The organism is Anabaena sp. TISTR 8404, assembly GCF_056847745.1.
The window spans coordinates 7,000,559-7,058,229 of sequence record NZ_CP180578.1 but is presented as its reverse complement, the minus strand read 5'-3'; the positions used below and the strand labels follow the sequence as shown (position 1 = coordinate 7,058,229).

The window sequence follows — 57,671 nt, the reverse complement described above, 5'->3', positions numbered from 1 at the left end:
CATCTGCCTTATAAATACCTTAGTAATGCCATTGATTTACCTTATTTTTTCCTGATTAGTGAAAATTTTCCAAAATTTATATATTTTGCATGAATTCGATGAAACAATTCCTTGGATTTGCCATTGAAATGCCATTCATTTACCATTGATATTCCTTATATTTACCTTTTTGTAAAATTCCTTAATTTTGCCTTTTTTTTGGCAGTTTGTTGTTTAATAAATAAAGGATTTCAGCCAAGCAAATAGCGATGGCAGATTTAACAATTGCATTTGACCCAGGTTCATCCCTGAGCAAGATTTTCTACACTCTCAAATCTTTCCACCCGGAACTACTACTGATGGAACCAGAAGTTGCCCAAGTTCCTGTTGCTAGTCTTTTAGCTTATGAGTCAAGCTGTATTGGTAGTCCGGCTCCTGAAAATTCTGCTTGGGTTGAGTACAAAGGACAATATCGGGCTGTTGGGTTCCTCGCCCAAGACCGATTTTACGCAGATTTAAAACTTTCTGAACCGAAGTTTGAACTCGCCCTTTATAAGACTTTGGCTCTTGTGGGCGCTCTTGTACAAAAGAAATCTCTACCTAATGGTGCAGTCATCAATCTAGGTGTGCTGCTGCCTTATGGTGAGTACGAAGACCGCAAATTATTTGAACAATTAGTGACTGAAGCTCTGGCTGGTTTTCGTTTTCGCGGTGTGGAACATTCGTTTGAGTTAAAAAGTTTTCTTTGCCGTCCAGAAGGTTTTGGTTTAATTTCACGAGGTCGCGCTCCTGGTTCTAGCCTCAAGGAGTGCAAAATTGCGGTAGTAATGATTGGTTATCGCAATATTTCTGTACTGATTATGGACAGAGGTATGATTTCTCAAGGTATTACTGAAGATTTAGGATTTAACAAGTTAGTCGGCTGTGTGCAACGTTTAGTGTCTGGACAAAAGCCCCTGAAGTTGGCAGCAGCTATTTCTAAGGCTGGTTCTAAAATTAGCACTAAGGCTTTAGCTCACTTGGTGCGCGTTCAAGACCCTGGTTTACGAGATACAGAACTTTCTCAAATTAGGTCAGCAGTAGCGACTGCACGCGAGGAATATTGGATTAGTCTTGCCAGTTGGTTACGTAGTCGCATCCCTTCTGATGTGGACGAAATTATATTTGCAGGTGGTACTGCTCATTATTTATCTCGTGAGTTAAATAGTCTGTTTCCTCATGTCCAGAAAGTTTGGTGTAACGAGCTAGAAGCACAAATTAACCGTAACTTTGTAGCTGATGTTTCCCGTAATGGATTGGAATTTCGACTTACCGATAATTACGGACTCTTTTATTACCTGTGTGGAAGTGCTGAAAGGATGACGACTCATGCCTAAACAAGTCGATTTTCGCTTTCAAATTAGTGAGCATTCTCCCTATGCCACACTGATTAAATATCTCAGTCCTAAGAATAAGTTGCTTGAGTTTCCGCGCCACAATATGATTACCTGGGCGCTGGCTGCTTTTTGGCATCCTTTAGCTTGTAAGTGGTCTGGGGGATTCAGTGATGCTGACTTGAAGCTGAAAGCCAGAACTGCTATCTATCAACTGCAACAACAAATTATTTATTTAACCCATGTTTTTGGTTTGGAAAATGAGTTAGGAAATCAGGGGATACTGAATAATCCTTTCCATTATGATGCTGACCTTGATCCAAATTTCGATGCTTCTACACCAAAATCTCTACCTACTCACACTAAAAGTGATGGTGAGCAAGATTTGAGATCACTAATGAGCTTTGAAAATGACGAGCTACTAGAAGAAGCATTCAAGTAGGAGTTAACAATCATGCCATACACTAAAGAATCTCTGCAAAATCTTTATTCCCTGTCTGTAGAAGATGTGAATGCAACTCTCAGTGCCTGTGGGCTGTCTACAGATTTTGATGAGTATGCCGATGAAGATATCCAATCTGGTTTTGATACTGTCCGTCAATACTTTACTTCTGAGCGTGTCACAAACTATCAAGAAGCTACAAATCTATTTCAACAAGAATTAGAAGTTATGGAGCAATCAGAGACTAGCCCAAAACCTAAAGGAAAAAAATTTAAACTTGGGAAGAATGAAGTCACTGCTGAACCTTTAGATATCTCTGCATTGTTATCTACAGCTAAAGAGCGAGTTGGTATTAAAATAACGCTGGGTGAATCTCTCTCTATTTTGCAAGCTTGTGGACTTCAAGACCAAGATGAATATAACAAAGCCCAGTGCGATCGCTTCCTTGAAGCTTGTAATTTAATCAAAAATCAAGATAAATCTTTAGACGAAGTTGCACAACATTTTGGGATAAGTAACTCAGCATCAGATGTAGATACAGATAAACTTCTTGATGAACTTGGGGAAACTACGGCTTTACTCGGTGAGGAGGAACGGCAGTTAATTCAAGAAATGGTGCGACAGAAGGCCAAAGGTGATATGTCTGGCCTACCTAAACTGTATCTACAGGCTTTGTTAGACGAAATGCGATCGCCCCAATTTCAACAGGAATGGCAGGAGTTACGAAATGCGTTTAAGGCTAAGGTCATGGGAAAAAAGCCGACTTCCCCAATATTCCAGCCGCAGCCGCCTTTAATGAGCTTGCCGCCGACATCGGAGAATGGGTTAACATCCGAATAGATGAAGAAAAGCGCACTATTGAGGTCAAGGCACACAAAATTATTGAGGAAAAAGCCAAAATTCGCGCTACTCAAATAGCTTTAGATAAGCTCAATGAATCTAAGCAGTGGATTGAAATTGAACAGAAACAAGCACAACTTAGAAGCCAGCGATCACAACAATTCAAACTGGATTTGATTTACTTTGCACGCTGGATTGGCTCAGGGTGGAAAGGTTGGTTATTTTATTTGGGGTCGTTTGGAATTTACATATCTTTGGGTTTTGCTTTGGGTGTTAACTTTCCTTCTGTGATTGCCTGTCATAACACTAAAAGTTACTGCTATCTTTTGCGATTGGATAAAACAAAAGTGGTTATTCCTAGTGATTACATCCAACAGCCATCTCAAAATCACTTCAAGCGTAAACGCTAATTTGTTGAATAGTTTCCAGGTTAGCCAATTGATAAACATCAATTTGTTAAATGGTTAACTAAAGTACTATTGACAGCTTTTCTTCTTGAAAAAGAAGTTGGAAAATTATGGTTGAGCCATTAAATAAATATGTTCCTTTTCCTGAGAAAAGTTATTTGCATATATTGCAATCTCGTTATGGAAATAGCTTTCAATGGCTAAATGCTGAAGAAAAACTAGCTTTGCTAAAAGCAGTAGTTTTTCAAATAGAAGAAATGAGGATTCAATCTCAAGGAGAAGATGCTGTGATAGAAGGAGAGAAATTTTGTGAATCTATAGCCCATCAAATTCGCATCTCAGTTCCACAATCATCATTATTGGGATTAGCAGCAGCTTTAATTGCTCAATTGAAAGAAGAAATTCGCTAATTTATTCAATCAGGGGTAGTTAACTACTACCCCATCATTTTATTAGTGACGACTAAAAACGTAAACTTTGTGATAACTTTCCTCTACTGAATAGTAAGAATCGATAAACCAATCATGAGCTATTGCTTCTAAATTGAGGTAAAAGCTAGGAATACCCATGTCTTCTAAGCTTTTAATCAATCCTTGTTGTTCGAGTTGGTCATAAACAAAATCTTCTTCGCTTTTAAACTCACCCCAGTAATGTTCTTGAAAATTTTCTACAGTAGCGTCACTACTGTCATATTCATAATAAGCGGCATAGGCTTCACCATACTCTGATAATATTTGAGCAAGTTCTGCTAATTTTTCTATGTCTTCGTATTCGTCAATATGAATACCGTGCCAATTTTGAAAATCATGGATTGCCCATTCTTCACAGGCTTCATAGTGGCAACAGGGCGACCAAGATAGCATCCACTCAATATCATCTTGAATGTCTGAAGCATCTTGTGTACAGTCTATCCACATTCCGTGTAACTTGCCATTGTTATATGCAGATAAACAAGCTACATAAATTTGGGGTGCATCATCATCTTGACATTCACGCTCATGTTTGGGAAATGGAAGCAAGCAGTTAGCACCTTCTTCTATTGGTAAGTCAACGCCAGCTAGATTAATTGCTAACTCTACTGCTCTTTTTTCTTGATAAGGGAAGGTTAAAATATTACCTTCAAGATGATAGTTATAAATCTGTTCAGCAACTAATTGAGCATCTAGTTCTGAGTGAAATATTAGAGTGTTAGAAAACAAATTCATGTGTTAGAATCCTTCTAGTATTGAAACTCAGAAAAAGCACCTTTAGATTGGTAGTCGGGGGTGCTTTTTCTGTTGTTGATGTAAAAGGTTTGGACTTGGCGCTACATCTGAAATTTCACGCTTCGGTTCGGTTCCGTTACCGGGAGTTTTTGTGGCGCTCCGTTCCTATTCCTTACTCTTTTATTATCCCATATATATATGGGCTTTTTCATGATAAATGAGAATTTAACGATTAAAATAACTAATGTATTGCCATATATATACGGGATTTGCTAGGATTGGCTTATCTGAAGAGACTCATTCTTATGGAAAGAAATGATATTGCCACTCGCTTTCAATCAAAAGGAGTAGGAGTGAAATCCGGTGCAAAACCTATCTCTGTACTACTTCCAGAAGACTTAGATACTTATGTCCGAAATAAGCCAAATCGTTCTGAATGGCTGCGGCAGGTTATTGCTGAAGCAGTTGATAAAGAACGTTCTGCCCAATCTCAAGGCCAATAACTTGTTCTGATGGCAATAACCATACAGTACCGCTTTGATGCAGGCGATCGCTATTTGCAGAAGCTTGCAGAAATAAAAGTGGTAAACTTTGTCTATACCGAGGTATATACTGTGTGTAGAAATGCCAGGAACTGAACGCGAATCAATTAACTTCAAACTTCCCAAAAGATTAACTGAGGCACTTCGCAAAGCAGCAAGAGAACGGAAAACCACCGCCACAGATTTGGTTATCCAAGGGCTACACCATATTTTAGGAGACGTACCAGGTACAGAAGAAAGTGTAGAAATTCGCTTGTACAAACTTGAAGAAGAGTTTTTTAGTTTTCAAGAAAGTATCGAGGAAAGTACCAACAATCAGCAAGAAAAAAGATTAGCTAATCTCGAAGGTAAACTCGAAGAACTAGCTCACAAACTTTCACGATTTGAAGGGGCGTTAATACAGATGCAAAATAGTATCAATACATCAAGGTCACGTAACAAATCAAGTGGCTACTCTTATCAGCAAACGAGTGCGCCAGTCAAGCTTAAACCCCACAATGCAGAAGAATTAGCAAAGCGTTTTGGCACTACTGCATCTACCATCGAAGAAAAACGTGCAACATCAAGCCAGAAAGATTTTGAACAGTGGACACAAGACCGCGACTTTACCAAACGTTCTTGGCGGTTTAATGAAAAAGACGGGCTGTTTTACCCAGTTGATTGAGTATTAAATGAGTAAAACACAAGCATTTTCAGGTTTTAACCAGTTAAGTTTCAATTTGTAAAGTAAGTGATCGCTCTCCCTCAATTACTACTCAAATACTACGTTTGTAATGCAAAAAATTTTCCCACTTAGCCTATTTGCTGGTGAGGTTTGGTGTGGTGGTAGAGGGCGATCGCCTTCTCATCAATTAGCATCCATTGGATCTTCCCTGCCAATGCCAAGCGATCGCAGTTTATCTTGTACTGACTTCGCATCCACACCACAGTAATAAAACTGTTTTCGCTTTCTACACAACCGTATAGAATTAGTATAGAAACTATATTCTCTGGTAATTTCTGAGTATAGAAGAAAGTATAGAAGCAGTATAGAAAGTCAACAGTTCGCTCATCTGGAGTAGAAGTTAATGTTATACATTTAGAATAAAGTTCTAAAATTTAAAATAAAGCCCTAACCTGCTTCCCTGCGGACTAAATTGCAAATGAGGTGATTAGCAGCTTCACCACATCTACTTTTGGCCAAATAGACACCTGATTTATGTAACAAACTATCAGCTAGTGTGTGATGTCTGCGACAAGCCGCAAGCGTCTACGCTCTCGTTCCAGCAGCCAAAACTAAGAAATATTTCAAATACTGACACCAATGCCTGAAAAAGCGTTATGATAACGTGTTAGTTTCAAGAGCGGATTTTAGGGCTGTTATAGCAAAAACAGTTACCGCATCAATCTCTTTCCCAGCCAAGCCCATCAGCTACAACCTGTGTAAAAGCTTCAAACAACATCGATAAGTCTGCAATCGGCATCTCAAATGTCGAAAAATCAATGCTGTCAAAAAAATGAATCTTTATCGTAGGTTTTGTCGTATAAAAGATAATGGTTCCTTATTTTGTGTTCATATCAGAAATCTGCTAGAGCTTTTAAGGCAGACTGTTCCGGCCCACTATAAAAATCAATTTGCAACTTATCAATAATTTCTGCGGGAAGTTCGGCAAAGTCCCTCCGGTTTTCTGTGGGGAACATTACCCGTTTTGCGCCTGCATCCATAGCGATACGGAGTTTGTCTCCTAGTCCTTCGACGCGACTAAGGACACCATGAATACTCATTTGTCCTAAAATTACTAATCCCGCAGCTATGGGACGATTTAAAATAGCTGAAATTAAACCTATATAAAATGCTACACCTAAATCATTAGCATCTCTGCCTTGCATTAGGCTCATAACTTGAATGTTTAGTTCGTATGAGGTGATATCTCGGTCTATTCCAACTCGTTTGGCATTAGCTTTTAAATAATCATAAGCCATTCGCGCACTTTCTTTTATACCTTTGCCAGTTGTACCCACGAGGTTGAAGCGACTACCACCAGGGATAGCAGAAATTTGGATTCTATATAAAGAGTAACGGCTTTCATTAGGGTCAAAGCCAACGGTAAATAAATCACCGGGAGATAAGGGACTATCAGGAATGAGTTGTGAAGAACTTAGTTCTTTACAAGTAACAAAGGTTTCTTGTCCAGTTTTTTTGTCAATGTAGGATAAGTTGACTTTAGAGTATTCAATCCCACCCATACGCTTAAGTTGCTCTTTGACGCGACGGCGTAGTTCAATGGCAAAAGTGAGATATTCTTCCATCTCTGTGTAAGTACAATTGCCATCGGGATGAATCAACTTGATTAAACCGGAGGTAGTTCTGACAATCGCTCTGCGATCTCTTTCTTCTACATGGCTACCTAAACTGAAAAAGCGGTCATAGGTATCGGTATAATTACGTTTTCTCAGTTCACTGTGAAAGATTTCCGCGATGTAATCAGCGATAAATCCTAAATGGGCAGTGAAGTAATCTGGCTGCATTTTCGGCATTTCCCAACCAGGAAGATAGGCGTGCCAACGGTCATGGAAAGCCATATCATTACGGATGGATTCTGGTAAAGCATTAAACAGGTGAGAAATCCGGGCTGTGGTTTCTACATCACCATCTAAATTGCCATTGAAGACTATTCCTGCTTCTGCTGACAGAGTTCCTTTATCATCTCCCCGCGAAAATGAACCCTGTTCCATGTAGCCTTTATACATTTGTTTGTTGCTTTCTACTTTGAAGTTAGAACCTGCAACTTCATCAAAAGCTACCATATCAAATCTCAATACTAACCCCGGTTTATCACGGCGATTTTTCCAGCCAAATAAATCGGGTACGCTACCCTGTCCACCGGAAAGTAGGACAACGTAGGGGGAAATTTCTCGATAGACGTAAGATTTACCTGTACCCCTTGGCCCCAACTCAATTAAGTTATAGTTGGTTTCTACCATTGGCACAAGCCGCAGTAAAAATAGTAATTTACGGCGATGTGTCAAGTCCGGGTGGGTGGGTTCATAACCCATTGAACGCAATAGTACGTCTATCCATTGATCACGGGTGAAGTGAGATCGCCCTTCTACATATTCTTCAAAGTTCGCACTAGCAATTTGGATCGGGGCTAGGCGATGGATGACAAAGGGACGAATTAAACCTTCACTGAAGAGAGTATCATCATAAACTAATTCGATATTTGCCCAGACTCCCCCTGTTAAGAGTCTTTCATGTTTGTGAACAATATCTTCGTTGATATGAACTCTATCTAATCCACAGGCCGCTAGACGCGCCCAAAATTTACCGCCTTGGACTTTTTCATCAAAGGTGACGGTAACTAAATCAATTAATTTCAAGGAACCTAAACGCTGAAGACGAGCTTTGATTAATTCTGTTTCATCAGGGCGGACTATACGTTCTGTAATGGCAGTTTTTACCTGTTCTAGTCCGGCTTGGATTTCTGTGTCATTGGTAGTTGAGCAATATTTACCCAATAAATATTCCAGTACATATACGGGAATATTAAACCCAACTTTGAGTTTTTTAACTAAATCCTTACGCACGACACGCCCAGGAAAGGCGATCACTAATTTTCTATCGAGTTCGTCTAGGCTCGACTCCTCTATCATGTTGCTTTCTGTTAGAACCACTCGTCAAGTTCCACTTTCAAGGTTACTTTACTACTATCTAGGATGTCTTCATCATCAGCGTCAATCACCCTAATATCGAGTTTTTCATCAACCTGGGCGTTTGCTCCCTCTATTTTGTCTAATTCTAGCGTTTGGGAAGTTCCACCTGGTTCTAAACGGACTTGGGTTTTGGATCTAAATAGCAGTTTACCAGTGCTGGGATGAAAAACTTTCACTAAAACTTGGCGACTGGTTAAGGTTTCATCTAGGCTACCAGTTAGGGAAAGTTGGCCACCAGCAGGTTCGACTTCTATACGCTGATTTAAGGATGTAATATGAACAACTGGCTTGAGGACAACATCTATTTTCCGGGTTTTATTCGGCCAGTATGCTGTCAAAACGGGGATAATTAATTCTTGCAAAGTTGCGCCCCCGTGGAAAAATCCCAGTCTTCCGTAGGTTTTAAAAGCATTAACGCTTCTAGGAACGTAGCACTCTAAATTACTAGCGGTAACGGATAGTTTTAAAGCCGAGGGATGTTGTAAAGATTCTCCGGCGATCGCTCGGCGGGATTTCCATAATGTTGTACCGTCTGGTTTGGCTAGGTCTTTTTCATCAGGGTCAGGTTCCCAGTGGAAAAAGCCGTGATCTGTTACCATGCAGATGCTATTGTATCCCCCAGAACGCAGCCGTCGAATTAAGTTAGCGTACCTTTCTACAGTGGGGTTAAGTCCAAAAGGTTGGAGAACTTCATCATGATCATCAAAGTCATCGCCAAAGATAAAGACTAATTTGCCTAAGTTTTTACTATTGATACTCTCTGGAGTATCAGTATTTAACACCTCTTCAACTGTTAACAGGCTTTTATCCTTGAGTTTATAGGTTTTCTTCAGCCATTCCCGGCGTTGTTCAGATGTGGATAAGTCTCCTGTAAAATTTGTAGCAGTGACTTGCCAAGAACTACTAGATTTTTCTGATATCTCTACTTTGAGTTGTTCACTAATACCAGGGAGACAAAAGGGCATACCCAAGGCGGTAATTGAAGGGATGGGTGCTTGGGCTGGGGATATGTGGGCGCGGGTGGTCGGTTCACCTTGGTTAATGAGTTCTACTAGACGACATCCTAAGTCATAGCGACAAGCATCTAAGATGAGAACCGCTACAGGTTCTTTTGTACTGGCTTTATTCACAGTATCAGTGATCGCATCTCCAGCAAAAGGTAAGTTTAGGGATGCTAGGGATGAGTGAGATAATAATTCACAGAACGTAACATTAATGCGGTTGAGGTGTTCTTGGTAGGCTTTGCGGAGTTGATAGCGTACACCTGCTAATTCTTGGGGAAGTTTATGATCTTCTTGGAATAAAGCCTCACCTGCTTGGTCTACTAGCCAACCGGAAGTAGTAAACCAGTTCACCGCATCTGTAGGAGTTTGCCAAGTTCTTTCCGCCTGACGTTGTTGATATAACAAATTGGCAATATGACCGAGTTTAACTAATTGTTCCCAAGAAACAGATGATTTAGCCTGTTTTCCCCAAAAAGCCGCAGCATGGTTTTGATAAATATTTAAATTATTTTGTAAATGTTTGGCTAAAGGTTCAAAGCTATCAATAGCAGATAGTCTAGATACTTCTCCTTGAAATAGGGTTGTTTCTGCTGCGGGTGAAGCGAGGGGAAGGGGGATAGAGGTTAAATTTTGCGCCCAAGTTTGTAAATTGGTTTGTTTATCAGCTTTAATGGCTAATTCTTCAAAATAGTCGATGAGGTCTATTTGTTTTTGCCAACGGGATAGGAGATTAAGCGAGAGATTTCTAGCTACTTCATTGGTAATAATTCTTTCATCTACAGGTGGATGATTAGCACAATTAGCAGCAGCTTCGGTGAGAAGGAGGGAAGCCACTGCTTGTATCCGCCATTTTTCTGGGTAATCTGCTTCTGGGGTAGGTAAACCAAAATCTTCGATAATGCGGCGTTTAAATATCGGGAATCGGTTATCAGCTATGAGAGAATCAAAGCTTAAACCAGGGGTGGCTAAGAGTTCTAAAACCCGTTCATCATTAACAAGTGTACCTTTAGCGTTACCAGGGGTGAGTTCTTGCCAATGGCTTTTGGGATAGTCTAACCATTCTTTGGCATGGGCAGCAAGGATGGGTTTAAGTTCGGTTAGGGTTGCTGAGGGAATATCTAAGCCATATTGGGCTAAGGCTTCTGGTAAGGTGAGTTCTTTGACAGCTTCCGCTTGCAGGGCAAATACTTGGAAGTAAGAAATATCCTCACGGCTAACGGGTAGCCAAATGACACGAGGTTGGCGAGGTGTGTTGTAAAATTTGGTTCTTAAAATTAATTCGTGGGTATCATCTGCCCAAAGTTCAAAGGTATGTTCAGCCGCAGCTTGGAGTAATTCTTTCCAGACACGCTGAGGATCACACCACACTAAAAAAGGTGGTTGGCTACTTTTGTGGTTGAGGACTGGTACTATTTCCTGGCGTAACCAGTTACGGAGGCTGTCAGATTGATTCATGACGCTTTATTTTTTAGTTCTTCACCTATAACAACAATCTTTTCTTCTAGTTCTTCGTATGTTTTTACACCTATCACATAGAGAACTTTTGCTGCAAGAATTATATTCATTGGTGGAGTAATTCCAGCATCTAATAGAACAGCAATTGATTGTTGTGCCTGATTCGTTGGAGTAGACCACTCATTATAATGACGAAAATTATTAGCTGTTGCCCATATAAGTCTTGATAGTTTTGCTTCTCTAATATTTTCACCTACATTGAGGCGTTCTTCTTGTTTATTGATTTCTAGTTGAACTCCAAGAGATTGTATCCAGTTATTAAGTACAAGAAATAATGATGCGGCATAGATATCCCTTGAATAAATTTTTACTTGATTTAGTCGCGTCCATTTTTGCCAGTTGTACATAATTTTCATGTCATCCCAATCTGTATCCCATAATGGTGGGCCTGGATAGATATCATTAAAAGGGTCAGTTCCGCTTGCCATTTCTGAGAAAAAATCAGCCGAATTATCAGAAGCTATTGAATTAGTAAATAGTGTACCTAAAGCCTCTCTTTGAAGAAATAATTCGTCTAAAAAGCTTTTTAGTATGTTTTCTTTACTCATATATTTATCTCCACCAACCGAGTTGGGGTAATTTACCTTCACGACACCAACGGCGTTCATCTGCACGCCATTCGCATCTATCACTGATGGCTTTGTCTACGTCTTTCTTAGCTATTACCTCACTAGCTAAAAGTCCGGCTTTTTGTAATGGTGCAATGTTGACTCTAACCCCATCATTTAAGTCGGGTACATAAGCACTTTCTTGGGTGATAAATTCTGCGATGCTTTGGGGTGGCTGTCGTTTTCCGTCAACGCTAGAAATGGCATCATAAAGCCGTTGGGATGCTAACCAAGATTCCCATATAGAAACTTCTGAACATTCATAATCTTCGATTTGTTGGCGAATGTTCTTACCTGTTGTTGTGAATTGTTCTATCTCAGCTTTCAATCCTTTTATTTCTTTTTTCAAGGTTGCTTGTCTGAGTTTAATTTCATCTATGCGTTTATTTTGGGAATTTGTACCCAAGGTATCCCATTCTTGTTGAAGTTTTTTATTTTCTTCTTGGTATTCTTTGATTTTTTCTTTTCGGTGAACTAGCAAAGCTTGATTAAATTCTATCCACCATTTATCACAAGCACGAGATAATGTTTGTTTAAACATTAATTCTGGATTTTTGCAGATTTTTTGGGCTAAGTCTGCGGCGGTGGGATCTGTGGTAAATTCTTTTGTGTCGGGGATTTTTTCACCAACGGAGTTACAAAAATACTCAAGCTGGGTAAATGCTGTTTCTATCCAGTTGGGGAAGTTGGGATGAAGTTGGATTTCTGCTGCGGTTTGTTTCCAAATGGTTAATTTTGGTTTTAGAGTTTCCTCTAATTTTCGCAACCATTGGGCTTTTAAACAAAGGGTAGCGTCTACAATTGCTAATTGGCGAAGTCTGGTTTTTAATGTATGATTATCTTCTGCACAAAAGCCGTTTATAGCTACTTCCTTCAATTTTTGGTCAAAGGCTTTGAGTTCTTCTATGCTATTTTGTAGTTGTAATATTCGCGCTACTTGGTCTGAGGTGCGTTCTTCTGTGATGATTTTTTCTAAAGTATTTAATTCCACTTCATAGCGACTACGCAAGGGGCGAATATATTGAGTACGCAGTTTAGGTAATAAGTCGCCGTCAAGTTGATGATAATAAACTAAGCAAGAAAATGCAGGTAGTTGGGTTTGTTGGATTTTAGCACCTTTTCCTGTTCCACGCAGTGTAGGTATAGATTCTATTTGCCAAGCTATGGGACATTTTTTAAATTGGGATATATGGCGTTTGTAGAATGTACCTGTTAGCCATTTTTCTAAACTTATACCAACTATTTCTGCAAATTCTCTTTCAATACCTGTGACACTACCGCCTGCAAATTCGATGATTATTCTGTCGCGTATTCTCTCAATGAGGAGAGTTTCGTTTGTACCGATGGTTAGGGGAATAATACCATTTTTATCTGTCCATTCTGGAACATCTTCACCTGCTTCTATTTGTTTTGGCCAGCGATGTCCTAAAAGTCTTAAAATTATATAAGTGAATAAATCCTCATAAAAATTTATTTGTAAATGTTTCTTAACTTCATGGCTGTTTTCAATTAATATTTTTTCAAAATTAGTCTCATAAGGTAATTGGAAAGTAATACTTGTTTCTGAAATTTCAAATAAATTTAAAACAAGTTTATATATCTCGTTTCTTAAATTAATGAATTCTTGTTCTTTTTCAAGAACTGCCTGAAAATGCAAAACTTCTTGAAATGAATATTCTAGTAAATTTGAACTCGTTAGCTCTCTTTTGGTATTTAATAAAACTTCTGCTTTTTGAATAATTAATGATATTAAAGTTTTATTATTAACTGGAATTGGAACTGATAAAACATTAGATGATTGTAAATTAATGGAATCATTTAATGCTTTAATAATATAACTACCTATAGGAGAATTAAGAATTGCTATAACCAATAAAAGATTCTCATGCGTTCCTACTAATGCTGCACCTCCCACATCATAGGTACACAAAGATGGTGTAATTCTGCCACAAAACTGCCTTCCCATACTATTATATGTTAAAGCTTCTCTACAGGTAAAATCGGAATCAGTAACCCGGCAATCAGGGTTTGTTCTATAATAATTAATATAAAAATTGTTCCATTTTATAATATTAATATTATTGCCATAATATGTTGTGTAATCTCCTCCTTTTTGATAAATTAGCCAGTTATAATCATTCCCTATAGGGGATTGTGTTTCCCAGATGTAACGTACAAATCTTTCATTGTCACCTGTTTTTGTTCTGTTAGCAAGAGTACATAAATCAGCTACCCTTGTTCCTTCAAATAAATGAATAAATTCAGAAGGTATCCAATAAGCTATAACCGAATCTGGTAAATTAATAAATTCAGATTGTTGGTTAAAGTAAATTCCTATTTGTTGTGCGTTTTCAATATTAAATTGATCTGATTCGATAGAGTGATTATTATCTATACCATTATTAATGCTTTGAATAGTATTTAATAAAAGTCTAGCTTGTTCTTCTGCTAAACTAGGAAAAGGAATACGGATAGCACAATTAGTATTCTTAGGTTTATTAAGTTTAGAAAATATAAACATAATCGCGTTTCCTGGGGGATCTGCCTCTGAAAAAGCGTGTCTACCAAGTTGTATAATTAGAGAAAGATTGGTATTTTTAAGAATTAAGCAACGAAGTTCTAGAAAAGATGATAAGAATAGCCATGAATGTAATGTAATCATGGCAGCATAACCAGTATCACATAGAAAATCCTTGCAGCGCAAAATAAAAGCTGAATATAAATCTTCGTTTCCTGAAGGATATTGTTCTAAAAGATATTTCTTAATCATCTCCCCCATATTTTTAGAACCCATATAAGGGGGATTTGCTGCTACAATATCATAATGCTTTGCAAATAAATCAAATAAGGCTAAACCCTTCCCTGCTGACTGACTAAAAAAGGCTTGAGATGAATCCGCCGCTTCCGCTTCTGCGTTAAAATGATTTCTCAAGTTACTAATAACATTTTCTTGCCATATTTCATAATCTATTTGTGTAGAGGATGTTAGTTTTCCATTGGCTTCAATAAGAGGAGTCGAACTTAGTTTATATTTGAGTTCCTTTTCTACAGGTTCTTCAATTTGTAATAAAGAACCCAATTGATGTACATTCTCCAACCCTTCAAAGATTATTTCTAAAGCTGGTCTAAGTTCTTTATCTGTTGGGTAAAGTTCTAAGAAGTTTTCTAAATGCTTCTTCCCTTTTGGTAAACGAATATTAGTGGCAATTAAATGATCACGAAATTCATTTATATAACTCGGATCTAAATTTGGGGCTTTTTCCTTCGCTTTCATCCATAGCGCCGCCGTCGCAATTTGTACCGCCCGTTCATCAATATCAATTCCATATAAATTATGATTGAGAATAGCTGCACAAATATCTTCCGGTTCTGTTAATCTTCCCTCAGCTTCATACATGAGATAAAATAAATCAAAAGCCTCTAATAAAAAATGTCCAGAACCTACAGCTGGATCAAGAAATTTCACTTCTAAAATTGATTTATATTCAACTTCTCCCCTATCAGCATCCTTTACATAATATGGCCAATCATCACATAAATTTGACTGAGGATTCATCCCCATCCATAAAGCACCTAAAGAATTTTGCACCAAGAACTTCACCATGTAAGGCTCGGTGTACAATTGGGTAGCGGGAACAATATCAGCCCCTTCAATTTTCGCGCCTTTTTTAGTGCGGACTTTCTCAAAAACTCGGTCTTTTTCTTCCGTATTCCAATACTGATAAGCCCAGCCCAAAGCATCCGCAGCTTCAAAAACCTCATCTGTGGCTTGCTGGTTTCCCACATTTTCCCGTCCTGACAGCAAAGCAATACATCTTTTCAACGCAGATATAGAAGGTCTAAGGGCGACTGCTGGGGCTTTAGGATTAAATAATTGGGGTAACTCTTGGCTTCTTTCCGCAAATTCTGCACTCAAAACCGCAAACAGTCCATCATCTTCACCTGTACACAGTTCCGGTTGACGACGCGCTAAACGGCTATGTACCAGGGAACGGTCACCATAAGCTTCTTTTTGTAAGATAACTTCGTCAATAATTCCCCGTGCTTCCATACAACGCAGGCTAAAGAGACGGTTAGCCCAAGTATAAGCACTTTCCCGCACAAATTCCGCTACTGCTTCCTCACGGGTAATACCTGCTTCATCCCGAAAAGCAATATAAGCATCAATGACTTGACGGGCGATTTTATCCTCATCTGATAAATATGATAACTCTGCCAGGGGTTTGGGAGAGCGATCCCGCCAAATGCCAATTTCATTTAACCTGCGTTCTAAATCCCCTGGTTGAAATTTCCCCTGCGAATCATAAGTACCCTCTAGTATATGGCGGAGTTCTAATGAGAGCGATCGCAAAATTTTCTTTAAACTAGCTTCCATTAGCCTAACTCCACCTCATTACCGTTTTCTAGTGCCTGCTTAATTTCTCTATCCAACTGTTCCCGAATCTGATGCCATTGCTCTAGGTTTTGGATGCGAGTTTTTTGAGCGATCGCACTGACGCGAATGTGCTTCACTGATGAATTGACTTTATAACCATTATCATCTTGATTTTCTCCTACTACTGGAGGATGACGACGGCTTTCTTCTTGCTGAATGGCTGCGTCTAACTCTCGAATTAATTTTCGCGCTTGTTCTGGTAATCCTGCAATGTGGGAAGGTAATGTAATTCCATCCAAGGCAGCCACAAATTGATTTAAGTCTTTTACCAGCGACTCTTGTAGTTCCTCAGTAGGTAAACCATGTTCAGTTAATTTTTGTGGTAATTCCTCTATTGTGGTGACAGCTAAATTCCGCGCTTCCTCTCGCCAATCATTGATAATTTTCTGTAAATTCAAGTTAGCAGTTTGCTGAGAATTTTGTAAATCTTGCCAAACTTGTTTATCTGTAAATGCGGCTTGAGTTTTGGCTGTTTTCCAATCCTTTAAGAAAGTAGTACAATCACTATTTTGAGGCAGACGATATTCAATAACATCGACAGTAGAGGCGAAATCACGCATTTCTGTAAATGCTTTATCCCATTTTTGAACAAACTGACAAACACTACGAATCCCTTCTACATAACCTTGTAATTGTTGACTACAGCCATGAATTTTATTGACTCGGTGCATGGGATTAGTTAGGGAAACAATTTTATTAAATACCTCTTTACCTTCAATGAAAGTATTAGGTAAGGGTAAATTTGCAGGTGTCGCCCATAATTCTGCTTTTTCTGCTTTTTCTAATAGTTCATTCCCAAACTTCTCCATTGCCTCAGAAATAGCAGAGGGAGTTTCATCTATTTTACGATTTCCTGTTAATTTAATGAGAGTTTGGCGAACTTCACTTAAAACATCTAAATCAGGTTCAGTTTCTTCTAAAACTAATTCAACTTTATCAAATTCTCGACTTACCCTTAAAGCTGACTGTAATTCTGCATCAACTGGATTAGTATAAGGTTTTTTATTAATTAATACCTTTAACACAGATGCTCTCACCAAAGCAGCTACACCAACTCGAATTACGCCTGCATCCCAACCATAGGGAGGCTGAACAAATTCATTCAATAAATCTTTACCTAATGTCCGTTCGCGTCTACTTTGTCGAGTTGACAAAAATATCCGGATAGCATCTAGAAGAGGACATTGTAAATCCAATTGTCCAGATTTATCAAACAGCTTTAATTCTTGTACCTCGGTGGATAAAGTTTTTTCACCATTGAGAACGCTTAATATTGCTTTTTGTTCATTAGTAATTTTGACAGGTACTTTCTCATATTTGGGGTAAAGGGTGGGGAAGAAAGTCGCAATTTCTCCACGTACAGCCTCACCTGATGTTTGTCCTGCTTTGACCGTAATAGTACGTGCTGAACCTCGGAAGATGACAGCAGCTTGCTTGAGTCCTTTTTGAATTTCCGCTTTTAGACTGCGATGTAATTTATTTAAATCGTTTGATTCTCGTTCACTAGCCAGTTTCCGCGCTTCATCCGATTGATGAGGATCTCCTTTCCATCGGTCTATTACCCGTTGCATGGCAAGGTAATATTTTAATTGTTGATCAAATCCTGGGATGCGATCGCACAAAACAAAGATGGTCTTTTGTTCACTTTGGTCTAAACTGGTATTCTCTAACTCTGATAACTTATTGTTTATGGCTGCTAAAGGTGAAAACACCTTCACCTCAACAAATCCATCCTTAGTCACCAAGTTATCATCTAAGTAAATTTTAGTTTGAAACTCTACCCCCTTAAACGGAATATTGCTAAATCCCAAAACATCGGAACTAGCAAACTTAGTCATTCCTGCTTCTAAATCTTGCCATCTTAAAATTGCTACCTCTTCAGTAACTTCCTGTTCAAAGGTGCGCTTTTCACCCGTAAGAAATTCATAATTATCACCAATTTTTGCGACTATTGTCGCTTTAATTAATTTGTCTAACTCCGGTTTAATTTTGTTAATTATACTTGTCAAATCATCGGTAGTGTGTTCCACCAATAACCGCGCTAAATTATCTATTGTTTTGGGAATGTACTTAATTTGCCCAATCAAATACAAAACTTCAACAACGCGCTGAGTTAATAAAGTTGCACCAGGAACAACTTGCGTTATTGCCTTAATTTCGTCTCGGTGGTCTGGATTAACTTCGTTCTTAGCTAAATTATTGTAAACTTCGTCAAGGGAAACGATTTCACCAACATGACCATTAAGATAATCTCTTCTAGCGTTACCTGCTAAAATCTCTTGAACAATACCTAATAAAGTCCGAGTTGAACCAGATAACTGTTCTGCCCTACCCCCAGCACTTCGCAGGCTTTTCACTATTTCGGGAATTAAATGAATTTGATAAGGTAAGAACGGATAAAAGGTAGTAAATTTGTCTTCGCTACATTCTGGTAATCTTTGGTTCGTTTTTTGTAATTCCCCTAAATCCCGCAACACTCCAGAATTATCATTATAAGCAGATTTAACTTCCGTTGTTCCCGCTAATGTCTTCTTAAAAATTCGGTCTTCCAGTACCAACCCAATATTTTCTGTAGTTAAACTAAACTTAAAGCGAAATCGCCCTTCAACCCTTTTCATATCTGCTTTCAGGGCGCGAGCATTATCATATACTGCTCCCATATCTTCATGGGTAGTAACAATAGTCCAAATTTTTCCCTGTCCTTTAGAAGCAGCTTCTTCTACAAACGCTTGCAGCAGTGACAACCGCCCTGCATCATCTTCTATCCATTGTCCAGATTCATCTAATACTAATAAAAGACGGCAGGGTTTACCTAGAGATTTTTCTTGAGTTTCTAAATCATCCAATAAAATACGAACTAAAAACTGGGCATTATATAAATCACCCTGTTCAGAACTATTTAATGCTTGTTCTACTTCTTGTGGAGAGGAAAAAAATTCTGGTGCTACTTCACACGCTGCTTGATATAGATATCTAGAATAAAAACTAAGGTTTTTTTGTATGTCTCCCCAAGGCTTCTTTGCTAGTCGCTCAATCGTGTTATGTAGCTGGGCTAATTTACCCTGTTTATCTAGTTCAGCTTCAATTACACGAGCATAAACTAAATTATTGCTATAACCTTTACTTAGGTAATATTGAGATAAAAGTAATTTAACGAGTGGTGTGCTTTTATCATCAGCTAAACCATTAATATTAAATGCCAAAACTGATGTATGACAATTATTTAACCTACTCAAACTACGAATAATAGAATCACGATGTGTTGAGTCTATAGAAATACGATTTTCAAATCGTTTTGCCGCAGTAATACCGTCAAGTGTGCGATTTTCAATTAAAAGAGCAGCAATTTTTGCTAAATGTGACTTACCAGAACCAAAATACCCAGATATCCAAACTCCAATTTCTGTAGTGGACAAGCGAAGTGTATCAGTGTAATGTTCAAGCAAATCATCCAGATATTTTTCAATAGTCGGGGTAACAACGTAATTTTGAATCTCTGCCGCTAATTTTGTTTCGTCTTGTATTTCTCCAACCTTGATAACGGGTTCTATTCTTTCTTCTATTTTAGTTTTAAATATTTCTTTAATCTGCATACAATTACTGACCACCCTGGCTTATATAAAAACCCTAAATCATTTGTGATAAAATGTTTTACTTTTTGTCTCTTACGTGCCTCTACTAATCAGATCACAACTCAAAGAGGAACGCTAAAGTATGTCACCCCGATACATTAATTCTTCCCTTTTATTCACAAAAGAATATACACGCCGTTGTGTAAGTGTACCAGGAATAAAAAATATGACTGGGCAATTTACACTAAACTGTTGGTTTTCCCACATTTTTTGCATTAAAGCGCGAGGGCTAGTGACTGGGTAAAGGGCAGCGAGGTATTGCAAAACTATAACTGACTTACTATTTGTTGGTAAAGATTCAGCCGCTTTTACTTTTTCTCCAACAGATTGCAGCCACAATTGTCCTAATTCACTTTCTGGAGCTGAGCCAGGCATGGGCTGAGTAATAGTATCAATAATTGCTTGACAGCCGATGTCCTCGATTACCTCCATAGTCACCGCTAAGACATCGATTGTCCTAATTTCAAACTCAGCCCCCAGTCCAGCCGTTATACTCTGCCATTCTTTAAAAACTGCTGTTTCTATCTCTGGTGGATAGACAATAGCTAGATGTGCTGCACCTGTGTTACGTCCAATTTGCGCGTATCCTGTTTTTATTTGAGTAGATGCTTCCTCTAGTTTGCGTTTCCAGTCTCCCTGGTAATTCATAATAAAATTTTTGGTTTGCGAATCAATTCTAAAATTACGGTTGTACCCCCTTTTTCAAATCTAATCCATTCTTTTTCGGCAAGACTAGCTAGCGCATGAACTACTTGAGCTTCAGACCACAAAAATAACCGCCAGTCTCGTGCTTCTAGTAGTGCGCGTCCTTGTTTACCTTCGGACATGAGACAGCACAGTAGATGGTAAACGGTTTCTGGGTCTATCGTTACACCTTGAATATATTTTTTCTGGATTCCCCTTAATAAACCAAAGTCTCTCAGTGCTGCCAGAATAGTAGAGGCTAATCTAATACGTGTACTTTCACGCCATTTTTTAATCTGCGGATATTCCTCAGCTTTTTCTGCTAAGAAAGAAAGTAAGTCGCCCCGATTGATAACATTGGTTTGCTGTTGCCATTTATCCCAAACTGGCCCTGTCACGAAATCGAAAACCAAGCGATCGCGCAAACTAAAGTATAGATAAGCCAGAGATAGGTATTCTCTAGAATACATACCTTCTGTGGTAGCATTTGCTAGGCTATATCCTACCCAACTTGGGCAAATTGACAAATATCGATGAGAAATCGCATTCCAAATTCTTTCTCTAGTCGAGTAAGCAGTCTTAGGAACAATAGACCCTTGGATGATAATGCTGCGAATATTAGACAGTTCCAGTCCTTGATACACTGCACTGAACACAGCATAAGTCTCGTGAATTAAAGCACCCTTGGAACTATTGCGTGAGGAAATAGGAGAGGTATCTCGAATTTGAGCGAGTTTGTCCAGGGATACGTACTGGGGCATAACACATAAGTTTTCTTGCTGTCTTTCTTGTACATAAGTATTCATGGCTATCCCCACAGGCATGGTAAATACCAAAGCTTGTCTTCTTTTTAGCTATGAGACGAATTTTTGGTATTTTGTAACTTTCATGAGCAAAGTTTATTTATCTACAGAACCAGAATTATAAACCTTACCTCACGCTTTGGAAATTATGACAGCAAAAACGATTTATGGCGATTACACTTATTCATTTAAAATTAGATTCCTTTGCCGTTATAATTTGGTCTTGTCAGATGTTTGTTGAATTAATTCTCTAAACCCCTATTCTCAACAAATCCTGACTAGATCGGCATACACATTAGGCAGATAGATGAATAACCGACTCTGTAAGTTACAAACTTTGAAACTTATAGGTCTAATGAGCTTCGTAACTCATCCTCTGTAGTACCTTGAAGCTCAGAAGTTTTACTCAACAGTAAATCTATAGCAACACGGATTAAAGTATTGTCTGTCAGTCTCTCACCACCTTTAACCCGTCTGGTTCTGTTCAATTTCCGGGTGAGATCGGTAAGTGCGTCAATCTGATCCTGTCTCAATCGTGCTTCCTTACGCTCTAATCTTAAATACTTTGGAAGTTCGGTACTCTGTAAGTCTGTATCTTTCAAACTTTGTAACTCTGTAGTTTTGTTGACTTCTTCACTCTTCTGCTCAATAGCAATTTCCGTAGAAGAAACAGACTCTAAATCTTTATTAGTCTGTAAGTCTGTAAGTTTGGGAGTCTGTTGTTCTGTACCTCTTTTTTCTACTTTACTTGGAGCTTTCAGTAAACTTACAGACTTTGTTAGTTCCGAAGTTTGTAAGTCTGTAAGGTCGGAAGTCTGTTGTCCTGTAACTTCTTCTATTGTTGAGTCTGTTCTATTTGAAGATTCTGGTTGACTTTCAGGCTGTGTAATTACCGAAGTCTGTAAGTCTGTAAGATTGGGAGTCTGTTGTTCTGTACCTCTTTCTTCTGCTTCACTTGGAGTTTTCAATAAACTTACAGACTTTGTTAGTTCCGAAGTTTGTAAGTCTGTAAGGTCGGAAGTCTGTTGTCCTGTAGCTTCTTCTGTTGTTGAGTCTGTTCTATTTGAAGATTCCGGTTGACTTGTAGGCTTTGTAATTACTGAAGTCTGTAAGTCTGTAAGGTTGGAAGTCTGTTGTTCTGTACCTCTTTCTTCTGCTTCACTTAGATTTGCTGATAAACTTTCGGACTTTGTAACTTCCGAAGTCTGTAAGTTTGGTTCTCTGATTTTTTGCGTTTCTTCGTGAACAAGATCGGATAAACGACGACGTGCTTTAGCCATGAGTATTCACCTCTCTTAAAAGCTCATCAGCGATACGCCGATAATCACCTTCGGCTTCACGAGCCACTTTAGAGCGAACTTGAGTAATTGGTATGCCATCAAGAGCAGCTTGTTCATGAACAGCATAAGCCCTAACAAAACCGTTAAATGCAGGAATACCCCCTTGCATGAGTGCTTGTTGAGCATCAAGCGCCTTACCTAAACTACGAGGGTCAACACGGGTTAATAAAACTCGAAACTTAACTTTTGCTGGCATTATTGATGCTTGTACTGTTTCAATCAGTGCCTGAAGATCCATTGGAGCCGGGGGAGATGGCAGCACAATAAAATCAGCCGCATCGATAGTAATTTTCAGTGCATCAAAGTGAAGTGCTGGGGGAGTGTCCACAATAATAAAATCAAAGCCTTTTACCTTTTTAAGTTTTAATAACTCATTCGTATCTGTTTCTTTAGCTAATTCAAAATCTCGCTCATTGCGCTCTGCCCACCAGGTAGCAGAACCTTGAGGATCTGCATCTACCAACAATACTTTTGATTTCTCAGCAAGGATGGCGGCTAAATTGACGCTAGTTGTCGTCTTAGCTGACCCCCCCTTTCCGTTCACAATAGCAATAATACGCACATCCTGACTCCGTAACTTAGTTAGTCTGTAAGTTGGTAACTCTGTAAGTTTGTAAGTAACGAATATACTAACTTACAGAGTTCGTATGTCAATAGTACGCCATAGAGCGGACAAGACCAGCTTGGTTTTCATGATTGCTGTCCTCACCAACATAGGGTTATGATCAGCAATTCGGCATACGGGCTTGTCACGGCTATAGCAGAACGCAGAACGTCGTGTACGGAAAAAACTTGCAACCGTCAACGCTGACCCAGAAGTAGCCCAAGCTATGTTAAATCAATTTAATCAGGCTATGGCAGACCTGACGGCGGTAGTAGAGTATCTTGAGGAATAAAATTAATAGACTAGAAAATAAAGTAACCTGTAGACTTAGGTATTGCCGCTAGGGTTGCTACAGAGAGAGGGTATCTCAACTGCGGTTTTATCCCATGAATCTACCTCATAAAATGTGAATAAGCTCCGAGTAAACTGAACTTATTAGCAAATAAAAACAATGAATACTGAACAGACTGTTTTAGAAGTTTCAGGAGTAGAAATTACCAAAACTCTCTTAGTAGATTTACAAAAACTCTCCTCTTACTCTGGAGAACCAATAGCCGCAGTCTATGTAGACAATCTACTACGTACCATGCGGAAGTTGTGCGATAGATTACCTTTTGACCCCTATACAGAAGTGGTAATGGCACTGCATGATGCACTGGCATTTGAAAACAGATGGATTGACTACAATGCTAATCAGTACAAGGGAGTTTGTGAATTACTTACATCCTTGGTGAATCAAGAAAGAATCAACAATTCCTCAGTCGAGTCAGCAATTTTGACTTTAGAAAACTTAGGCTTTGATACCCTACCATTCGGTGTAAACTTTGACGATAACCTAGATACAGATGAAGATGAGGAATAACACTGGATGGATGAGAAATCTGTTACTCAACACTTTTTAGACACCTCAGTTCTACGTTCTCTGCTACTAGGTACACAAGTCTATAAGCAGTATTTTGAATCTCAATTTGCTGACCAACCGCTTTATATCTCTAACTATGTTCAAATGGAGATGAAGCGAAGTTATCTGATTAATCTTATTTCCTTCTACTTTGTTCTGCGCCTAGAAACTATCAATAATATTGGAGATGCTATTACTCTGTGGAGTAATAAATTTAAAACTAGCGAACTCAAAGCAATTTTACAACTTATACCCCAACTTTTTAGCACGCATCAACTTAACTTTAGCAGTCCCCAAGATAAAGAAAAAGCCCTAGCTATTTTAGGAATTTATATCAAACGTTTTGAACTTCTACTCAGAAAAAAGTTTAACAATACCAACAATGATGCTACCGCCTGCGCCCGCGCCATTGTACCCCTTGACCTTGATTTGCAAAATGCAGCAGCAGGATTAAAGCAGTTTGCTGATGAATTTGGAGATATAGATACTTGTCGAAGCAAATGTCAAATTGACCAATTTTTTTTAGTGCAACACCGTTCCGAAATTGAGCAATTAGTTCAAATTGCCGACCAACTACCCAAAAATGCAAATACTAGGGGATTTATCAAAATTGTTAATAATCTCAAAGAGATATTGGCTCAAGGTGCAGCAGCCTGTAACTGCAAGTGTTGTGCAAAGATAGGCGATGCAGTCATTGCTTTAAATGCACCTCGGAATATGCAATTGGAACATACTGATAATTCTTTTGATTATCTATGTCCCGCGATTAATCAACCTCATTACAAACATCCGTCAGAAAATCAGATAGTTACTAATATATAAAGTCATGACAAACAATAATTGTGACACCCAGAACTAATCAACGAGAGATCGCTTTGGCAACTAAACATCATCAAACTAAATCTGCCAGCACACTACTCACCTTCAACTGGTGCTGCTGTCGATTGTCATCATAAATCATCAACGTCTCCAACTTGATGTGCCGACTCAGCTTCTGCACCTCCCGTACACTCTGCCCTGCATCCAACGCCGCCGTAATCGAACTGTGCCGAATGCGGTGCGGTGATAACGGCTTAGTAATATTCGCCTGTTTGGCCCGTGTTCTTACCATCTTGGCCAGCCCCGTATCCGATAAAGGATGCCCCGGCGTATTTTTATCTAACGCCACAAACAACGCATCCTTAGTTGATGCCAACCCCCGAAACGCCAACCAATAACAAATCGCATCCCTAGTTTTGGGAGTTAAATCAATCGCCTCTCGCTGACTCCCCCTGCCCTTACCCAAAACCATGAGTTTGCTATTTTGACGGTCAAAATCCCCGATTTTTAACTTAGCAATCTCCCCCCGCCGCAGCGCATTATCCCAAAGCAAGCGCAGCAAAGCATAATCCCTGACCCCCTTCGCCGTCGTTGGATCGCAAGTTAAAAGAATCTGCTTAAATTCCTGGGGAGTAACACCACTAGTATCTCGGTATTTAATCACAGTCTCACCCTTAATATCCTCCAAGGTGTAACCACAAACCCCCAACACCCGACCTTGATGCACCAGCGCCCGTAAAGCTGCTAACCGCCGATTGAGCGTAGCCTCCGATAAACCCGAATCTATCAGCATAGCTTTGTACTTGACCACCCACCCCAAAGCTTGCGCCCCCGGCAGTGCCAAAAATCGTACCACCCATTCCGCCGTTGATTCTACCCCAAACATCTTGGCAAAAAAATCTTTAATGTCCCGGTCATAGGCCCTACGGGTGGACGGGCTGCGTTTTTGAGCCAACAACATCGCTAACACATCCGGTTGAGTCCACCAATCCATCACGGAAGGCAGCGTATCATTATTGACTTTAACGATGCGACCAGACATAAAAGCTAGGTAACGATAATGGTAATTTACGTAACCTTATACCTTAAATTATGATCCATCGCTTAACTTTTTATCCTCTTTGCCCCAAACTTGATCTAGTTGTCCCAAAAAAGTTATTCTGTTGGGATTATTTGACTATCTCTAAGCTCATCAATGCAAAGCAAGCCACACTTGAGCGATTGATGGAGTTTGGCCTTAACAGCTTCAACTGAATTCTTAATTCTTAATCCTTACTAGGCATTTCGGATATTTGTAAATACTTTAACTCCTATGTAAAAACTCATAATATTTAGTAAATTTTGTGTTCACTGGTAAGACGTGAGCTAGTAATGGTAAGACATCCATATCCTGTAGCTAGAACGACTGGTTTGGTCGTTTTTGAGACTTAGTTCACCATCCAAATCCGTTGCCACCAGCGTTAGCATACTCAATATGGCGACCGCGCTCACTCGCTATAGGCGATCACTCTTTGTTTAGCTGCATTTAATGCAGTAATCCAAGTTGAGTAAGCATGAAGGATAATCAAACCGATACAATAATAGAAAGCATGAAAGCAGATCGTGTGTTCAGGGATGCAATTTTCTTAGAGCTTGTCAAATAACAACATTCCTTCTTTTTAGTTAGAAATGCTTTTTTAGCAAGTGTTCTAGACAAAAAAATGTAAAAGTTATTTCTTTACAGGCTCTTAGTGATAAAAAACAGTAAATTTCAAGTTTTAATATATATCCGCAGATAGAGAATTAGATAAAGTAATTGCCAATAGCCTATAGATACAGTAATCAGATCATCCTGAAACCTAAGAGGGTGTTTGAAAAGTCGAGAAGTTTGTAAAAAAGCTCACTCAGTCAGTTACCTGTCAAAACTTTTCAAACACCCTCTAAAGATGAGCAACAATTAAAAAATACAATATCCTTTTTCTTATTTAACTTTACTTTATTCCAGAAGACGTAAAAACTAGGGTTTTGCTGGCTTTCTCTGGTTTTCAAGCTTTATATAATTAAAATTGTGAGGTAAGTATTATCATGTATAACCAAAAGAAAATAGATGCCTCCATATTCAAACTTTTTAAATTAGATAAAATTCTTCAAGAATCTTGTGATGAAATCAGGAAAAAATTAAATTTTGACTTTGCAACTATTCAATTAATCAAGCCTGAAGAACGCATTATAGAAGCAGTATGCGGATCTGGTGCCGCAAAAGAATGGGCTGGTAGAACAAGACACTACTTAGAACCAGAGCATAGCTTACGAGATATACAGGCAGATATTGCTCAAACTTGCCGTACAGAAATTATTATAGGCTGGGATAAAGAAGGTCGTTTTGATCAATGGGTTTATAAGACATTCAATCACGAAAATTTTGCTCGAATTTTTACACCTATTCTTTTGATTCAGAATGATCAGGGGACGAATAATAAGGATTGGTTTGAAGATTTTAAATGGAGATTTGCCAAAAACGAATTAGGCAAAGATATTAATGATATCAATGAAGAGTGGTTTACCAAACTAGGAGATCGCAAACCAGATATTAATGGGCAGTATGTCTCTCTTGAATTGCTTTTACCAAGATTTTATTCAAAAGACAGTTCGTTTACTATAAAAGTCATTGGAACAGTAGAGGTTGGCTACGAACAGGGTAATGAACACGAGCCAATCAGAATTGAACAGGCTCTTGAATTAATCAAATTAGTTGGGCAAAAGGCTCTAGCCATTCGTGAAGCACAGCTACCTTGTGTTTTGGAGACAATTGCCACAACTGCTATGAACATGGTGGATGCTGATGGAACTAGCCTACATTTTTTGAGATCTGAATGTGAAGATTGTTGTATTCACAGAATAGAGGCCGATGGCAGTATTAAACAAACTGAACCAGATGTAAATAAAGGTCGTATTCATTATATTTATGAAGTGTTTTCCGGCCTAATTGGGCGAAATTTTCTAAAACGATGTCCTCCTCAAGAAAACGGACTAGGTTTACAGGCAATTTTAGCAGAAAAGCCTCTGTTTATACCAGACTACTCCAAAGGACATAGTGATGACGAGTTAGCAACTATCAACCCAATAATCTACAAAGCAGGAATTAGAGCTATTGTAGCTTTCCCATTACTATTTAATGGAAACCAAGGAGTACTTTACATTCACTTCAGTCAGAGGCATAAGTTTGAAGAAACTGAAATTGAAAATTTACAACTATTTGCAAATCGAGCTGTAAATGCTATTCATTATGCTTTTACCTATGAACACCAACGAGATAGGACTAATCAGCTAATTACTCTTGAGACAGTTGTTCAATCTCTTGCTAAAATGCCAGATGAAGAGAATTTATTGAATGTAATTGCGTGGAACACGATTAATATACTAGCCGCAGATACTATCACTATTTATAGATATATCGAAGCCCAAAATTTATTTCCTAATCCACCTCCTACTCCAGCAATAGCAGGGAGATTTAAAAAGACTACAAAAGCTCAAGAAAATATTGAAGATAATGATGTCCCATCAAAATTGATAAAAAGTGGTAAGAATGTCTACTTTGGAGATAATTTTTATGAAAACATCTTTGGAGAATCATCATTTTCTGAAAGAGAAGGGATAAAATCTGCTGCTGGTATTTTACTTAAAGTAGCGGACGAGCAAATAGTTGGAACAATGTTGATTAGCTATCGGCACATCCATACTTTTTCTGATGAAGAAAGGCAAATGATTGAAACGCTTGCTTCATCAGCAGCGAGCGCTATTCAAAACCAAAGGTGGTTAGAGGCATTAAATGCAATTGACTGTGAGATCAAAACTAGTACAGATAAAAAAAAAGTATTAGATTTAATCATATCTAAAGCAGTCCAAATGACGAAAGCGGATTTAGCAGATATTCGTCTCTTAGATCCTATAAAAAAAGATCTAGTTATGGAGGCTTGGCACCCTAATAATTCACCAGATGCTTTTTCGATAAAGATTAAACTAGGAGAAGGCGTTACTGGGTGGGTAGCTGAACATCGCGAGTCAGCCTTGATATCTAATACTCAAAGTGACAGTCGTTACTTAAAATGTTATGAGCAATCCCTGTCAGAGTTATGTGTCCCCATTTTAAGTGAAAAACGTGTTCTTGGTGTAATTAATCTTAAGAGCAAGCGTACAAATGCGTTTATTGAAAAACATAAAAAAATGCTGGAAGCTTTAGCAGACCAAACTGTTATTGCTATCCAGAATATTGAGGAGAAAGAAAGGTTTGTCCAAACGCAGTCAATGCTTGTATTTGGTGGCTTGGCTGGGGAATTAGTACATCAAATGAACAATAGTGTTGGAGCAATCCGAGTATTGTTAAATGACCTTATTAAACAAGATTATCCGCCAGACAAAGAACAATTAGGAAAAATTTTATCAATTGCCCAAAATATCTTGGACAAGACAATGCGTATAGGAAATTGGGTTCGAGAGCCAGAGAACACACCTATTAATATTGTGGAAGTTGTACGTGAAGCAATTAAAGATGTAAATTTTCCTTCAGATATTACTCTAGATTTTCATGAATTACCAGAAAAAGCACCGCGTTTTTCTGCCGATTATCAACAACTATTTGATGTGTTTCGGAACCTTATAATAAATGCCATAACAGCCATGCCTAATGGGGGTATCTTATCCATTGGTGGGGAAGAAATCAAAGATGTTTCAGGTAATTGGTTTCAAGTTTGGGTTAATGATACTGGCATAGGTATTGAGGAAGAAAATCTAGAAAAAATCTTTCTTCCTGGGGTTCGTATACAACCGACTGGTCAAGGTTTAGGATTTGGATTGTGGTTGGCAAAAACCTACATTCAGGGATGCTTAAGAGGTAACTTAACTGTGGAAAGTCAGCTTCACAGAGGAACAAAGTTTACCCTATTTTTTCCATTCAAAGAATTACAAACTTAAGCTTAATCTGCATAATTGACTCATAGAAATGCTCACAAGTAGTAACCATACCCAAGCTTGTTAAAAGGAAATTAAAAAATGTCTTTCAATATTCTCTTGGCTGAATGGAGGGAAAACTGGCCGGAAATTCTCAGCAATAAACTCAGAGAAGCTTTAAAGGGGATTAACCAGTCTGAAGGCCATATTACATGTGTCTCAACATTTAAAGATGCCTTGAATCTACTTCAGCAACAAAGTTGGGATCTTCTGGTTACTGATGTCAGCATGAACCCAACAAACAAATCGAAAGAGCTTATGGGAATGCAGTTAATTGAAGATGCTTTTAACAAAGATATTCCAACTATTGCAATCACAGGAAGTGAAAGAGTAAACCCTTATTACTCTAATAAAATACTTGTTGACCTTAAAGCATCTTATTTATTTTATAAACCTACTTTTGAAGGAGAAGCTTTTATTAAAAAAGTGCAGGAACTTTTAAAGGAAGAGCCTCCTCCTATTTCTCCTTTATTAAATGATGACTCATCTTCATCATACTCAATTTATGGAATTCAGATTAATCATAAAAGATATATCATTAATAGATTAGCTGAACTTGCGACACATTGTGGCTTTGATGAGAGGCAATTTTTTAGCAATCTTGTAACTAAATTGGACTTGCCGGAAAGATGGGAACAGAGAATTATCAACATTTGGAATGGTAACGCACAGAATGATGCAAGCACGTTAATCAATTGGATTTTACAAAGAAAAGACTATCCCAAAGGAGCTAAAAAACCAGGTTATACTCCCCTTGGATCTTTGCTTGAACAGCTAATAGAAGAGTCAGCTGATGATTCTCTGCTGGAAATTATTATTCAATATAAACTAATTACTGATAACACAAAGATAGAAGAGTTGAGAAACCTATCTTCGTAATCAAGTTGACAATGTATTGGAAGGAGTGAATTAATTGTATGCCTGTTAGTATGCGACATGATGATGTTAATAAAATTGTTGAGATATTAGCAAATCTTGCAGCTAACGCAGGTATTGACCCAAGAGCCTTTCTCAATAATCTTCTTCAGAGCGCAAACTTACCGCAATACTGGATCCAGGAACTTGTTGGTATCTGGACAGGTAATACCAATATTGATGCGAGAAGACTTGTTAACTGGGCGACTTGTAGGGATATTAATCCAAACGATAAAAGATTTACAACATTAGGAAGTATATTAAAACCACTCCTTCAAAACGTTGGACTAGAAACAGCTCAGACTATTGTTGCTCTAATAATTGCCTATAAGCTTTATCAAGATCAAAACTTGCTTAAAAATTTGTTGATATCTTATCAAGCTCCTATACTGGCTAGCTCTATCACTCCGGTCATCACAAATTTCGGCCCCGATATAGATTGGAAAGGCCCAGAGGAATTAGAACTTCAAAACTGGCTTAAACCTGAACCGGATCTTCTAGATGTTGGTTTTTTGATGAAAGCGATTCAACGAGCTACATCAGTTTGTCGTATTGAAATTCCAATTGCACAATGGAACCAAAGAATATTACAAGGAACTGGAGTTCTTATTACACCATATCTACTACTGACCAATTATCATGTTCTCAAACCAACGGAATTAGATATTGATATCGAAGAAAATGCTCGAAATGCAGTTTTACATTTTGGTTGTTTCACATCTAGTAATGATCATGAGACTAAAGGACAAACATTTAAATTGAGTAGAGAGTTTCCTATTGTAGAGCAAAGTCCTTCTGACCAACTGGACTTTGTTGTTCTTAAGATAGAGGATAGAATTTCACAAGCTCAAAATATTCAGCCTACTCCCTATAATCTAAGTCGCTCTTTGCAAGAACATGAAAGTATACATATCTTACAACACCCTGAAGGGTCTGCAATGAAACTAGCAATTAGTAAGGATGGAATAACAGGTGTGTATCCAAATGAAGGTAAGGTGCAGTATGTATCTACAACCTCTGTAGGTTCAAGCGGTTCGCCCTGCTTCAATGAAAATTGGGAATTGGTAGCATTACATCATGCTCAGCGAAGACAGAATTTTGGTGCAATCAGAGAAGGAATTTTATTTAGTTCTATTTATGAAAATATTCGCTTGCAATAAATGAAAATTTAAGATTTTTATATTTCTAAAAGTCTTCTTTTTACATATTAAATGGGTTGGATTAAATGAGCCGACGTATCATTACCTCAAGCTTTGAATCTAATTTTCCTGGAACAAGAATTGATACATACTTTGATAAAATTATTAAATATATTCCATCGGATATTGTTGGTGCTTGGGTTACTATAACCGGATTGATAAACAGTGCTACCGATGTCCCTGTTAATGCTTTACTATGGCTTGCTTTTTTTATAGGTATCATTCTGACAGCTATCTGGACGTGGAAACAAACAAAAGTAGCAGGCCAACCCGTTGCTAAAACTCAAATTTTAGTCTCAATGGGAGCCTTCGTTGTTTGGGTTATTGCTCTAGGTAAACCGTTCTCTACTTTGAGTTTCTATCGGCCCTTATACGGTTCATTACTTTTAGTCTTGTACACTCTGCTTACAGCACTCATTGATCCTTCAGAATGATAAAAATTCGGCTTCGTTTTATACGTCTGTGGGTGTAATCACATATAAAAGATAAGGGTCTCGCTAATGGTGTATGACGATAATCTGCATCGTGATCAGAGGGAGATTCCGATTTACTGGATGGAATGCTTTAGCTTGCAAAAATTGGTGTTTGAGGGCATGAGAGTAGATTAAGCTACAGTATATTTTATTAATCAACTAACTGTGCTGTATGTTGAAAAGGTTTTTGACAACTCATAAACGTGACGGAAGTTTTGATTTCTGCTCCAATATTATTGAAATTGAACGGTATGAATCAAGACATAAAGACTTTTTAGAAGGTCTACTGAGAAGCAATCCAGAATCTTTGGCAGAACCTTCTGATGTAAAAGCTTTGTCTTTATATTTCCATGAGGTTACACATTTTCTTGATATGACAACTACAGCTTGGGGCTTGGAGTACATAATTAGAAAACATTTAGTTTCAAAAAAAATAGGCATGAATGAAGCAGTGGATGAATCACTGAAAGTGTTTATGCTAAATACCTCAGAAATTCAAATGCACTCTGACCTTATAAAATCTTATGAAGATAAAAATCTTCTGGATTGCTTACTAAAGCATGAGGTGAAATATAGCGAAAAATATGGTGCGCTAATTGAGGTTTATTTTTTTGATGGGCAATCTCTCGTTGCTACTGTTCCAGTAAGTATGTTATCTGTTCTTGAGGCGAATGCCTATGCAAGTGAAATATTGTGCAAAATTCGATCTATAGAAAGTCGTCTCAATGAGGATTTTGAGGTGTCATTAAAGCTTATTGAAAATGACTTCCATAAATACTTGAATAATAAAGATTTTTTGGAGTACACCTTACTATTAATATTGTGCAGAATTCATTTTGATTATCTCACACTTAAAGAAATGCTAATTTTCTTTCAAACGTTAGTGTTTCGTGTTTTAAATATGCAAGCAGTCAACCTATCAATTATATCTGATTTTCTTAAATTAACTTTCAAAAATATTCGTTATGGTCGAGCAATTTGCACAGATATGAGAAGAGGAATGTCAAGACAAGTTGTTGTTTTTAAGTTGATTCTTCTTATATATCAGTTTATTAATGAATCTTCAGATAAAATTGTTTTAATTAAATTAATGAAAGAAGCTCCAGACCAAGTTATTGACTTATTCTTTAAAAATCATGAACCAAGAATAAATCATAAATGGGATGTGGAAAATATTAGTAACTTCTATTTTAGTTTAGAGTATATTTCAAACGAAAATGATATGTTTGATCAAACTATCATTATTGAATCCTCCGAAATTAACCATAAAGTCCTGAAAGAAAAGGGTTGGAGTAAAGTAAATCTGTCCAACTTAAAACTGCTAGATAGCTTCTTGGGGGACGCAACTGTCATTAGATTTCCTAGTAGTATTCCATTGGATGTAATGGATTATTTTGACAGAAATTTAGAAAAATTTTCAAGTCTAGAAGATTTATTCAAGAAGACTGATATATCTAAATTTCATATACATCCAGATGATATAGTGTGGGAATGATTCATGCAAGCCACTGCACTAAGGCGTTGCAATTATAGTTAGTTGAATTGCAAAGTTATCTGGCTCCAGTGAACTTGTCCATTATACTGTGTTCCCTCTTTCTTTTATATCTCAATTCAATATGGGGTTGTGTAGAACGACGAATTATTTGACCGTAGCGACCAATTAAAAGTCAAGTTTTTCCTTCACACCTGTAAGCTTTACTGAAAGGGCTAATTTTTAGGGTTGCTGCCATGAAGTTGTATAAATTGTTTGAACAGACGATTCAGAAAGATTTGGATTGGTGACAAACAATCTTTCGAGCTGGTCAAATAATTCGTTCCTCTACATAATTAGTTAAATATGGTTTTAGCTAATAGTAATTCAAGCTGGATATCTGCCGTGAGTTTCTTGCCATCTGTAACTTGCCGTAAATATGCCGTAGGCTAAGATGCTTTGCTGATAGGCTATGCCGTGATTTGAGCCTGTGCCGTAAAAAGACAATCAACCACTTCAAGGTAGCCTCTAAAACTTACGGCACTACGGCAGATACTTTACCAATCAGGTAAAAAATAAGTACTATTTTCACCAGTGTTGAGTTTTTCGAGGTGAATTAATTCCTTTAAACCAGAAATTAATTCTTCTTCTGAGTAACTAGTGAGTCTGTCAGCTTTTTTTAAATCACGTAATGTCTTGGGTACTTTATTTTTCACATTTTGGAAGTATTCTAAAACTTTGTTAGCTACTTCACTTAATTTCTGTTGATGTTTTGATTCTGGGTTGCTCTCATCTAATTTTAATTCCAATTCAAAAACTCTATCTAAATAAGTCTTTTCATCAGCAATTGGATTAGATTGTTTTGATAATTTAGGCATCAATGCCACAACAAAACCACCTAAAGAAGCAATTAAAATAGGACGTAAATTCTTATAGGATATAGGTTTTATCTGAAGGTATCTAGATTTAATCTCTTCCCTTTCTTGCTTGCCAGGGATAATGTCACCCCTATTTAAAATCAACTCCAGCACCCCATAAGATTCCTGTTCTCTACCATTTTTGATGTACCTGTTACCTAACAACAGTAAATTGAGGCAGAGACGAGTTTGAGAATCCATCTTTTCAATACCCAATGCAGCCAAATTAAAAGACTGAAGGGAAGCAAAAAACTTGGTGTTAAACTCTCTGCCAATCAGTAAAACATCTAGTAATTTACCTCCATAATTGTAGCGAACTGCAAACATCCGAGGCTAAAACTGCAAACAAGGCGATTTTGAAACCACATTAATTTGCAAATAAAGACGCTTCAAAACGACATTATTTGCAAATGAAACTGCAAACATAATTTTCAAACTGCAAACAAGCGGTTTGAAACCACATTCTCTGCAAATAAGCTGGAATGCTTACTGGGATTGGGATACAGCTATTTTAGCTTTGAGGGCTGTCCAAAAAATAAGAACTTTTACACTGAACATATATGTTCATTTATTTAGATATAAACTGAACACCAATAAAACAAAAAAATTCTATATAGGGTATTTCTCGTCTTGATTTAATTTCCCTCTGACGCAAACAAAGGAATTCCCATTTTTAACATCTGGTCTCTCAAATCTTGGGAACGACTAGGAGGTAACTGAGCATGAAAAAAAGATTTTACTTCACTTACACGTATATTTAATAACTCAGCCAGCACTTTAGCATTGTAACCATGCCGTACTAGGCGAGGTTCTAAATCGTTCAGCCCAACAGCCAAGACAGCTTCAGCTATTTCAACTGTGACAGGTTTAGTCGCGGCTTTATAAGCGTCTTCAAAAGCTCTGTGCAAATAATGTTCGATTTGTAATGGAGTTGTTAATCGTTGAGCCAAAAATGCAATTGCCTCATCCGTAATCAAATCTTCAGGCAAGTAATCATCGTGAATACACTCACCCAAAAGCCATTTTATATACTCAGCTTGATATCCTCGGATACCTTCTAAACTAAACGCATTGGTTCTAGCACCAATTTCTTCCAAGCGGGGATGGCGCAAATCGTTTTTCAATTTGGGATGTCCCACTAGTACAACAGATAAAATGCAACCGCTCTGACGTACTAATTCGATTAAACGCTTAATTTTGACTAACGTACTGTGATGAATGTCATGAGCTTCATCAACAAACAGCACTACAGACTTACGGCATTTTTGAATCAAGGCTAGTAATTTTCGTTCTCTGAGTTCTGGTTGGGTTGGTGGTTTAGCATCCTTTTCTGTACTTAAATCGCAGAACAAAGCACTCATCAACACACCTAAATTGACCTTATCTTTGTCAACTGCCAGACTACGAGAAGTAATGATGTCTTTTTCGGAGGCTAATTCCGATTGCAGTCGTTGTAAAGTTGTGGTTTTACCGCAGCCAACAACACCTGTTAAGGCAATCAAGCGACCTTGCCTAATTTGGGGCTTGAGTTCTTTAAATAGTAAGGTCTGCTCTTGTGTCTCAAAATACCCCGCATGGTCTAAGGTACGTTTCAGACCAAAATAATTCATGACATCACTCAACATAGCTCGTACCTGATAACGGGTGGAAGAAATCTCGAATTTGTTTCATGACCTCCTGCTGATTGAGGGTAGACGACAACACCGCATCAATATAAGCCATCTGTTCAGGAGTGAGTTTGGCTAATGGACGTGCCAAATAATCGGCGATCGCCAATTTAGCTGCAATCACCGTGCTAAATGTTACTTCCTGAAATGGGTTAGGTTCTACAAAAGGTTGCACTTTCAGTTGGGTCGGATTACTGACCAAATCCGGCTCATTGTCTTGACCAACGACAGAGTTCGGCAAAGACAACTTTTTGGCTAAAGATTCAATCCGCTCTGCCCGTTTCTGCGTTCGTGTTTTCTTAAAACTACGGTAGCGATGCAGGGGGATGGGGCCATCCACAGGCAGAAACGGCCCATAGCGACGTTCACCATGTTCAACGTACAGTTCGTTGTCAAACAAGCCCCACCACAGAACTACGGTTTCTCCAGCCAAATCAGGCTCAACCTCATAAGCCACGCCCTCAACCGTAACGCGAGCATCGATGCCGACTTTGCGACGTGAGGGTTCACGTGCAAATGTACAAAAACGCTCCCAAGTACACATCTGTCGAATTCCCGCCTTGGGTAAGTGTAAGAGCCAATCGTCCAGCCGGGAATGGGGTTCGCTGCGATGGGGTCGGCTATTGTAATGGAGCAAAAACTTCATTAACCAAGCGTTCGCTTCAGCTTCCGTTTCCGGTTCATGCAGGTGGTAGAGGGTTTCGTGCATTTCTTTGACTGTGCGGAAGGGTCGTTCCACTTTCCCCTTAGAACGAGCCGTTACTCGCTGCCCATCCTTGCCAGCAGGTAAATGAGTACGTATTTCAATCCCCAAATAACCCATCACTTTTTGAAACACTAAGCTCTTGGCGATGGGGCCATTGTCCATATACAGCATTTGGGGAATCCCTTGGAAGGGAAAGTCGCTCCCCGGTTTGGGTGACATGGCAGCAAACATAAACCGCAGTGCTGCTTCTACATCCTCGCCGTAAACACCGTGATATTCTTGGTATGCCACACCACTACGGTCATCGACGACACTATAAAGCATCAACAAGGGATGTCCGCGTCCTGGTTCTATCCAGGCTGGTGTTTTTACGTGCTTGAGGTCGGATGGACTGAGGTCAAAATGCCAACATTGATTGCTATATTCTGCTTGGAAGCGAACAGCAGGTGGTTGTCGCAACAGGGTATCGCGGTCATAACCCCATTTTTTCAGGTAACAGTTGACGGTGGTTACTTTTAACAAACCTGCCTTAACTGTGACATGACCATCTGGAGTATTAATTCCCTGCTCTTCCAATAAACGGATTGCTTGTACTGTGGATAAATGGCGACCTTTGCGATTAGAAGTACGTATTTTAATGGCAGCAATGATTTCGCAGTATCGCTCCAAAGTAGCTTTCTCTATCACACGCGGTACATCACAATCTACTCGGCGTGCTGAACGGACAAAATTTCTTTCTCGTAGTCTTCGATACACCGTATCTTCGGAGATACCATACAGTTGTGCTATTTCCTGGACTAATACTCGACGTTCCGGACTGCGTTGTGGAAGTTGGTCTAGGCGGCGGCGAAGGTCTACTATGGCATCGATTGGTATTTGTTTCTTCGGCATCTATGATTTCTCCACCAATTTGTTGTGGCGTGGGTGGAGATGTTTGCGTTCTAACCAATCATAAAGAGTGGAAGGTGAACAATCGACCAGTTTGGCAATTGAGCGTTTGCTAATGCCTTTGGCTAAATAGCTGCGAATTTCCGCTTCTCTTGTGTCCAGTTTTAAATGTGTAGATTGCCTTCCTTTGGGTCGCCCTAACGTTTTTCCCTCAGCTTTGCGTTTAGCTAGTGCTTCGGTTGTTCTAAGTACAATTAATTCCCGCTCAATTTCTGCCGCCAAGCCCAAAACTGTTGCTGTGATTCGGCTTTGCATTGAGTCATCTAGCACCATACCCTGTTTAGCGATATGGACATTGATTCCCCGGCGCACACAGCACTCCAGCATCTCTAATACTTGTAGGGTAGAGCGTGCCATGCGACTCACTTCTGAGAAAATTACTACATCTTTTGCTTGGGCTGTTTGAGTCAGTAGTAGTCCTACTCCTCGCTCTGACCATTTCTCTCTTCCAGAAATGCTGTCTTCTACAAACTGGACGGGACTCAAAGCATGGTTGTTGGCATATTCTAAAATGCCATGTCGTTGGTTGTGTACGTCTTGCTTGTCGCTGGAAACCCTCAGATAAGCATAAATGGCCATAGCCAAACGGGCTGTCGGTTTAAACAGCTTTCTATATTTAATTGAACGGTATTAGTTCAAATTAAACCATGAAAAGTGTACATATATGTCCAGTATAAAAGTTCTTATTTTTTGGACAGCCCTCAAAGCTAAAATAGCTGTATCCCAATCCCAGTAAGCATTCCAGCTTATTTGCAGAGAATGTGGTTTCAAACCGCTTGTTTGCAGTTTGAAAATTATGTTTGCAGTTTCATTTGCAAATAATGTCGTTTTGAAGCGTCTTTATTTGCAAATTAATGTGGTTTCAAAATCGCCTTGTTTGCAGTTTTAGCCTCGGATGTTTGCAGTTCGCTACACATAATTCCAGTCCGAAAAAGCTTTACTGAGTTGGTCAGCGATAACTAGCCAATCATCCAAAATCAGAATTAGTGGCGGTAATGATTCCCGCTTATGTTCAGGTAACTGCTTACGTTGCTTGTAGCAATCATAAAATTGATCAATTGTGCGTTTAGTTGCTTCTGGTTGCTCCTGATCAAAGACAATAACTCTACCTTTGTCCCGTAAACCGCAAAAGCGATCATTTTTTGCACTGATTACCCAAATATCAGCACTGTTGTCATCATCGAGAATCCTTTGTATCAGGTAATCAAGAGCAACGGATTTTCCTGAGCCTGGGGCAGCGACTAAAGCAGTAGAACCATCAGAACGGGCTATACTTTGCAGGGTAGTTAACGCTTCGCTCTCTGATGGGTGAAGATAATCGCCTGTTGGTACTGGTTGAGGTGCAAGCGTTGACTGTTGTACTTGCTCTTGTACTGTTCCGGGTGTGCTGTATGGTAATTGTGCGGCTGGCTGTTGCTGTGGCTCAAATTTCTCAAAGCTCTGGCCCCCATCTAACAAGTGACCGAATTGGTAATAATCATCAGCTGACATCGCCATGAGTAGGGCTGTCTGCTGTTGTGGGGTAATGCTGGCAATAAATTGCTGCCTAGCCTCGGCAATTTTAATGCCACGCAAGTATTTCAGCAATTCGTTACCAGACAGTTCTAACAATTGTTCACCCAGTTTGACACTGTAAGACGCTCTTACACCTTCAAATTGTTTGGTAGCGCGGTAATGTGGTCTGATATCACTAAGATAATCTTGTGCCTTACTAGTAGCCCACAAACCTATTCCCCCTAACACCATTGCTGCAATACCCAAATGAATCTTAAATGGGTTGTCGGCTGGCAGTTCACGGAACACATACAAACCTTCATGCTGGAGGAATGCCCAAGGGTTATAGTTTGGGTTGCTAGTGCGGTACTGGTTAGCCTTTAAGTATGGTTCTGGAATTTGCGATCGCTGTTCATACCTACAATACTTTTTACCCAGCAATAGTTTTTCTGGGTTGCCCTCACCAGCTTGAATGGGCGCATCGTGAATTCTGGCTGACTTTGGGTAGAAACAGATATCTTTCTTGGCTATGCCGTCGCCGATATGAGCAGCTATTGCACAAACTAAAGCACCTGCCACAGACAGTTTGGCAGCCAAACTTAAACGCAGTGGCAGGCTGTAAGAGCGTTGATTAAGTTCTACTGGTTTAACATCTTTCATCATCACTTTTTCCGTAATAATAAAAACAGTGCCAGGGCTGCACATACGGAAAAGCCCAGCAAGAAGCCAAAATGATTTTGACTAGGTTGCTGAATCCCTTCAGACTCTCTCACTTGTTGAGTAAATACTTGAAAACTGCTACGGGCTACGAAGTCCATCTGTCGGGCATCCCCGGTTAGCTTACTCGAACTAGCAGCCAGCATCGCGGTGCGAGTCACACCAATAGCCAACTTTTGACGATTGGTAATTTTGGGAATCAAACCATTTTCAAAGCGCAAATAGCAAAGAGTGGCAGCGAAAGAAGCACCCACTGGTAAACCAGCTACTACTGCTGGGAACAGTCCCACACTGCCAGCCAGGTACAGCCATTGGGTTGAGGTGAGTTGAAAACCTGCTAAAACAGCACCCTGGGCAATACCACGAACTATGGCAATAGAACTGTCAGTTTCGGCGATCGCCTGTTGTAAGAGTTGGGAGTCGTATTCATCTCCAGTTACGGAGGTGGGCGAATCGTCAACAATTTCAGCATCAAAATAAATTGGTGTTTTTTGATTTCTGGTTAGCATTGGCCAAACTTTGTAAAGAGTTATCCCCAGGGGCGAACCCTGGGAATTTACTTATTAGTCAATCAATCGTCTAAAAAAACCTTTCACCCCGCGCATGGCGTTAGAACCATGTCTGTGAATATCCTTGAGAGTTTCTTTGGCTCGATCTGCGGGTGACAGTCCTTGCTGTTTGTCCTTTACCTGCTGCCAAACCTGAGATTGTGCCTTAGAAGCGTCAATCTCAATCACTCTAAGCGTTGCACGGTGCGATTCACCAAGTAGGTTGAGCGTCCGTCCGTGCCGGAACTGTTCTTGGGCTAGTTGGTTGTCAGATGCAATAACTTTTTCCTGTAGGCTATAGCCCAAACGCGCATCGCTGACTCTGACCTTTGACCAACCATCAGCCATTTTGTTGATACTTGCACCTGCGGCAGTGAGAAACTGGGTTTCTTCTGCCATGACTGCCTCAGTTGCTTGTAACCCTTGATTTAAGTTGCCGAATACTGCTTTGGCATTTTGAGCGCGTTGAGTTTGTTTGATTCTGAAATCTGCCACCTCTGCGGCCGCTGTCTTATTGCCGTCGAGTGCTTGGAATATAGTTTCTTGGCTGATGTTGGTTAAAGACTGTAAAGCAGCGTATGTGACGGGTGCATCCAGCTTGAGTTTTACTATTTTACTCATGTTTGCTCCTCTGCCCAAATAATTAAACCTCGTTTATCCAACTCATCCAGACTGACAGCATTGATTTCTTCCACTAACTCATCAGGCAGAATTCGCAGCAGCCATATAATCAAAACCTTCATGGCTATTCACCCCAATAATTCATCTCACCCAATCTGGACTGGATGGATTCAGCACGTTCAATCACATCCGGATCAATGCCCAATTCCTGCATGACCCCAAACGGGTAATCCTCACCCTCTGCCAATGCAAAAATGAGGTGGTCAGGGACTAATCCGCCTAAATTAGCTAAAAATTGCCCATGAGCCAGGGGATGTGGCGTGTCATCAATGGTTTGATAACCGTCATAAACTCCTGTTGAGTTCCAAGTCTGATTCTGCAAATATGGCAGCACCTGTTGAATAATCTGTTGGTCTTCAGAAGTTCTGCCTAAATCTGGTTTTAAGGGATTATCATTGGCCACAATGGAAGCGGCTGAGTGTGCTAGTTCTTGGGGGCATCCATTGTTAGTTAGCGCGTTCAAGGCTTCAAAGAAGATATTGTCGCTCATCTTGTAAGATCCTTTATATTGATACCTGGTGCTGTTGGCAGGCGATTCGCATTACTGATTGGCGTTAGTGGGTGCGATCGCCTTTGATTTGACATTCAGATTGCAAAGTATTGAAAAACTGACGAACATCGCCCAATGTGACATCGCAATCAATTTGCAAAGCTTGGTATTGCGGATGTTGATCAATTTGTGAGAGCAATTGTTGGGCTTGTAGCACCAATTGAGATAGCGATTGCAGAGTCATATTCACCTCAAAATAATGACAATTGCAGTGATTGTTGGTTAATGACAGAACTGTTGGTAGATAAACCTTCTACGGCATAACAACGAGTAGTCAAAGCTTTATGATTCAGTTTGAGGTCAGCTTTCTTTCGCTGTCCAGAAAGAGGTCGGAAAATAAACTGTGGAGCGTTGATTGTGCCTGTTTTGTAAAGGTAGCGGTACAAAGTTCTATCGATTTGATAAACGTCTGCTTCAGTCAATAATGTTGAGTCATAGATGCGAGAGAGATTTTGCATTAGTTGTCACCCCCACCTTTTAACGAACGAACAAGAGTATCACCGTAGTTCACCAACAGGATGGTAAATAGTTGTGAAAAGGTGTGAATTCCTGTCTGGTTAATAATCTCTTCGGCTAGTGGTACATACTTTTCATCCAAAACAACACGCTTCTGATTCATAGTTTGAGATTCCTAACTAATGTTTGACCTTTCGGTTTTTCAGTCTTTGGTTCTGGTGGAGATAGTTGTGGAGTTGATGTGAGATTTTCTGCCGTATTTTTTGAAGCTTGGGGCAAAACATTTATCGTGTTGCCTGCTAAATATTCACTAATCAAGAGATTGGTGGCAGATGCAACGCTAATTCCTCTTTCGGTTGCATATTGGGACACCCAGGCTTGATGACGTTCATTCAGTCTGACTTTGGGGTTAATTGTCCCAGTTTGGGGCAAAGATGACAGTTTCAAATGCCATTGATGTCTAATTGCGTCCAATAGCAGATTTACGGTGTCACTTAGCTTGGAATAGTTCAGTGAAAGGCGGACTCCCTCAACTTTACTGGCAACTTGATCTGCTAAACGTACTTGCATTTCACATGGCCAAGAGTGCTTGAATATTTGACAGTTGTGGATTGGCAGGAATGTAAAAGCCTTGTTTAGCACTCAGCTTTTGACGGACTAAATTAGCGCACCCACCAATCAGCATGACGTTGGTGGTATCTGCAAGATAGTCATTGGCGGCTGTGGTTATGCTGTCCATCAGGTTGTTGAACCAGTTTTCTAGTAGTCCTGGAAAGACTGAGCTAAAGTCATACTTACGCCCGTAGATGAGAGAACCATCTGCGATCGCGTCCATCGTTTTTACAACTCTAAACGCAACGTTATCGCGCTTGGCGTAACTCTGCATTAAGTCACTATTGATAATGTCGTTAGCTAGAGAAACACCACCCACCTTGGGAATTGAACGGCGAGTGAGAACTTCCAAGGAAGGGGACATGATGACATAGTTGGTTGTACCACCACCAATGTCGATAGCGAGTGTGTCACCTTCCATGTCGAGCTTGCCAGTTTTATAAGCGTTGACTACAGCTACGTCTGTCTCAAGATAAAACTCAACATTTTTGATTCGGTGTCTGTAGTTTGTGCCGTTGACAGTAATTTGGTGATCTGCAACTAGAGTTCTTTTGATAGTGTCTTCTTCCCATTGAGAATGTTCTGGGATAAGAAACCGGACAACTCCATCAAAGTCTTGCCTCAGACCTGCTAGGGTAAAAGGTTTAAAGAAATCTGGAAGCTGTTTACCCCTTTCTGCTGCTGTCTGTGAGTTTTTTTGCTTGGTAGCGCGATCTCCGAGGACTAAAACTTTGTTATCTAATTTGACAGACGGGGACTCGTCCGTATCGTAATCTCTGGCGCTGGTATAAGTTACGTCTTGGAAGACTGAGCGCATCACGCGAGGTTTTTCACCTTTGAGAGCGGTGATGCTGCTGTAATTTCCGATATCTGCACAGTAAATATTGATCACTTGCAATCTCCTAATAAAGCTAGTAGCAGCCTTTTTTGGCTGTTGCTAACCTTTCTAGGTGGCTATGTCGATTGTTGTGAAGTCTTGTCTCACTTGTACTAATTCGTCTGATAAACTCTCAGTGACGCTTTCGAGTTGTGCTTACTTCAAAATTACTTACAACTTAGTAGTTTTAAAATTCAGTTATGGTCTGTTTGTTTTACATCCACTAAACGCAGTATAGCGTCTAATGGATGTAATGGATGTAATGGATTAATTGGATGTAATTATCTATTTCTTAACAAAACATAAGATTGTGATATACCTAACAAACGTACAAAGATGGATATATTGGATATGTTGGAGGTAACAACTTGAATAAAAAGGGAAAAGAAATTGACACAGTGGAACTTAGAGTTTTTGTCCCAGGAGACTTAAGGAATCAATTCAAGGGTGTTTGTGCCACTCAGGGACTGACTATGAGCCAAGTAATCACTGAATTTATGAAGAATTATGTTGACCAGCAACACAAAAGTAAAGATAAATAACTTCCCCAGGTGTTAAGTTTTTGTCAAGCCAATTTAAATAAAATCGTTGAGGCTCTGAAAAAATACAGAATAGCAAATGATTAGTTCTAATGCGGCTGCAAATAAACTCCTAAAAGAGCGGTTAACCGACAAAAACAAAATTAAGTCATGTCTTAAAAAGACGTAGATACAAGAAATAGGTTGATTGTAGTATGGATAATACTTACTTAAAAGTACTTAACATTTTAGTGGAGCTATTTAAAAAAGCGACCACTCCAGTCAAGGAGCGATCGCTTTTTGTATGTAGTAATTGTTTAAATTTCTGCTTGAGTGTTTGTCAGCCTACAAGACCAGACAGACAAATCTGTTTTTATACGGTCGAGCCGCTTTTCATGCTACTCTAGCGGGAGTAAGTCTGCACGTAAAACTGCAATTAGTCATTACAAGGGAGGTAGTAACGATCAAAACAGCATATTCAGATAGTCAGAATTAATGTGAGTCGTTGCAGAACAGTGTTGGTGCAATAAAGACTGGCCGGTCAAAACACCAAGTTGTTCCAGACTAACGAGGACTCACTACTCGTTCATTCAATCCCTGTTGGCAATATTAGCACACAGGGCGGAATACTTTATGCTTTTTTTTGAACAAATCTTAAAAAAAGCATCTACCGCTACGATTTATCCCAACTCTGGATTCAAGCAGAGTATTGGCAAAAGTTACTGAGCCAAAAATAATTGAGGATGATTGGACGGCTAGATGCCTCGTAGATGAGGAGAGAGTCGTGAATATAGATTTTTTAAATCAAAAACGGCATTTTTATTTTTTGAAATGCCATATAGGTTCGATTTCTGCTGGCTTAACTACTCACAAGTTAAGCATTACTTAGTTGCTTAGTCAGCTTTAAAAGTAATTAAAAAAGAAATCGGCCAGCTGCTCACACGCCAGACATACGTTTAGCGGTTAGCAACTAACCGTCAAAAATTATTAATAAGCAATTTCAATTTAACAATGTCTGCGTCATAAAGGCAAAATTAGTGCAACTTAAATCAGGTGGCATCAATCCTCAAAAACTAACTATGAGAGCTTCAGACTAAGAATTTCAGCCTTTTTACCAATAAAATTAATTTTTGAGTAAATGGACAATTTTTGGTTTGTAGTCGTTGGTGACATTTGAATAAAGCACAGCTAATCAATCCTTTAAATAGGGATAGGAATCAGGGCATAGCAGAAGAATATTCACTACACCCAACATCTTAAACCCAAAAAATGTGGGTAGCTCCGATGAAACCAATCATCATCGGAGAAAGAAATGAGATTAGCGAATGTAAAAAAAACATCAGAACAGATACCCCAGCCATTAGCTCCACTAGGGCAGAGGTTTCTATCACACTTCCATCATGGATGGGGATTTATTTATGCCCCTACCCCTAAAAGCGGAGAACGCCCAAAATGGCAGACAGAAAACCGCTATCCCTTGCAGCCCAGAAACTTGTGGCAGCAATACCTTGACCAAAGTGTATTACTAGGACTACGGTTTGACAAAGAAACCAGCTACTTATTAATAGACCTCGACCGCAAAAGCAAACTACATCCCGCCAAAAACCTCTTAAAATATAAAGAACTACTGGCCTGCCTAGAAGAAATTGGGCTATGCCGACCAGTCCCCATACAATCAAGTGAAAGTGGCGGACTGCACATATATTATTTTTTTGAAGAAAAACAGCCATCATTCCTCCTAGCCTGCTCCCTCAAGCAAACCCTAGAAGCAGCAGGATTCAAAATCAAAGGAGGAGAACTAGAAATCTTCCCCAACTGCAAAGTATACAGTCAAGGCAGACCCAGCAGCTTTAACGCCCACCGCTTACCCTTACAAGCAGGGTCATACATACTAGACGACATATTAGAACCTTGGTCAGACGACGTTGAAGACCTAATGGATGCCGCCGACTGGTCAGCAGCAGGACAAGATTACTCAGCATTAACAGAAGCGATCGCCCTAGCAAAATTTCAGAAAGTCATCAGATTTCCTTACCGCCAGCGTAGCGCCATCGACCAATGGCGGCATGACCTGGAAGAGCGTTTGGGTGAAGGGTGGACAGGACATGGCCAGACAAACGAACTACTCAAAGACATAGCCTGTTACGGCATAGTCTTTCGTCAACTAAGCGGACAAGCCCTAGTGGACTATATCATCATCACAGCTTGCCAGTCACCAGGATACACTCAGTGGTGTCGCCACCAACACGAAATTGAGCAACGAGCCAGAGACTGGGCTAGATGCTGTGAAGGATTTTATACCCCCTACCCCGGTTCTCCCCAACGGGTAAACAGCTATAAAGAACAATTTGGCACAGTAGATGATAACAAAATCATCTCGCTACACCCCAACGAAGAAAGGCAACAACAGACAATAGAGCGAATTCGCGCAATAGTCGCACAGCTACAAGCCACAGAAACATTTCCCGAACGAACAAGCGATCGCGCCCAAGCAATAATTGCCGCATCCAAAGCCCAGTATGGCATAGGAGTAAGCCAGACAACCCTGCACAAGCCGATTTACCTAACCCTGTGGCATCCCGAATACCAAGAAAAACCAAAAACAAAACAGCCTGTAAATGATTGCCCAGAGAGCAACACAGCGAATTTAACAGCAGAAAAATACCCCCAACTGCCAGATCCTTGGTTAGAAGAACCTAACCCGGAAATCCAGACAGCACAAGCAACACAGCTACAAACAGCCAAAATTTACACACCCCCCCAGTATATGAAGGTTGTGTATTTAAGTTCAGCAAAAGCGTTGCCACCAGCAACGCCAATTGCTGAACTTAATCAAGGAGATAAATCATTGATCATTTCTAATTCTTCGACCAGCTGTAATTCTTCAAATTGTTCAAAAGTCTTAAATGACTTAAATCATAAGCAAATCCAATGTCTAGTTCTGCCCAGCGCCGCCAAAAATGACAATAAGCAAGACTTATCAAACACGGAAAACCTGTCGTCAACTGATAATACGAGTGTAGTACACGAAAATGATACCAGTTTTCCAATAGCTAGGTCAGCCAAAAATATTACCCCACCTGATACCTGTACCCTGAGAACTGAAACATCTGCACCAACTTTTACACAGCTAGATACCGACTCTGAAAATTCCCAGTCCATCACACAAATGGAAGCTTATAGCCAGCCTGAAGTAGAAGAAATTTTTACTCCAGAAGACTATCGTCAAAGCATTCGCCTGAAACTACAGGCAAGTAGTCAAGCACGCCATTGGGTGAAAGTATACTGCATCACAGAAAACATCTCCTTACAGCCCCAGGAGCGAATAAAGCTGGAACAGCTGGCAATGCGCCTGTTGATGTTAGAGTCCCCGTCGCTGATTTTACAGCAGGAAGCGCAGCAATGGCTGAAGGCTAACCCCGATGCTCTAAAGATGGCAGAGCGATTAAAGCAAAGAAAACATAACTGATTTCTGGTAAGGAAATCAAACTAGCAGTTGAAGCGAATTATATTCTTGTGTCAGTTAGACATTTTCGATGAACAAATATCTAACTACATCATCTTATACTTGTAATTTCAAACAATTAATAAAAATTAAATCAAAATAATTTGCCCCATTTAGAAAAATGAGAGCAAAAATGTGCTGCGAAAGTGCAACGAACTCATCAATAAGTGTATAATTATCACTAAATGGATGTTTGATTCTCCTTTTGTTTTAAAACAATATAATTTAGCCCCAAACAGGGGCATCTTTATCACAAAATGAGCCTCTTAGCTACAATAACTGGCTAAAAAATTCTAAAAACTAATATTTGATTGTGGATAAGACAAAGTAATAAAAGTAGATAAATGTATTTATAATTAAATTTATTCTAGATATAGAAAAATAAAAACCATTCTAACGTCATAAGTAAATTCTTTTGTCAACTAATCACAGTAGTAAATTTTTAGTACAGCAGTAATTTAATAGTAAAAAAATATAGAGAAATTTCAATTATCTTTGCTAAAGTAGTTTGACTAAAATTACTTGTACTAAAGTTTTTTATTGTTCCTTGATGAATTAATCAGGCTTGTTAGTAAAGAAGGTGTATTTCTAGTAATTAAAATTGGTTGAACCAAGGGACAGTTAAGCAACTTTACTAGTCTTTACTTATGCAAGGTAAAAAATTTCTTTTGGCTTTGGTTAAAGCCAAACTATCTATATTGGTAGCTGCTCCAGCAGGGGATAGAAGATTAAGAACTCAACCTGCAAAAAGCTTAATTCAGATGTTTTTAAAAGTTCGTTGGCAGCTTGTTTCAGTTGCTACTACGCTATTGATTGCTTTACAAGCAAGAGCAGCAAGAGCAGATTCAATATTTTCTAATGCTCAAAAAGCAATGGAATGCGTGATTACTAGTGCTTCATCTGGTAGCACTATTAACAATGCAGTTTTGACAAGTTTGCCATTAATTTTGTTTACTGCTCTGACTATTGTTCTATTTGGATATTTCTGTTTCTCCATTTATCAAGGTGTTGCTGCGTATGGGCGCGGTGAAGAAGTGAGTAACGTTATTCAGCAGCCTATTTTCACCTTTATTTCGGTGATATTGATTGTAGTATTTCAATCACTGCTTTTTGGTAATAACGCATCTTGTACTTAGCTAAGGGAAGAATTTCAGAGGCAGAATTAGATTTAGTTATTGCCAATAGATAAACGTGCTTGATTTTTTATAACAGCCCATACTGAATTGAAATTTAAAATCATTAGCAGAAAATTAAGCCCTTGCTGATAGAAGACTATCAAATTTAGATTTGGTATGGGTTTGATGTTAATTTGCAGTTCAAGCACACTATTCTGGCTCTCGAATTCTGGATTGATGCTCTATGAGAGAAGAGATTAGGAAAGTTAACCAAAGCTTAGGTGAAAGTCCAAAATTTGGGCCGTTTACAGGCAGACAGTTTGTTATATTCGCTGGAGTATTTTCTGTAGTTTTTGGACTGTTAAGCCTAATTTTAGGATTAGATATATTCTGGGGCTTAGGCTTTGCATTCTGGGCAAGTTTATCAATTGCATTCCTATCAGGAGACAAACCATACCTGTACTGGTCAAAGATTTACCCGATTGTGCCAAGATGGACAAGAGGATATGCTACCTACAGTTCTGCACAACATAAGAAAAAAGTTGGTGTGAGAAGAGTTAAATTAACTCGCTCATCCAAACCTAAAACTCTTAATCCCTTTGAAGATTGGTTGGATTTAACTACTATAGTCAGACTCAAGAAAGATTCATATTTAATAGGAGCTTATTTACTTAGCAAAAAGAATCTGACTGAAAGTAGTAATACACTGCAATTAATCTTTGGTTATACCTGTGCTGGGATTCATCCTTTGTTTAACTCAGAACAGGAAATAGAAGCCATTGCTCAAGCTTTTGAAAATGGCTGCAAAGAAATTCCTCAAGGCGAAAAAATCACTTTTAGATGGAGTTCTTTTTGTGATAATAGCGACAGTGAAGAATATTTAATGCAGCGTCTGGAGAATTCAGCTTCTTTAGAGTGTGAATTTTTAGATTGGGGGAGACTAGCCCGGACTCAAAAACTAACCCATGAGAGGGCGCGGAAGAATATCAAGCTGAATATCTTTTGGTCATTTACAGTGACTTCTGAAGCATTAGAAACCTCAGACCCAGTAGATAAATTCTTACTCAAGCTGACTAACTTTCTCCAAAGAAGATTTACAGATTCAGGAGTTAACCAAATTACCAAAAAGCGATTTACACAAATTTTAACTAAAGGACTTGAAGCCTCATTAAGATACCAGCAGATTCTAGCCGAGATGGGCTTAAATCCTCAGCCAAAATCAGATAAGGAGTTATGGAAAGACCTTTGCAAGAATATTGGGGCTAAAGAGGTTATTATCCCGCATACTTTAGTGTTTGATGAGCAAGGTTTGAGAGAAGAGATTGATGACAAAGCTTTACTTGATAAGCCAATTGAAATTATCAATCAGCCTCATTTAACCTCAATTATCTTAAACAATGGTGTACCTTTCGCTGATAAGCGATGGATTTGTTTACCAAAAGGAGAGAACAACAAATACATCGGAGTAATAGTACTAACTCGCAAACCAGAAATTTTTGCTTCTACTAAACATCAAATTCGCTTTCTTTGGAATTTATTTTCAAGGAATAATATTTTTGACGTGGAGGTAATTACAGAATTTTCACCAGCTGACCGAGGCATTACCCGTGCTGCCCAACAGATGATTACGAAACGCTCTAGGGCGTTAGATATAAATGTGCAGCAGAAAAAATCAATTGATGTTTCTGCTCAAATCAATGTTGAACGTTCAGTAGAGGCACAACGACAACTATATACAGGAGATACACCACTAAATTTGAGTTTGGTAGTCCTTGTTTATCGAGATACACCAGAGGAAATTGATGATGCTTGCAGATTAATTTCTGGTTACGTTTCACAACCTACAGAGCTTACCCGTGAATATGAATATGCTTGGTTAGTATGGCTGCAAACTTTGCTCATTAGGCAAGAACCGATTCTTATGCGTCCGTATAATCGGCGGTTAACGTTCTTTACCAGCGAAGTTTTAGGACTAACCAACATAGTTCAGAATAGCTCCGCAGACGATCAAGGTTTTGAGTTAATCGCAGATGAGAGTGATTCACCAATAAAAATTGACCTATCAAAAACCAAAAATATTTTAATTTTGGGTACAACTGGTTCAGGTAAGTCAGTTTTAGTTGCTTCCATCATTGCCGAGTGTCAGGCTCAAGATATGAGCGTTCTGATGATTGACCTGCCCAACGACGATGGAACAGGTACATTTGGGGATTACACTCCATATCACAATGGCTTTTACTTTGATATTTCAAAGGAGTCTAATAATCTAGTACAGCCATTGGACTTATCAAAAATACCTCCAGAGCAACGAGAAGAACGAGCCAAAGCCCATAGAAACGATGTGAACTTGATTGTTCTTCAGTTAGTTTTGGGGTCGCAATCATTTGACGGCTTCCTCTCCCAAACAATCGAATCTTTGATTCCATTAGGGACAAAAGCTTTTTATGATGACCCTGATATTCAACAACGCTTTGCTGAGGCGAAGAAAGCAGGATTAGGTTCAGCTGCTTGGGATAATACCCCGACCTTGGTAGATATGGAGCATTTTTTTACCAAAGAACATATCAGCCTGGGTTATGAAGATGAAAACGTTGACCGAGCGTTGAACTACATTCGTCTACGCTTTCAGTATTGGAGAAATAGCAGCATTGGCAATGCAATCTGTCGTCCGTCTACTTTCGATACTGATGCCAAGCTGATCACCTTTGCCTTGACCAACTTGCAGTCAAGTAAAGATGCTGAGGTGTGGGACTTCCAAGAAATAAAATCCCCAAAGCATAATAATGATAATCATTATAGGGGGGTAGGAAGTCACGGCAGCCATCGGCTGCCGTGACTTCCCTTTTTGTAGTAATTTCAATATATGGTTCGAGTTTTGGGGTGTGTTGGAGTGTCAATTGAATTAACTGACTCATTGAAAAGTTTGCTCAAGGAAACAGCTACTCAATTGAAAGGTGCAGCCAGACGACGTTTTCAAGCGCAGACTGTTATGGGATTAGGCTATGGAGGACAACTCATAGCTCAAAACGAGTTGGGATGGGATAGAAAAACCATTCGTAAAGGAATTAAAGAATTAACCAGTGGGATTACTTGCTTTGATAATTATTCAGCTAGGGGTCGATGGAAAGCAGAAGAACACTTACCTTCGTTGTTAGAAGATATTAAAAAATTAGTTGATTCACAGAGCCAAACCGACCCAAGTTTTAAAAGCCAGAGGTTATATACACGCCTAACAGCAAGCAAAGTCAGAAAACTATTAATTGAAAAGTGTGGCTATAGTGACGAACAGTTACCAACTGAAGAAACAATTCGTATCAAATTGAATGATTTAGGTTATAGACTCAATCGAGTAGCAAAAGTTTTACCTCAAAAAAAATTCCAGAAACAGACGCAATTTTTGAACAATTAGCAATAGTTAATCAATCCGCTCTGGATGATCCAAGTATCTTACGTCTTAGTCTGGATGCCAAAGCCCGTGTAGATATTGGCTGCTTTGACAGAGGAGGAAAAAACCGAGTTGTCACAGAAACAGAAGACCATAATTTTCATCCAAAAACTACCGTAACTCCTTACGGCATCTTCCTTCCAGAATTAGACGAACTATTTTTATACTTTACAGAGTCTAATGTAACGAGTGATTTTATTGTAGATGCTCTACAAGATTTTTGGAAGAGTGAGAGTTGGCGATTTCCCACAATAAAAACCCTGATTCTTAACCAGGATAATGGGACAGATAATAATTCTAGACGTACCCAGTTCATGAAACGTATAGTCGAGTTTGTTCATCAATATCAACTAAATATACGGTTAGCCTACTATCCACCCTATCACAGCAAATATAACCCCATTGAAAGAGTATGGGGGATATTAGAAAAGTCTTGGAATGGCAGCATTCTCGATGAAGTTGAAACTGCTTTAAATTTTGCAAAAAACATGACATGGAAAGGCAAACATCCTGTAGTAGTTAAATTAATAACTCAGACTTATGAAACAGGAGTTAAGCTAACCAATAAAGCTATGTCTGCTATTGAAGAACAAATAGAACGTCTGACTAACTCCACAAATGAAAAGTTTCCCAATTTAGGTAAATGGTTTGTTGATATTTGTTGTGGCAGCACTTAATTTCTCTGACTATTTTTAAAGCTTTCAGCTAAAAAAATATCAATATTAATGATGATAATGCACCTGACATTATTTACAGAGTGCAGACTTTTTTATGAGTGTTTTTAGGGGGTGAGAGGCGGTTGCCGTCGGCAACCGCCTCTCACCCCCCTCAGAATGATTATCATTATCTTATAGATATCAAATTATGATTTTTGCTGAGTAATTTATTTCTTGGAAGTCCCTGTTTGGGATGAGTGCATACATCGCTGCATCCCGCCAATCCCTATCAGCACCAAATAGTGTGTTCTTCATGGATGAATCGAGTGTGTTGTTGCGCTTCCCTGCTTTATCACGTTTAGTAGGCCGCAAATGTGCTACTGCCCGAAAATCAGGTTGTCGAGTCATGTTGGCAGGTCAAGACATTCTTTCGATCGCTAATTCAGAAGCAGGGGAGCAAATCTTGCAAAATATGCCCTGTCGGTTGGTTGGGCGAATAGTGCCGGGGGCCGCAAAGAGTTTTTCCGAGCATTTAGGAATACCTAAGCAAATTATTGATTCAAATGAAAGCTTCCGCCCCAACATTAAACAGCTATATACATTGTGGTTGCTTGATTACAACAACAAATACATTCGCTGTCGTTACTATCCTTCTTACCCAATTTTGGCATTAGTAGCTAATAGTCGAGAAGAACAAGCAGCCCGTGACCGATTTAAATCTATGTATCCAAATAAGTTTAAGTGGGTTGCTGAGTTTTCTAAATATTATGTGGATTGCATTAAGCAAGGAAAGCCTTTATGAAAAAGCTAGAAATTGCTACTGGATTTGCACAATATAAAGTTTTGATAGCTATTTTAGGAGTTGTTACATCATTAGCATCCTTTGAAGTTTGGAAGTGGCAGAAACAGGAACATGAAAAGTATGTTGCTGAAAAACAGAAAGCTTGCCAACAAGCTTTAAACAATGCTAATCAACACGTAGAAAGCGACCGAATTCTTAGAGGAGTTCGTTATGCAGCTATAGCGCAAGAGCAATTTGATAAGAAAGTAAATCAGCCAGGAATTAATACAGATTTTCAAGCTGGTAAGAATTATATTTTGATGTATTCAAAACCAGCATCTTTAATACCAGATAGTCCCCGCCATGAAGGGAAACTCTTTGAAAGATTATCTCAGAAAAGTGATAGATATCTCCCAGAGCCATTGATGGTATCTGGTCAAAAGAGATTAGGTACTAAAGCTCAAGTAATATCTGCTTGCTCTCCTAATTCTTTTACAGTAGCGTTGGAGAATTTGTATGAAATCGCTCAACCAATTGATGTTACTCCCTATATGCCGACGTTTAGTAGTTTTTAGCACCTTAATCGTTACCTTTGTCGTACTTTCAACTTTACCAGCTACAGCTAAATCTTCCTTTCTGGAACAATTTCAGCAAGTCATCACTAGCTTACAAGGATATATTAAGCTGTACAGCAAAGAGTTTGGTAATAAATCAAAAGATTCAGAATCGGATAAGAATGAAGATGAGAATGAAAATATAGAGATAGTTATTGATTCTACAAATGGTGATTTAGGCATCCCTGACCCCTTAGAAGCAGGTAAAAAAATAAAAGCAATCATTCAAAAAAAAGACACTGATTTAGTCGATACTGATTCTCAAAATCAAGGTGACTACGCTCAAAAACGATGGCATCGGGCTTATACCTATGGACTTTCCGAATCTGTGCTGGGTAGGGAAGGACAAAAAACTCAGTTTCAAGAAGGTGAAATGAGCAATGAAGCTCTAGAGAATTCATCTAATAATGCTGATAAAGTGCAAACAGATGTCATTACTCAGGACATTTTAAAAAAAATGGCAGTTCAAAACTTGCAAACAACGATTATTACTAAATCGATTCATGGTGAAGCGCAAAAACAAACACGAGCATTATCAGCAGCTAATATCAATTTGAGCGATATTTCAAATAATTTAGATGAATCAGCACGAAAAGACCAAGCTAACAATAAATCTAGTGCTAAACAGATTTTAGGAGCAGCGGCATTTGCTGATAGTTTTTGGGAGAAGAGCAATGGTAATTCATCCAATTAACTTCTTGTACTTACTAGCAGCCACAGGAGATACAAACGCTGATGATATAGTTGATGGCGCAATTAATGGTTCTCGTTTGGTTGTATCTTCATTTAATCAAGACTGGCAGGATTTAATTAATAATCAGAGTGAAATTTATAAAGCAGTAGTTGCTATATCTGCTTTATGTGGTGTTGTTTTTGTATCTTTTTGGTCACTAAGCTGGTATTCAAGATTAACTCAGGAAGGTTTTAGTAATGAAGTTTTAAATGAAATGATATATCCATTATTAGTCTGTCTAATGTTGACAGTGAATAATGGGCAACTCCTTGCATCCACATCTCTAATGTTTCGTAATACAGCTATTAATTTGAACGATAGATTATTAAGCATTACACGAGATGGGATTACCTTGAGAGATGCTATTCGTACTGCAAATATGGATCAGGCGTTTGCTTTGTCAGTTCAAACACAAATACAAGAATGTTTAAAAAAACCTACAGAAGCTCAAGATGAGCAAGGAAATCCGACTAATCCGCAGGAAATATGTAAGCAAGAAAAAATCAAACAAGCTAAACAACAAGCTCAAGAATACAAAGAGAAATATGGATTATCTTCCTACTCAAATAGTTGGAATCCAATTGATATTGGTGGTCAGTTTGTTAACTCAATGGTGCAAGCCTTATCTTGGATCATATTTAGTGGTTTACAAGCAGCATTTCAATATATTGTGCAAATAGCATTTTTATTAAATGCCTATGTTGCTCCTATCTTCTTAGTACTTTCATTGTTTCCTTTTGGAGGTAAGCCCATCTATGCCTGGATATCAGGATGGTTGGCGTTAACCTTAGTACTAATGTCGCACTCAATAGTTTGTGGAATTGCTGCTAGTTCTATTGTGAATGCAGATAGTAATAATCCTTTGTTCTTGCAGTTAGTAGAGGCAATTTTATCTCCAATCTTGGCAGTGGCAATGGGTAGTGGTGCAGGGATGGCAGCTTTTTCTTGTTTTTCTAGTAGTGCCAGGTTAATCTCTGGGAGGGTATTCAGATGAGATTACTTGATAAGAAAGAAATAAACTTCTCGCCATTGTTATCAATGGGACAATTAATAATTTTAATATTTTTATTTTTAACAACTTTAGCTAATTCTAGTAAATTAGGTCAAATCTCTAACAGTAGACCTACCTTAGTTGAATTACAAGATGGTACTTCTATCAGAGCAATTGCTGTAGGAGAAAAAGACAGAACTGACCAAGCTATTATGGATTTTGCTGGGCGTACCATGATGAATTTGATGAGTTGGAATGCTATCCCAAAGTCATCATATGAAACCTTAAATCCTAGAGAATTAAAACTAGATCCAGGAGTACAAATATCTGATAAGAAGTTAACCACAAATACTTGGGGTGCGGGATTTGCATTATCAGAAGATTTTAGAGCGAGTTTCTTACGGGAAATTGCCAGCTTAACTCCCTCTGATGTCTTTACTGGGGATACTCAGTCAGCTTTATTAGTACGTTATCTGTCCAATCCTCAAAAAATAGAACCAGGAAAGTGGCAATTAGATATGGTTGCTAATTTAGTAGTATTCAAAGGTAAAGACCAATTAGGTAATGCAATTTCTTTTAATAAAACTATCTTTATCAGAGCAATAAATACTCCACCTTTACCTAATAACCCCTCCGCGCAGCATATTGCAGCTTACAACGCTCGAAAAGCAGGAATGGAGATTTATCGAATTCAAGATTTAGATTTGGGAAGGTAGCTTTATGTCAAATCAAGTTACTGCCGAAACTAACAATTATCGGCAAGAATTTGCCCAAATGAATGGAGCAGAAATAAAAAATGATTCAACAATATCATCCACATCATCAACAGACGATACTCAAAAAGCAGAGCCAGAAGAGATTGTAACTACTCGCCCTGTGGCCGGACACCCTTTATTGAAAGGGTTGACAATTTCTAGTGGAGTTTTGCTGTTAGTAATGAGTTTTGGGGCGATGATTAGCACAATTACAGGAGCTTTTAAGCCTTCTAACGATCATCAAACTCAAGAAAGTACTAAAAAGATTCAGCCTGCTGATAGCAAAACTGCAAAAGATGAAGATGCAGACATGAAGACCGCGATGGCTCTCACTAGTCAAAAAGGTGAGTTACAAGCCATTGGGAAAAAAGATGGTGAAGCAGTATCAGTACCGCCTGCGCCAGCACCCACGCCCACAATTGCCCCAAAACCTACGTTTAGGACACAACCAATAGCAACACGCCCAGTCACAACATATCAAGCACCGCCACAGCAGCCTACTCCAGTAATTAGAG

Annotated in this window: 50 protein-coding genes (1 of these 50 cut by a window edge); 25 read left to right on the top strand and 25 right to left on the bottom strand. The window is 39.0% G+C overall.

The genetic code is table 11. The features are described from left to right. Positions 1-248: 248 nt before the first annotated feature. The 4 genes from ACMX3D_RS30335 to ACMX3D_RS30320 all read left to right on the top strand — a co-directional run bounded on the left by ACMX3D_RS30335 (position 249) and on the right by ACMX3D_RS30320 (position 3,451). Positions 249-1,355 (top strand): ParM/StbA family protein, encoded by a 1,107-nt coding sequence (locus tag ACMX3D_RS30335; RefSeq protein ID WP_482749453.1) that lies wholly within the window; start codon positions 249-251, stop codon positions 1,353-1,355. After that, positions 1,348-1,794 carry a hypothetical protein gene (locus ACMX3D_RS30330; RefSeq protein ID WP_482749452.1) on the top strand — a complete coding sequence of 149 codons (447 nt, stop codon included), beginning with the start codon at positions 1,348-1,350 and terminating at the stop codon, positions 1,792-1,794. The genes ACMX3D_RS30335 and ACMX3D_RS30330 overlap by 8 nt, the downstream gene beginning before the upstream one ends. 12 nt (positions 1,795-1,806) lie before the next feature. Next, the gene (locus ACMX3D_RS30325) at positions 1,807-2,634 is read left to right on the top strand and encodes a hypothetical protein (RefSeq protein WP_482749451.1); all 828 of its coding nucleotides are present in this window, start codon (positions 1,807-1,809) and stop codon (positions 2,632-2,634) included. Between the two features lie 517 nt (positions 2,635-3,151). Then, positions 3,152-3,451: a hypothetical protein gene (locus ACMX3D_RS30320; RefSeq protein ID WP_482749450.1), complete on the top strand. Its 300-nt coding sequence runs from the start codon at positions 3,152-3,154 to the stop codon at positions 3,449-3,451. 42 nt (positions 3,452-3,493) lie between these two features. On the opposite strand, the gene ACMX3D_RS30315 is transcribed toward ACMX3D_RS30320, so the two are convergent. Beyond that, on the bottom strand, positions 3,494-4,246 hold the full coding sequence (locus ACMX3D_RS30315; protein WP_482749449.1) for an antirestriction protein ArdA: 753 nt from the start codon (positions 4,244-4,246) through the stop codon (positions 3,494-3,496). Positions 4,247-4,551: 305 nt separating this feature from the next. Between ACMX3D_RS30315 and ACMX3D_RS30310 the strand changes: the two genes are divergently transcribed. From ACMX3D_RS30310 to ACMX3D_RS30300, 3 genes are all read left to right on the top strand, one after another. After that, entirely contained in the window at positions 4,552-4,749 is a 198-nt protein-coding gene (locus tag ACMX3D_RS30310; RefSeq protein ID WP_482749448.1) for a hypothetical protein, read from the top strand. Positions 4,750-4,870: 121 nt separating this feature from the next. Continuing rightward, complete coding sequence (locus ACMX3D_RS30305; RefSeq protein WP_482749447.1) at positions 4,871-5,452, top strand: hypothetical protein; 582 nt, start codon at positions 4,871-4,873, stop codon at positions 5,450-5,452. A gap of 109 nt (positions 5,453-5,561) precedes the next feature. After that, positions 5,562-5,720, top strand: a complete 159-nt coding sequence (locus ACMX3D_RS30300; protein WP_482749446.1) for a hypothetical protein — start codon at positions 5,562-5,564, stop codon at positions 5,718-5,720. 625 nt (positions 5,721-6,345) lie between these two features. Here the strand turns inward: ACMX3D_RS30300 and brxL are convergent. The 9 genes from brxL to ACMX3D_RS30255 all read right to left on the bottom strand — a co-directional run bounded on the left by brxL (position 6,346) and on the right by ACMX3D_RS30255 (position 23,064). After that, positions 6,346-8,442: a protease Lon-related BREX system protein BrxL gene (gene brxL, locus ACMX3D_RS30295; protein ID WP_482749445.1), complete on the bottom strand. Its 2,097-nt coding sequence runs from the start codon at positions 8,440-8,442 to the stop codon at positions 6,346-6,348. Beyond that, the gene (locus ACMX3D_RS30290) at positions 8,433-10,940 is read right to left on the bottom strand and encodes a PglZ domain-containing protein (RefSeq protein WP_482749444.1); all 2,508 of its coding nucleotides are present in this window, start codon (positions 10,938-10,940) and stop codon (positions 8,433-8,435) included. The genes brxL and ACMX3D_RS30290 overlap by 10 nt, the downstream gene beginning before the upstream one ends. Then, entirely contained in the window at positions 10,937-11,548 is a 612-nt protein-coding gene (locus ACMX3D_RS30285) for a hypothetical protein (protein WP_482749443.1), read from the bottom strand. Before ACMX3D_RS30285 ends, ACMX3D_RS30290 begins: the two co-directional genes overlap by 4 nt. Positions 11,549-11,552: 4 nt before the next feature. Then, positions 11,553-15,983 (bottom strand): BREX-1 system adenine-specific DNA-methyltransferase PglX, encoded by a 4,431-nt coding sequence (pglX, locus tag ACMX3D_RS30280; RefSeq protein WP_482749442.1) that lies wholly within the window; start codon positions 15,981-15,983, stop codon positions 11,553-11,555. After that, positions 15,983-19,636: a BREX system P-loop protein BrxC gene (gene brxC, locus ACMX3D_RS30275; protein ID WP_482749441.1), complete on the bottom strand. Its 3,654-nt coding sequence runs from the start codon at positions 19,634-19,636 to the stop codon at positions 15,983-15,985. Before brxC ends, pglX begins: the two co-directional genes overlap by 1 nt. Before the next feature lie 114 nt (positions 19,637-19,750). Then, on the bottom strand, positions 19,751-20,323 hold the full coding sequence (locus ACMX3D_RS30270) for a hypothetical protein (RefSeq protein WP_482749440.1): 573 nt from the start codon (positions 20,321-20,323) through the stop codon (positions 19,751-19,753). Then, positions 20,320-21,165 carry a BrxA family protein gene (locus ACMX3D_RS30265; RefSeq protein ID WP_482749439.1) on the bottom strand — a complete coding sequence of 282 codons (846 nt, stop codon included), beginning with the start codon at positions 21,163-21,165 and terminating at the stop codon, positions 20,320-20,322. The genes ACMX3D_RS30270 and ACMX3D_RS30265 overlap by 4 nt, the downstream gene beginning before the upstream one ends. Positions 21,166-21,506: 341 nt before the next feature. Next, a complete protein-coding gene (locus tag ACMX3D_RS30260; RefSeq protein WP_482749438.1) occupies positions 21,507-22,442 on the bottom strand; it encodes a hypothetical protein in 936 nt (311 codons plus the stop codon). After that, positions 22,435-23,064, bottom strand: coding sequence for a ParA family protein (locus ACMX3D_RS30255; RefSeq protein ID WP_482749437.1), 630 nt, complete (start codon positions 23,062-23,064; stop codon positions 22,435-22,437). The genes ACMX3D_RS30260 and ACMX3D_RS30255 overlap by 8 nt, the downstream gene beginning before the upstream one ends. Positions 23,065-23,557: 493 nt before the next feature. On the opposite strand from ACMX3D_RS30255, the gene ACMX3D_RS30250 reads away from it, so the two are divergent. Together ACMX3D_RS30250 and ACMX3D_RS30245 are read left to right on the top strand one after the other, a co-directional pair. Beyond that, the gene (locus ACMX3D_RS30250) at positions 23,558-23,968 is read left to right on the top strand and encodes a hypothetical protein (protein ID WP_482749436.1); all 411 of its coding nucleotides are present in this window, start codon (positions 23,558-23,560) and stop codon (positions 23,966-23,968) included. A 6-nt stretch (positions 23,969-23,974) separates the two neighbouring features. Further along, positions 23,975-24,829, top strand: a complete 855-nt coding sequence (locus ACMX3D_RS30245; protein ID WP_482749435.1) for a hypothetical protein — start codon at positions 23,975-23,977, stop codon at positions 24,827-24,829. Positions 24,830-24,899: 70 nt separating this feature from the next. Here ACMX3D_RS30245 and ACMX3D_RS30240 read toward each other — a convergent pair whose 3' ends face one another. Continuing rightward, a complete protein-coding gene (locus tag ACMX3D_RS30240) occupies positions 24,900-25,787 on the bottom strand; it encodes a tyrosine-type recombinase/integrase (protein WP_482752460.1) in 888 nt (295 codons plus the stop codon). A 1,103-nt stretch (positions 25,788-26,890) separates the two neighbouring features. Between ACMX3D_RS30240 and ACMX3D_RS30235 the strand changes: the two genes are divergently transcribed. From ACMX3D_RS30235 to ACMX3D_RS30215, 5 genes are all read left to right on the top strand, one after another. Next, entirely contained in the window at positions 26,891-29,776 is a 2,886-nt protein-coding gene (locus ACMX3D_RS30235) for a GAF domain-containing protein (RefSeq protein ID WP_482749434.1), read from the top strand. Positions 29,777-29,854: 78 nt separating this feature from the next. Further along, positions 29,855-30,691: a hypothetical protein gene (locus ACMX3D_RS30230; protein ID WP_482749433.1), complete on the top strand. Its 837-nt coding sequence runs from the start codon at positions 29,855-29,857 to the stop codon at positions 30,689-30,691. Positions 30,692-30,729: 38 nt separating this feature from the next. Next, positions 30,730-31,887: a trypsin-like peptidase domain-containing protein gene (locus ACMX3D_RS30225; RefSeq protein WP_482749432.1), complete on the top strand. Its 1,158-nt coding sequence runs from the start codon at positions 30,730-30,732 to the stop codon at positions 31,885-31,887. 65 nt (positions 31,888-31,952) lie between these two features. Further along, the gene (locus ACMX3D_RS30220) at positions 31,953-32,360 is read left to right on the top strand and encodes a hypothetical protein (RefSeq protein WP_482749431.1); all 408 of its coding nucleotides are present in this window, start codon (positions 31,953-31,955) and stop codon (positions 32,358-32,360) included. A gap of 226 nt (positions 32,361-32,586) precedes the next feature. After that, positions 32,587-33,894, top strand: coding sequence for a hypothetical protein (locus ACMX3D_RS30215; protein ID WP_482749430.1), 1,308 nt, complete (start codon positions 32,587-32,589; stop codon positions 33,892-33,894). A gap of 533 nt (positions 33,895-34,427) precedes the next feature. Here ACMX3D_RS30215 and ACMX3D_RS30210 read toward each other — a convergent pair. From ACMX3D_RS30210 to ACMX3D_RS30145, 14 genes are all read right to left on the bottom strand, one after another. Continuing rightward, the gene (locus ACMX3D_RS30210) at positions 34,428-35,003 is read right to left on the bottom strand and encodes a hypothetical protein (RefSeq protein WP_482749429.1); all 576 of its coding nucleotides are present in this window, start codon (positions 35,001-35,003) and stop codon (positions 34,428-34,430) included. A 419-nt stretch (positions 35,004-35,422) separates the two neighbouring features. Beyond that, positions 35,423-36,412, bottom strand: coding sequence for an ExeA family protein (locus ACMX3D_RS30205; RefSeq protein WP_482749428.1), 990 nt, complete (start codon positions 36,410-36,412; stop codon positions 35,423-35,425). Further along, on the bottom strand, positions 36,402-38,036 hold the full coding sequence (locus tag ACMX3D_RS30200) for a transposase family protein (RefSeq protein WP_482752269.1): 1,635 nt from the start codon (positions 38,034-38,036) through the stop codon (positions 36,402-36,404). Before ACMX3D_RS30200 ends, ACMX3D_RS30205 begins: the two co-directional genes overlap by 11 nt. Before the next feature lie 15 nt (positions 38,037-38,051). Continuing rightward, positions 38,052-38,687 (bottom strand): recombinase family protein, encoded by a 636-nt coding sequence (locus ACMX3D_RS30195; RefSeq protein ID WP_482749427.1) that lies wholly within the window; start codon positions 38,685-38,687, stop codon positions 38,052-38,054. 330 nt (positions 38,688-39,017) lie between these two features. Beyond that, complete coding sequence (locus ACMX3D_RS30190) at positions 39,018-40,265, bottom strand: P-loop NTPase family protein (protein ID WP_482749426.1); 1,248 nt, start codon at positions 40,263-40,265, stop codon at positions 39,018-39,020. Beyond that, positions 40,265-40,828, bottom strand: coding sequence for a hypothetical protein (locus ACMX3D_RS30185; RefSeq protein ID WP_482749425.1), 564 nt, complete (start codon positions 40,826-40,828; stop codon positions 40,265-40,267). The genes ACMX3D_RS30190 and ACMX3D_RS30185 overlap by 1 nt, the downstream gene beginning before the upstream one ends. A gap of 54 nt (positions 40,829-40,882) precedes the next feature. Next, positions 40,883-41,488: a hypothetical protein gene (locus ACMX3D_RS30180; RefSeq protein ID WP_482749424.1), complete on the bottom strand. Its 606-nt coding sequence runs from the start codon at positions 41,486-41,488 to the stop codon at positions 40,883-40,885. Then, entirely contained in the window at positions 41,485-41,610 is a 126-nt protein-coding gene (locus ACMX3D_RS30175; RefSeq protein WP_482749423.1) for a hypothetical protein, read from the bottom strand. Before ACMX3D_RS30175 ends, ACMX3D_RS30180 begins: the two co-directional genes overlap by 4 nt. 2 nt (positions 41,611-41,612) lie before the next feature. Then, the gene (locus ACMX3D_RS30170) at positions 41,613-42,038 is read right to left on the bottom strand and encodes a hypothetical protein (protein ID WP_482749422.1); all 426 of its coding nucleotides are present in this window, start codon (positions 42,036-42,038) and stop codon (positions 41,613-41,615) included. A 64-nt stretch (positions 42,039-42,102) separates the two neighbouring features. Further along, positions 42,103-42,282 (bottom strand): hypothetical protein, encoded by a 180-nt coding sequence (locus tag ACMX3D_RS30165; protein ID WP_482749421.1) that lies wholly within the window; start codon positions 42,280-42,282, stop codon positions 42,103-42,105. Positions 42,283-42,289: 7 nt separating this feature from the next. Continuing rightward, complete coding sequence (locus ACMX3D_RS30160; protein ID WP_482749420.1) at positions 42,290-42,556, bottom strand: hypothetical protein; 267 nt, start codon at positions 42,554-42,556, stop codon at positions 42,290-42,292. Further along, a complete protein-coding gene (locus ACMX3D_RS30155) occupies positions 42,556-42,717 on the bottom strand; it encodes a hypothetical protein (protein WP_482749419.1) in 162 nt (53 codons plus the stop codon). Before ACMX3D_RS30155 ends, ACMX3D_RS30160 begins: the two co-directional genes overlap by 1 nt. Further along, positions 42,714-43,124, bottom strand: coding sequence for a hypothetical protein (locus ACMX3D_RS30150; protein ID WP_482749418.1), 411 nt, complete (start codon positions 43,122-43,124; stop codon positions 42,714-42,716). Before ACMX3D_RS30150 ends, ACMX3D_RS30155 begins: the two co-directional genes overlap by 4 nt. A 1-nt stretch (position 43,125) precedes the next feature. Continuing rightward, positions 43,126-44,058, bottom strand: a complete 933-nt coding sequence (locus ACMX3D_RS30145) for a ParM/StbA family protein (protein WP_482749417.1) — start codon at positions 44,056-44,058, stop codon at positions 43,126-43,128. 383 nt (positions 44,059-44,441) lie between these two features. Between ACMX3D_RS30145 and ACMX3D_RS30140 the strand changes: the two genes are divergently transcribed. The 11 genes from ACMX3D_RS30140 to ACMX3D_RS30090 all read left to right on the top strand — a co-directional run. Then, the gene (locus ACMX3D_RS30140; protein WP_313950006.1) at positions 44,442-44,585 is read left to right on the top strand and encodes a copy number control protein; all 144 of its coding nucleotides are present in this window, start codon (positions 44,442-44,444) and stop codon (positions 44,583-44,585) included. A 1,288-nt stretch (positions 44,586-45,873) separates the two neighbouring features. Continuing rightward, positions 45,874-48,030 carry a hypothetical protein gene (locus ACMX3D_RS30135; protein WP_482749416.1) on the top strand — a complete coding sequence of 719 codons (2,157 nt, stop codon included), beginning with the start codon at positions 45,874-45,876 and terminating at the stop codon, positions 48,028-48,030. A 683-nt stretch (positions 48,031-48,713) separates the two neighbouring features. Further along, complete coding sequence (locus tag ACMX3D_RS30130; RefSeq protein WP_482749415.1) at positions 48,714-49,202, top strand: hypothetical protein; 489 nt, start codon at positions 48,714-48,716, stop codon at positions 49,200-49,202. A 223-nt stretch (positions 49,203-49,425) separates the two neighbouring features. After that, complete coding sequence (locus tag ACMX3D_RS30125) at positions 49,426-52,017, top strand: helicase HerA domain-containing protein (RefSeq protein WP_482749414.1); 2,592 nt, start codon at positions 49,426-49,428, stop codon at positions 52,015-52,017. 60 nt (positions 52,018-52,077) lie between these two features. Continuing rightward, positions 52,078-53,303 (top strand): ISAzo13 family transposase gene (locus tag ACMX3D_RS30120; protein ID WP_482752268.1). Its coding sequence is split into 2 segments (ribosomal slippage): positions 52,078-52,558 and positions 52,558-53,303, totalling 1,227 coding nucleotides; the frame shifts between segments, so codons are not numbered across the junction. Between the two features lie 232 nt (positions 53,304-53,535). After that, positions 53,536-54,084 carry a hypothetical protein gene (locus ACMX3D_RS30115; RefSeq protein ID WP_482749413.1) on the top strand — a complete coding sequence of 183 codons (549 nt, stop codon included), beginning with the start codon at positions 53,536-53,538 and terminating at the stop codon, positions 54,082-54,084. Beyond that, a complete protein-coding gene (locus ACMX3D_RS30110; RefSeq protein WP_482749412.1) occupies positions 54,081-54,638 on the top strand; it encodes a hypothetical protein in 558 nt (185 codons plus the stop codon). The genes ACMX3D_RS30115 and ACMX3D_RS30110 overlap by 4 nt, the downstream gene beginning before the upstream one ends. Continuing rightward, positions 54,580-55,371, top strand: coding sequence for a hypothetical protein (locus ACMX3D_RS30105; RefSeq protein ID WP_482749411.1), 792 nt, complete (start codon positions 54,580-54,582; stop codon positions 55,369-55,371). Before ACMX3D_RS30110 ends, ACMX3D_RS30105 begins: the two co-directional genes overlap by 59 nt. Further along, on the top strand, positions 55,352-56,404 hold the full coding sequence (locus ACMX3D_RS30100; RefSeq protein ID WP_482749410.1) for a hypothetical protein: 1,053 nt from the start codon (positions 55,352-55,354) through the stop codon (positions 56,402-56,404). Before ACMX3D_RS30105 ends, ACMX3D_RS30100 begins: the two co-directional genes overlap by 20 nt. Then, positions 56,401-57,117: a hypothetical protein gene (locus ACMX3D_RS30095; protein ID WP_482749409.1), complete on the top strand. Its 717-nt coding sequence runs from the start codon at positions 56,401-56,403 to the stop codon at positions 57,115-57,117. Before ACMX3D_RS30100 ends, ACMX3D_RS30095 begins: the two co-directional genes overlap by 4 nt. Positions 57,118-57,121: 4 nt before the next feature. Beyond that, positions 57,122-57,671: the 5' portion of a hypothetical protein gene (locus tag ACMX3D_RS30090; RefSeq protein WP_482749408.1), read on the top strand. 974 nt of this gene lie beyond the right edge of the window; the window shows 550 of its 1,524 coding nt (coding positions 1-550); it begins with the start codon at positions 57,122-57,124; its stop codon lies off the right edge, out of view.

Coding starts and splice junctions, on each gene's coding strand:
- pglX (WP_482749442.1), bottom strand. CDS start 15,983: ATGGAAGCTAGTTTAAAGAAAATTTTGCGATCGCTCTCATTAGAACTC.
- ACMX3D_RS30135 (WP_482749416.1), top strand. CDS start 45,874: ATGAGATTAGCGAATGTAAAAAAAACATCAGAACAGATACCCCAGCCA.
- ACMX3D_RS30095 (WP_482749409.1), top strand. CDS start 56,401: ATGAGATTACTTGATAAGAAAGAAATAAACTTCTCGCCATTGTTATCA.
- ACMX3D_RS30230 (WP_482749433.1), top strand. CDS start 29,855: ATGTCTTTCAATATTCTCTTGGCTGAATGGAGGGAAAACTGGCCGGAA.
- ACMX3D_RS30150 (WP_482749418.1), bottom strand. CDS start 43,124: ATGCAAGTACGTTTAGCAGATCAAGTTGCCAGTAAAGTTGAGGGAGTC.
- ACMX3D_RS30170 (WP_482749422.1), bottom strand. CDS start 42,038: ATGAGCGACAATATCTTCTTTGAAGCCTTGAACGCGCTAACTAACAAT.
- ACMX3D_RS30180 (WP_482749424.1), bottom strand. CDS start 41,488: ATGAGTAAAATAGTAAAACTCAAGCTGGATGCACCCGTCACATACGCT.
- ACMX3D_RS30310 (WP_482749448.1), top strand. CDS start 4,552: ATGGAAAGAAATGATATTGCCACTCGCTTTCAATCAAAAGGAGTAGGA.
- ACMX3D_RS30265 (WP_482749439.1), bottom strand. CDS start 21,165: ATGAATACTTATGTACAAGAAAGACAGCAAGAAAACTTATGTGTTATG.
- ACMX3D_RS30225 (WP_482749432.1), top strand. CDS start 30,730: ATGCCTGTTAGTATGCGACATGATGATGTTAATAAAATTGTTGAGATA.
- ACMX3D_RS30160 (WP_482749420.1), bottom strand. CDS start 42,556: ATGCAAAATCTCTCTCGCATCTATGACTCAACATTATTGACTGAAGCA.
- ACMX3D_RS30205 (WP_482749428.1), bottom strand. CDS start 36,412: ATGTTGAGTGATGTCATGAATTATTTTGGTCTGAAACGTACCTTAGAC.
- ACMX3D_RS30305 (WP_482749447.1), top strand. CDS start 4,871: ATGCCAGGAACTGAACGCGAATCAATTAACTTCAAACTTCCCAAAAGA.
- ACMX3D_RS30220 (WP_482749431.1), top strand. CDS start 31,953: ATGAGCCGACGTATCATTACCTCAAGCTTTGAATCTAATTTTCCTGGA.
- ACMX3D_RS30260 (WP_482749438.1), bottom strand. CDS start 22,442: ATGGCTAAAGCACGTCGTCGTTTATCCGATCTTGTTCACGAAGAAACG.
- ACMX3D_RS30165 (WP_482749421.1), bottom strand. CDS start 42,282: ATGACTCTGCAATCGCTATCTCAATTGGTGCTACAAGCCCAACAATTG.
- ACMX3D_RS30105 (WP_482749411.1), top strand. CDS start 54,580: ATGAAATCGCTCAACCAATTGATGTTACTCCCTATATGCCGACGTTTA.
- ACMX3D_RS30185 (WP_482749425.1), bottom strand. CDS start 40,828: ATGCTAACCAGAAATCAAAAAACACCAATTTATTTTGATGCTGAAATT.
- ACMX3D_RS30155 (WP_482749419.1), bottom strand. CDS start 42,717: ATGAATCAGAAGCGTGTTGTTTTGGATGAAAAGTATGTACCACTAGCC.
- ACMX3D_RS30330 (WP_482749452.1), top strand. CDS start 1,348: ATGCCTAAACAAGTCGATTTTCGCTTTCAAATTAGTGAGCATTCTCCC.
- ACMX3D_RS30325 (WP_482749451.1), top strand. CDS start 1,807: ATGCCATACACTAAAGAATCTCTGCAAAATCTTTATTCCCTGTCTGTA.
- ACMX3D_RS30240 (WP_482752460.1), bottom strand. CDS start 25,787: ATGTTGTTGGCTCAAAAACGCAGCCCGTCCACCCGTAGGGCCTATGAC.
- ACMX3D_RS30235 (WP_482749434.1), top strand. CDS start 26,891: ATGTATAACCAAAAGAAAATAGATGCCTCCATATTCAAACTTTTTAAA.
- ACMX3D_RS30110 (WP_482749412.1), top strand. CDS start 54,081: ATGAAAAAGCTAGAAATTGCTACTGGATTTGCACAATATAAAGTTTTG.
- ACMX3D_RS30130 (WP_482749415.1), top strand. CDS start 48,714: ATGCAAGGTAAAAAATTTCTTTTGGCTTTGGTTAAAGCCAAACTATCT.
- ACMX3D_RS30290 (WP_482749444.1), bottom strand. CDS start 10,940: ATGAATCAATCTGACAGCCTCCGTAACTGGTTACGCCAGGAAATAGTA.
- ACMX3D_RS30315 (WP_482749449.1), bottom strand. CDS start 4,246: ATGAATTTGTTTTCTAACACTCTAATATTTCACTCAGAACTAGATGCT.
- ACMX3D_RS30270 (WP_482749440.1), bottom strand. CDS start 20,323: ATGAATTACCAGGGAGACTGGAAACGCAAACTAGAGGAAGCATCTACT.
- ACMX3D_RS30245 (WP_482749435.1), top strand. CDS start 23,975: ATGGATGAGAAATCTGTTACTCAACACTTTTTAGACACCTCAGTTCTA.
- ACMX3D_RS30285 (WP_482749443.1), bottom strand. CDS start 11,548: ATGAGTAAAGAAAACATACTAAAAAGCTTTTTAGACGAATTATTTCTT.
- ACMX3D_RS30190 (WP_482749426.1), bottom strand. CDS start 40,265: ATGATGAAAGATGTTAAACCAGTAGAACTTAATCAACGCTCTTACAGC.
- ACMX3D_RS30195 (WP_482749427.1), bottom strand. CDS start 38,687: ATGGCCATTTATGCTTATCTGAGGGTTTCCAGCGACAAGCAAGACGTA.
- ACMX3D_RS30175 (WP_482749423.1), bottom strand. CDS start 41,610: ATGAAGGTTTTGATTATATGGCTGCTGCGAATTCTGCCTGATGAGTTA.
- ACMX3D_RS30100 (WP_482749410.1), top strand. CDS start 55,352: ATGGTAATTCATCCAATTAACTTCTTGTACTTACTAGCAGCCACAGGA.
- brxC (WP_482749441.1), bottom strand. CDS start 19,636: ATGCAGATTAAAGAAATATTTAAAACTAAAATAGAAGAAAGAATAGAA.
- ACMX3D_RS30335 (WP_482749453.1), top strand. CDS start 249: ATGGCAGATTTAACAATTGCATTTGACCCAGGTTCATCCCTGAGCAAG.
- ACMX3D_RS30115 (WP_482749413.1), top strand. CDS start 53,536: ATGAGTGCATACATCGCTGCATCCCGCCAATCCCTATCAGCACCAAAT.
- ACMX3D_RS30250 (WP_482749436.1), top strand. CDS start 23,558: ATGAATACTGAACAGACTGTTTTAGAAGTTTCAGGAGTAGAAATTACC.
- ACMX3D_RS30320 (WP_482749450.1), top strand. CDS start 3,152: ATGGTTGAGCCATTAAATAAATATGTTCCTTTTCCTGAGAAAAGTTAT.
- ACMX3D_RS30125 (WP_482749414.1), top strand. CDS start 49,426: ATGAGAGAAGAGATTAGGAAAGTTAACCAAAGCTTAGGTGAAAGTCCA.
- ACMX3D_RS30300 (WP_482749446.1), top strand. CDS start 5,562: ATGCAAAAAATTTTCCCACTTAGCCTATTTGCTGGTGAGGTTTGGTGT.